The sequence below is a fragment of the Streptomyces sp. NPDC051567 genome, from assembly GCF_044454165.1.
Taxonomy (GTDB): Bacteria; Actinomycetota; Actinomycetes; order Streptomycetales; family Streptomycetaceae; genus Streptomyces.
In genome coordinates, this window is the sequence record NZ_JBITDK010000029.1 from 1 (window position 1) to 55,428 (window position 55,428).

Annotated in this window: 53 protein-coding genes and 1 tRNA gene (1 of these 54 only partly in view); 31 read left to right on the forward strand and 23 right to left on the reverse strand. The window is 73.1% G+C overall.

Annotated features, from left to right (window positions below; genetic code table 11):
* Positions 1-319: 319 nt before the first annotated feature.
* Positions 320-1,066 carry a GPP34 family phosphoprotein gene (locus ACIA5F_RS25375; RefSeq protein ID WP_399356736.1) on the reverse strand — a complete coding sequence of 249 codons (747 nt, stop codon included), beginning with the start codon at positions 1,064-1,066 and terminating at the stop codon, positions 320-322.
* 1,543 nt (positions 1,067-2,609) lie between these two features.
* Between ACIA5F_RS25375 and ACIA5F_RS25380 the strand changes: the two genes are divergently transcribed.
* From ACIA5F_RS25380 to ACIA5F_RS25390, 3 genes are all read left to right on the forward strand, one after another.
* Complete coding sequence (locus tag ACIA5F_RS25380) at positions 2,610-4,313, forward strand: D-alanyl-D-alanine carboxypeptidase (RefSeq protein ID WP_399356738.1); 1,704 nt, start codon at positions 2,610-2,612, stop codon at positions 4,311-4,313.
* Between the two features lie 267 nt (positions 4,314-4,580).
* Positions 4,581-6,515 (forward strand): MFS transporter, encoded by a 1,935-nt coding sequence (locus ACIA5F_RS25385; RefSeq protein ID WP_399356740.1) that lies wholly within the window; start codon positions 4,581-4,583, stop codon positions 6,513-6,515.
* Between the two features lie 230 nt (positions 6,516-6,745).
* Positions 6,746-6,949 (forward strand): hypothetical protein, encoded by a 204-nt coding sequence (locus ACIA5F_RS25390; protein ID WP_399356742.1) that lies wholly within the window; start codon positions 6,746-6,748, stop codon positions 6,947-6,949.
* A gap of 75 nt (positions 6,950-7,024) precedes the next feature.
* On the opposite strand, the gene ACIA5F_RS25395 is transcribed toward ACIA5F_RS25390, so the two are convergent.
* The 6 genes from ACIA5F_RS25395 to ACIA5F_RS25420 all read right to left on the reverse strand — a co-directional run bounded on the left by ACIA5F_RS25395 (position 7,025) and on the right by ACIA5F_RS25420 (position 11,667).
* Positions 7,025-7,762: a class I SAM-dependent methyltransferase gene (locus ACIA5F_RS25395; RefSeq protein WP_399356744.1), complete on the reverse strand. Its 738-nt coding sequence runs from the start codon at positions 7,760-7,762 to the stop codon at positions 7,025-7,027.
* Positions 7,763-7,827: 65 nt separating this feature from the next.
* Positions 7,828-9,222: a hypothetical protein gene (locus tag ACIA5F_RS25400; protein WP_399356746.1), complete on the reverse strand. Its 1,395-nt coding sequence runs from the start codon at positions 9,220-9,222 to the stop codon at positions 7,828-7,830.
* A gap of 3 nt (positions 9,223-9,225) precedes the next feature.
* On the reverse strand, positions 9,226-9,990 hold the full coding sequence (locus ACIA5F_RS25405; protein WP_399356748.1) for a hypothetical protein: 765 nt from the start codon (positions 9,988-9,990) through the stop codon (positions 9,226-9,228).
* A gap of 42 nt (positions 9,991-10,032) precedes the next feature.
* Positions 10,033-10,617: a hypothetical protein gene (locus ACIA5F_RS25410; RefSeq protein WP_399356750.1), complete on the reverse strand. Its 585-nt coding sequence runs from the start codon at positions 10,615-10,617 to the stop codon at positions 10,033-10,035.
* A gap of 161 nt (positions 10,618-10,778) precedes the next feature.
* Positions 10,779-11,078, reverse strand: a complete 300-nt coding sequence (locus tag ACIA5F_RS25415; RefSeq protein WP_399356752.1) for a hypothetical protein — start codon at positions 11,076-11,078, stop codon at positions 10,779-10,781.
* A 79-nt stretch (positions 11,079-11,157) separates the two neighbouring features.
* Positions 11,158-11,667, reverse strand: a complete 510-nt coding sequence (locus ACIA5F_RS25420; protein WP_184570136.1) for a nucleoside-diphosphate kinase — start codon at positions 11,665-11,667, stop codon at positions 11,158-11,160.
* A gap of 410 nt (positions 11,668-12,077) precedes the next feature.
* Here ACIA5F_RS25420 and ACIA5F_RS25425 point away from each other — a divergent pair, with 410 nt between their 5' ends.
* The 4 genes from ACIA5F_RS25425 to ACIA5F_RS25440 all read left to right on the forward strand — a co-directional run bounded on the left by ACIA5F_RS25425 (position 12,078) and on the right by ACIA5F_RS25440 (position 14,615).
* Positions 12,078-12,740, forward strand: a complete 663-nt coding sequence (locus ACIA5F_RS25425; RefSeq protein ID WP_399356754.1) for an NUDIX hydrolase — start codon at positions 12,078-12,080, stop codon at positions 12,738-12,740.
* The gene (locus ACIA5F_RS25430; RefSeq protein ID WP_399356756.1) at positions 12,737-13,147 is read left to right on the forward strand and encodes an NUDIX hydrolase; all 411 of its coding nucleotides are present in this window, start codon (positions 12,737-12,739) and stop codon (positions 13,145-13,147) included. Before ACIA5F_RS25425 ends, ACIA5F_RS25430 begins: the two co-directional genes overlap by 4 nt.
* Positions 13,148-13,469: 322 nt before the next feature.
* A complete protein-coding gene (locus tag ACIA5F_RS25435) occupies positions 13,470-14,048 on the forward strand; it encodes a hypothetical protein (RefSeq protein WP_399356758.1) in 579 nt (192 codons plus the stop codon).
* A 33-nt stretch (positions 14,049-14,081) separates the two neighbouring features.
* Entirely contained in the window at positions 14,082-14,615 is a 534-nt protein-coding gene (locus ACIA5F_RS25440) for a tyrosine-type recombinase/integrase (protein ID WP_399356876.1), read from the forward strand.
* Here ACIA5F_RS25440 and ACIA5F_RS25445 read toward each other — a convergent pair.
* The 4 genes from ACIA5F_RS25445 to ACIA5F_RS25460 form a co-directional block, all read right to left on the reverse strand.
* A tRNA-Arg gene (locus ACIA5F_RS25445) sits at positions 14,577-14,649 on the reverse strand. The genes ACIA5F_RS25440 and ACIA5F_RS25445 overlap by 39 nt on opposite strands.
* 217 nt (positions 14,650-14,866) lie before the next feature.
* Positions 14,867-15,190: a DUF427 domain-containing protein gene (locus ACIA5F_RS25450; RefSeq protein ID WP_399356760.1), complete on the reverse strand. Its 324-nt coding sequence runs from the start codon at positions 15,188-15,190 to the stop codon at positions 14,867-14,869.
* A 50-nt stretch (positions 15,191-15,240) separates the two neighbouring features.
* On the reverse strand, positions 15,241-16,731 hold the full coding sequence (locus ACIA5F_RS25455; protein ID WP_399356762.1) for a collagen-like protein: 1,491 nt from the start codon (positions 16,729-16,731) through the stop codon (positions 15,241-15,243).
* A 209-nt stretch (positions 16,732-16,940) separates the two neighbouring features.
* Positions 16,941-18,221 (reverse strand): M6 family metalloprotease domain-containing protein, encoded by a 1,281-nt coding sequence (locus ACIA5F_RS25460; protein WP_399356764.1) that lies wholly within the window; start codon positions 18,219-18,221, stop codon positions 16,941-16,943.
* A gap of 248 nt (positions 18,222-18,469) precedes the next feature.
* Here ACIA5F_RS25460 and ACIA5F_RS25465 point away from each other — a divergent pair, with 248 nt between their 5' ends.
* The 3 genes from ACIA5F_RS25465 (at position 18,470) to ACIA5F_RS25475 (ending at position 21,871) form a co-directional block, all read left to right on the forward strand.
* The gene (locus tag ACIA5F_RS25465) at positions 18,470-19,222 is read left to right on the forward strand and encodes a TetR/AcrR family transcriptional regulator (protein WP_399356766.1); all 753 of its coding nucleotides are present in this window, start codon (positions 18,470-18,472) and stop codon (positions 19,220-19,222) included.
* Between the two features lie 165 nt (positions 19,223-19,387).
* Entirely contained in the window at positions 19,388-20,932 is a 1,545-nt protein-coding gene (locus tag ACIA5F_RS25470) for an MFS transporter (protein ID WP_399356768.1), read from the forward strand.
* A gap of 171 nt (positions 20,933-21,103) precedes the next feature.
* A complete protein-coding gene (locus tag ACIA5F_RS25475; protein ID WP_399356878.1) occupies positions 21,104-21,871 on the forward strand; it encodes a dioxygenase in 768 nt (255 codons plus the stop codon).
* On the opposite strand, the gene ACIA5F_RS25480 is transcribed toward ACIA5F_RS25475, so the two are convergent.
* The gene (locus ACIA5F_RS25480) at positions 21,868-22,440 is read right to left on the reverse strand and encodes a GNAT family N-acetyltransferase (RefSeq protein ID WP_399356880.1); all 573 of its coding nucleotides are present in this window, start codon (positions 22,438-22,440) and stop codon (positions 21,868-21,870) included. The two genes, ACIA5F_RS25475 and ACIA5F_RS25480, sit on opposite strands and share 4 nt — an antisense overlap.
* 259 nt (positions 22,441-22,699) lie before the next feature.
* Between ACIA5F_RS25480 and ACIA5F_RS25485 the strand changes: the two genes are divergently transcribed.
* Complete coding sequence (locus ACIA5F_RS25485; RefSeq protein ID WP_399356770.1) at positions 22,700-23,677, forward strand: RNA polymerase sigma factor RpoD/SigA; 978 nt, start codon at positions 22,700-22,702, stop codon at positions 23,675-23,677.
* Between the two features lie 104 nt (positions 23,678-23,781).
* Here ACIA5F_RS25485 and ACIA5F_RS25490 read toward each other — a convergent pair whose 3' ends face one another.
* A complete protein-coding gene (locus ACIA5F_RS25490; RefSeq protein WP_399356772.1) occupies positions 23,782-24,750 on the reverse strand; it encodes a helix-turn-helix transcriptional regulator in 969 nt (322 codons plus the stop codon).
* 63 nt (positions 24,751-24,813) lie between these two features.
* Here ACIA5F_RS25490 and ACIA5F_RS25495 point away from each other — a divergent pair, with 63 nt between their 5' ends.
* Positions 24,814-26,397 (forward strand): MFS transporter, encoded by a 1,584-nt coding sequence (locus ACIA5F_RS25495; RefSeq protein ID WP_399356774.1) that lies wholly within the window; start codon positions 24,814-24,816, stop codon positions 26,395-26,397.
* Between the two features lie 115 nt (positions 26,398-26,512).
* Here ACIA5F_RS25495 and ACIA5F_RS25500 read toward each other — a convergent pair whose 3' ends face one another.
* The gene (locus ACIA5F_RS25500; protein WP_399356776.1) at positions 26,513-27,277 is read right to left on the reverse strand and encodes a DUF6227 family protein; all 765 of its coding nucleotides are present in this window, start codon (positions 27,275-27,277) and stop codon (positions 26,513-26,515) included.
* 193 nt (positions 27,278-27,470) lie between these two features.
* Here ACIA5F_RS25500 and ACIA5F_RS25505 point away from each other — a divergent pair, with 193 nt between their 5' ends.
* Complete coding sequence (locus ACIA5F_RS25505; RefSeq protein WP_399356778.1) at positions 27,471-28,112, forward strand: vitamin K epoxide reductase family protein; 642 nt, start codon at positions 27,471-27,473, stop codon at positions 28,110-28,112.
* A gap of 102 nt (positions 28,113-28,214) precedes the next feature.
* Here ACIA5F_RS25505 and ACIA5F_RS25510 read toward each other — a convergent pair whose 3' ends face one another.
* Positions 28,215-28,625, reverse strand: coding sequence for a rodlin (locus tag ACIA5F_RS25510; protein WP_399356780.1), 411 nt, complete (start codon positions 28,623-28,625; stop codon positions 28,215-28,217).
* Positions 28,626-28,895: 270 nt separating this feature from the next.
* Between ACIA5F_RS25510 and ACIA5F_RS25515 the strand changes: the two genes are divergently transcribed.
* Positions 28,896-29,444, forward strand: a complete 549-nt coding sequence (locus tag ACIA5F_RS25515) for a hypothetical protein (protein ID WP_399356782.1) — start codon at positions 28,896-28,898, stop codon at positions 29,442-29,444.
* Between the two features lie 207 nt (positions 29,445-29,651).
* Positions 29,652-29,891: a chaplin gene (locus ACIA5F_RS25520; RefSeq protein WP_399356784.1), complete on the forward strand. Its 240-nt coding sequence runs from the start codon at positions 29,652-29,654 to the stop codon at positions 29,889-29,891.
* 77 nt (positions 29,892-29,968) lie between these two features.
* Here the strand turns inward: ACIA5F_RS25520 and ACIA5F_RS25525 are convergent, their stop codons facing one another.
* The 4 genes from ACIA5F_RS25525 to ACIA5F_RS25540 all read right to left on the reverse strand — a co-directional run bounded on the left by ACIA5F_RS25525 (position 29,969) and on the right by ACIA5F_RS25540 (position 32,698).
* Entirely contained in the window at positions 29,969-30,316 is a 348-nt protein-coding gene (locus tag ACIA5F_RS25525) for a hypothetical protein (RefSeq protein WP_399356786.1), read from the reverse strand.
* A 162-nt stretch (positions 30,317-30,478) separates the two neighbouring features.
* Positions 30,479-31,657 carry a chaplin gene (locus ACIA5F_RS25530; RefSeq protein WP_399356788.1) on the reverse strand — a complete coding sequence of 393 codons (1,179 nt, stop codon included), beginning with the start codon at positions 31,655-31,657 and terminating at the stop codon, positions 30,479-30,481.
* 123 nt (positions 31,658-31,780) lie between these two features.
* Positions 31,781-32,014 (reverse strand): chaplin, encoded by a 234-nt coding sequence (locus ACIA5F_RS25535; RefSeq protein WP_399356790.1) that lies wholly within the window; start codon positions 32,012-32,014, stop codon positions 31,781-31,783.
* Between the two features lie 273 nt (positions 32,015-32,287).
* The gene (locus ACIA5F_RS25540; protein WP_399356792.1) at positions 32,288-32,698 is read right to left on the reverse strand and encodes a rodlin; all 411 of its coding nucleotides are present in this window, start codon (positions 32,696-32,698) and stop codon (positions 32,288-32,290) included.
* Between the two features lie 458 nt (positions 32,699-33,156).
* Between ACIA5F_RS25540 and ACIA5F_RS25545 the strand changes: the two genes are divergently transcribed.
* The 9 genes from ACIA5F_RS25545 to ACIA5F_RS25585 all read left to right on the forward strand — a co-directional run bounded on the left by ACIA5F_RS25545 (position 33,157) and on the right by ACIA5F_RS25585 (position 44,236).
* Positions 33,157-34,281, forward strand: coding sequence for a DUF3344 domain-containing protein (locus tag ACIA5F_RS25545; protein WP_399356793.1), 1,125 nt, complete (start codon positions 33,157-33,159; stop codon positions 34,279-34,281).
* A gap of 15 nt (positions 34,282-34,296) precedes the next feature.
* A complete protein-coding gene (locus ACIA5F_RS25550) occupies positions 34,297-35,484 on the forward strand; it encodes a glycosyltransferase (RefSeq protein WP_399356795.1) in 1,188 nt (395 codons plus the stop codon).
* On the forward strand, positions 35,481-36,974 hold the full coding sequence (locus ACIA5F_RS25555) for an exopolysaccharide biosynthesis polyprenyl glycosylphosphotransferase (RefSeq protein ID WP_399356797.1): 1,494 nt from the start codon (positions 35,481-35,483) through the stop codon (positions 36,972-36,974). The genes ACIA5F_RS25550 and ACIA5F_RS25555 overlap by 4 nt, the downstream gene beginning before the upstream one ends.
* Positions 36,974-38,347, forward strand: a complete 1,374-nt coding sequence (locus ACIA5F_RS25560) for an O-antigen ligase family protein (RefSeq protein ID WP_399356799.1) — start codon at positions 36,974-36,976, stop codon at positions 38,345-38,347. Before ACIA5F_RS25555 ends, ACIA5F_RS25560 begins: the two co-directional genes overlap by 1 nt.
* Entirely contained in the window at positions 38,344-40,284 is a 1,941-nt protein-coding gene (murJ, locus tag ACIA5F_RS25565) for a murein biosynthesis integral membrane protein MurJ (RefSeq protein WP_399356801.1), read from the forward strand. The genes ACIA5F_RS25560 and murJ overlap by 4 nt, the downstream gene beginning before the upstream one ends.
* Positions 40,274-41,047 (forward strand): polysaccharide deacetylase family protein, encoded by a 774-nt coding sequence (locus ACIA5F_RS25570; protein WP_399356803.1) that lies wholly within the window; start codon positions 40,274-40,276, stop codon positions 41,045-41,047. Before murJ ends, ACIA5F_RS25570 begins: the two co-directional genes overlap by 11 nt.
* Positions 41,044-42,228, forward strand: coding sequence for a glycosyltransferase (locus ACIA5F_RS25575; protein WP_399356805.1), 1,185 nt, complete (start codon positions 41,044-41,046; stop codon positions 42,226-42,228). Before ACIA5F_RS25570 ends, ACIA5F_RS25575 begins: the two co-directional genes overlap by 4 nt.
* Before the next feature lie 119 nt (positions 42,229-42,347).
* The gene (locus tag ACIA5F_RS25580) at positions 42,348-43,091 is read left to right on the forward strand and encodes a lipopolysaccharide biosynthesis protein (protein ID WP_399356807.1); all 744 of its coding nucleotides are present in this window, start codon (positions 42,348-42,350) and stop codon (positions 43,089-43,091) included.
* On the forward strand, positions 43,088-44,236 hold the full coding sequence (locus tag ACIA5F_RS25585) for a GNAT family N-acetyltransferase (protein WP_399356809.1): 1,149 nt from the start codon (positions 43,088-43,090) through the stop codon (positions 44,234-44,236). Before ACIA5F_RS25580 ends, ACIA5F_RS25585 begins: the two co-directional genes overlap by 4 nt.
* A gap of 89 nt (positions 44,237-44,325) precedes the next feature.
* Here the strand turns inward: ACIA5F_RS25585 and ACIA5F_RS25590 are convergent, their stop codons facing one another.
* Positions 44,326-45,948 (reverse strand): glycosyl hydrolase, encoded by a 1,623-nt coding sequence (locus ACIA5F_RS25590; RefSeq protein WP_399356811.1) that lies wholly within the window; start codon positions 45,946-45,948, stop codon positions 44,326-44,328.
* 292 nt (positions 45,949-46,240) lie between these two features.
* On the opposite strand from ACIA5F_RS25590, the gene ACIA5F_RS25595 reads away from it, so the two are divergent.
* The 5 genes from ACIA5F_RS25595 (at position 46,241) to ACIA5F_RS25615 (ending at position 51,656) form a co-directional block, all read left to right on the forward strand.
* Complete coding sequence (locus ACIA5F_RS25595; protein WP_399356813.1) at positions 46,241-47,554, forward strand: ATP-grasp domain-containing protein; 1,314 nt, start codon at positions 46,241-46,243, stop codon at positions 47,552-47,554.
* A gap of 61 nt (positions 47,555-47,615) precedes the next feature.
* Entirely contained in the window at positions 47,616-48,899 is a 1,284-nt protein-coding gene (locus ACIA5F_RS25600) for an NAD(P)-binding domain-containing protein (protein ID WP_399356815.1), read from the forward strand.
* 23 nt (positions 48,900-48,922) lie between these two features.
* Positions 48,923-49,270 carry a hypothetical protein gene (locus ACIA5F_RS25605; protein ID WP_399356817.1) on the forward strand — a complete coding sequence of 116 codons (348 nt, stop codon included), beginning with the start codon at positions 48,923-48,925 and terminating at the stop codon, positions 49,268-49,270.
* Between the two features lie 12 nt (positions 49,271-49,282).
* A complete protein-coding gene (locus tag ACIA5F_RS25610; protein ID WP_399356819.1) occupies positions 49,283-51,391 on the forward strand; it encodes a SpoIIE family protein phosphatase in 2,109 nt (702 codons plus the stop codon).
* A 64-nt stretch (positions 51,392-51,455) separates the two neighbouring features.
* A complete protein-coding gene (locus ACIA5F_RS25615) occupies positions 51,456-51,656 on the forward strand; it encodes a hypothetical protein (RefSeq protein WP_399356821.1) in 201 nt (66 codons plus the stop codon).
* Positions 51,657-51,746: 90 nt separating this feature from the next.
* Here the strand turns inward: ACIA5F_RS25615 and ACIA5F_RS25620 are convergent, their stop codons facing one another.
* On the reverse strand, positions 51,747-52,193 hold the full coding sequence (locus ACIA5F_RS25620) for a DUF6299 family protein (protein WP_399356823.1): 447 nt from the start codon (positions 52,191-52,193) through the stop codon (positions 51,747-51,749).
* 152 nt (positions 52,194-52,345) lie between these two features.
* Between ACIA5F_RS25620 and ACIA5F_RS25625 the strand changes: the two genes are divergently transcribed.
* Positions 52,346-52,993, forward strand: coding sequence for a DUF4352 domain-containing protein (locus tag ACIA5F_RS25625; RefSeq protein ID WP_399356825.1), 648 nt, complete (start codon positions 52,346-52,348; stop codon positions 52,991-52,993).
* Between the two features lie 56 nt (positions 52,994-53,049).
* Entirely contained in the window at positions 53,050-53,544 is a 495-nt protein-coding gene (locus ACIA5F_RS25630; protein ID WP_399356827.1) for a DUF5949 family protein, read from the forward strand.
* A gap of 205 nt (positions 53,545-53,749) precedes the next feature.
* Here ACIA5F_RS25630 and ACIA5F_RS25635 read toward each other — a convergent pair whose 3' ends face one another.
* Both ACIA5F_RS25635 and ACIA5F_RS25640 read right to left on the reverse strand, forming a co-directional pair.
* The gene (locus ACIA5F_RS25635) at positions 53,750-55,042 is read right to left on the reverse strand and encodes a cytochrome P450 (RefSeq protein ID WP_399356830.1); all 1,293 of its coding nucleotides are present in this window, start codon (positions 55,040-55,042) and stop codon (positions 53,750-53,752) included.
* Positions 55,043-55,254: 212 nt separating this feature from the next.
* Positions 55,255-55,428: the 3' end of a low temperature requirement protein A gene (locus ACIA5F_RS25640; protein WP_399356832.1), read on the reverse strand. The gene runs 1,005 nt beyond the window's last position; 174 of the gene's 1,179 nt are visible here — the last part of the coding sequence; its start codon lies beyond the right edge, outside the window; it ends in the stop codon at positions 55,255-55,257.

The following is a 55,428-nucleotide window of genomic DNA, read 5'->3' on the forward strand; positions in this document are numbered from 1 at the left end:
CCTGACCCCCACCCCCCCCCCCCCGCGCGCCCCCCCCGGCCCCCCGCCTCACAAACACGCCCCGACAGCGCCGCCGCGGGCGGGGGGGGGGGGCCCCCCGGGCCCCCCCCCCCCCCCGCGTTCGCGGCTCTCCCGGCCGGATCTCACGGACCCGGTCGCGGTGGTGGCCCCGCGGTGACGGCATCGCCGTGACACCGCGGTGTCCTGCGGCGGTACCGCGCCGTTGTGCGGTACCGCACTGCTGTCCTGCCGTGTTCTGGTGGTGCGTCGCCTCCGTGGTGCCGTGGTGTCGTGGCCTAGGCCGTGGCCGAACTCCGGATCAGTGCGCGGCCACGCGGGCCATCGCACCCGTCCGGCGCGGCTGGAGCGGCTGGAGCGGAAGTCCGCCGCCCGCCGTGGCGCGTTCGGGCGGTGCCGGCACCCGGTCCCGGCGCGGCTGGGCCGCCACGCCGTTCTGGACGTCCATGACGGCGTGCGCCACGAGACCGCCCATCGGGTCGTGCCGGATCAGGTCCCGCAGCCGGGACCTGGACGACCGGCCCTCGTTGCCCGGGTACAGGTGCTTGCCGAGTCCGACCGCGTGGGCCAGTGCGGCGAGCGCCGCGGTCCGCGGGTCCGGCGGTACGCCGGTGCGGATCGCGCTGTCGAGCCGGGAGCGGATCTCCCTGCTGATCGCCGTGTCCGTCGCCTGGTAGCGAGTTGTCGGCAGCACCCCGCACATCTGGCCCGCGACGGCATGGACCATGCCGCAACGCTCCAGGTGAGCGAGGTAGATCTGACGCAGCCCCAGTCGGGGCCCGCCGATCCAGTGGACGGCCCGGACCGGACTGCCGCGCCTGCGCAGCAGTTCCAGTGCGGAGTCCAGAGTCGGATCTCCTGTCGGCCGTGGCATCACCACGGCGATACGATCCCCGTCAGGGGCTATCCGTCCTGCCAGAGCCAGCTCCACTAGCTGTGCCCCGGCCAGGCCGAGGTCGAGCGACTGCGGCTGCGCCGTGGTACCCGTGGCCGGGTCCAGGGCGAGCAACAGAAGCTCCTCCGGAATTGTTCTGCGGCTCCTGCCCATCCATGCCTCCCCGCGTGGATGAGTGACAGGGTGACGCCTCTCACATTCATCTGTCGAGAGCACGTGGTCGCTTTGCGGGGGAACCTATAGCTATGTCGTTCTCGTCTCGCACGGGGGCGATGCCCCCTAGACGGGACACTGTTAGACATTCGGGCAGCCGGACGTGGCGGCGAGCGAGGAGGAACTGGTGGTGGGCGAGTCCCCCGACAAGTCGGTAGATGAAGGAGCCTCGGGGGCGGCGAAGTCCTCCGCGCAGCACGACCCGAGACTGTCGGTGTTCCGGCCGAGGGACCCGGAACCCGGGACCCGCCTGGGCTCCGCCTCCGCCCCGGATGCCACCGCCCCGGATGCCACCGGCCCGGATCTCGCTTCGGATTCCTCCTCGGGACCCGACTCGGATTCCGGTTCCGGTTCGGCTTCGGGCTCAGCTTCGGGCTCGGGCTCGGGCTCCACGCCGGACCCGGATGCCGATGCTGATGCCGCTTCCGGTCCGAGTCCGGATTCGGACTCGGCTTCCGCGTCAGGTTCCGATTCAGGTGCCGAGGGGGGTTCCGAGCCGGAGTCCGTCCCGGGTTCCCGCTCGGGTTCCGCTTCCGAGGCGGGCCCGGCTTCCGCCACTGCTTCCGGTACGGGTGACCGTGTCGCCGGGGGCGCCGTCGTCGCGGGGGGTGGTTCCGCCGGGACGGGGAAGCCGGACCCGTTGCGGCAGGCGGTGGCGGCGTGGGTCGCCACGGCCGACGATGCCCCCGCCGAGGACGAGCGGGACGCCGATCCGGCCGCCGAGACGGTCACCTTCAACGCCTTCGGTGCCCGGCCCGCGCCCGGCACCGCCCGCCGGCCCGAGCCTCCTGCGGCCCGGCCCGCACCCGTCGGCGAGGACCCCGCCCCGGTCGCCGGTGAGAAGCCGGCCGGGGACGAGAAGCCGGACGCCGTCGAGCGCACCGCCGTCTTCCGCACGGTGAAGCCCGGCACGGCTGGTGCTGGCACTGGTGCCAGCGCGCCTGCTGGTGCTGTCTCAGATGCTGACGACGCTTCCGATTCCGATTCCGCTTTGGATGTTCGCTCGGGTTCCGCTTCCGCTTCGGCACGCGTCCTGCCCGCCGCCGGGTCCCGGGACGACCAGGAGCCGACCGGAGGGAAGCCGGGTGACGAGAAGTCCGACGGGGGAACACCGGGTGGTGTGGAGGGCGGCACGCCGAAGTCGAAGCCGGGGTCTTCGGAGAAGGCGGCTCCGGCCGCCGGGGCGGCCGCGCCTGCGGAGAAGCTCGCGCGGTCGCCCCGTAGTGATTCCGCTTCTGGTTCCGATTCGGGTCCTGATTCGGATTCCGATTCGGCGCGGCCGAAGGTTGTGGAGGAGCCTGCGGAAGTTGAGCGGACCGCTGTGTTCCGGGCGGTGAAGCCGGGCGTGACTCCCCCCGCCACAGGTTCCGGTTCAGGTTCCGCTTCTGGTTCGGGTTCGGGTTCCCGTTCGGGATGGCCGAAGCTCGCCGAGGGGCCTGTGGAGGGGCCCGAGGACAGTGAACGGACTGCTGTCTTCCGGGCCGTGAAGCCGGGTACGGCTCCGGCCGGCGCGGCGGAGGCGGGGAAGGCGCCGAAGGCACCGAGAACACCGAAGGCGCCGGAGGCCAGCACCTTCGTGCCGCTGCGCACCGACGACGTCACCGCGCGCCCCGACCTCCTGGAGAACCCGAAGACCGCTCCCGCCGGTCCCGGGACACCCCCCGGCGACCGGAAGCCCGCGGCCCCCGCCGCGCGCCCGGGGTCCGGCCGGGCCCCGGCGGCCCCGCCCGGCACCCCGAAGCCCGCGACGGCTCCCGGAGCCACCGCGCCGGGAGCACCCGTACCCGCGGCGCCCGGGGGCGCCGGGAGCGGACCCCGTACCGCCGTGCCCGCGCCGGGGTCGCGGGCCGCCGTAGGTCCGGCCTGGGTGTCCGAGCGGACCACGCAGCAGCCCCTGCCGCCCCGGCCGCCGCTCGACATGCTGGCGGACCTCACCAACAACCCGCCCCCGCCGCCGAGCGCCCTGCGCACCGCCGTCCGGCGGTTCAAGATCTACGCGCCGCTCGTCGCGCTGCTCGTGATCATCCTCGGTGTCGTCCAGCTCGTGCGTCCCCTGCCCGCGCCGACGCTCGTGATGAGCGCGAAGTCCTCGTACACCTTCCCCGGAGCCGCGCCCGAGCTGGTCTGGCCCACCGAGGGGCAGGCGTACATGGCCGCCGCCGGTCTCGGCACGCTCGGCCAGTCCGGCGAGCAGAAGCCCGTACCGATCGCGAGCGTCACCAAGTCGATGACGGCGTACATCATCCTGCGCGACCACCCCATCAAGAAGGGGGAGAAGGGCGCGATGATCGACATCGACAAGACGGCCGAGACCGAGGGCAAGAAGAACAACTCGACCGACAACGAGTCCACCCTCGACACGGTCAAGGAGGGCGACAAGATCTCGGAGTACGACGCGATCGCCGCCCTGATGATCCCGTCGGCCAACAACATCGCGCGGCTGCTCGCGCGCTGGGACGCCGGTTCCCAGGAGGCGTTCGTCAAGAAGATGAACGACACCGCCAAGGAACTCGGCATGACCAGAACCACCTACACCGACCCCTCGGGCCTGGACGCGACCACCGTCAGCACCGCCGAGGACCAGGTCAAGCTGGGGCTGAAGCTCGTCGAGATGGAAACGCTGCTGGACATCACCAAGAAGCCCAGCTGGGTCGATCCGTCCGGCAAGAACTGGCCGAACTGGAACCGTCTGGTCCCGTTCAACGACTCGCTCGGGATCAAGACCGGTACGACGACGAAGGCCGGCGGAAACCTCCTCTTCGCCGCGCAGAAGAAGATCGGCAACACCAACCAGCTGATCGTCGGGGCCGTCCTCGGCCAGCACAAACCGGCCATCATCGACACCGTGATCGCGGCGAGCAAGCAGCTGATGATCTCCACGCAGAAGTCCCTGAACGGCGCGTCCGTCGTGAAGAAGGGCGATGTCGTGGGGTACGTGGACGACGGGCTCGGCGGCCGGACACCGGTCGTCGCCACCGCCGACGTGCAGGCGGTCGGCTGGGCCACGCTCACCGTGGACATCAAGCTGGGCGACGGCGGCGGCAAGCTCCCGCAGACGGCGAAGGCCGGCACCGAGGTCGGCGTGCTGACCGTGGGCGAGGGGGTCAGCCAGGTGAAGGTACCGGTGGCGCTGCGCGGTGAACTGGCCACGCCGGGCATCGGCAGCAAGCTCACCCGCGTCGGCTGACTGAACCGCGTCGGCTGACCCGCGTCGGCCGGCGTGAGCTGGCCGGCGTGAGCTGGTCGGCGTGCGCCGGGCGATGCGCGCCTCGGGCCCGGCCAGTGGCCCGATCCGGCCGGGCAACCCGGGCCGTGCGCCGCGTCGGCCGTCGAGTGGTGAGAGCCTGGAACCGGCGCCCCGGGGAACCCCCGGGGCGCCGGAGCGCGTCCTGAGGGGCGGAAGTCGTCGGCCGGGGCGTTTCCCGGCCGGGTGCGGAGAGTGGGGAGTGCGGCCGTGACCACCGCCGAGCAGCAGGGTCCGCGTCCACAGGGCGAGGGCCCCGACCGGGACGGGCGTCAGGGCCGGGACGAGGTTCCGGGCCCGGGTGGGGTTCCGGGCCCGGGTGGGGCCGGTGGCCGGGTGCGCGGGGTCGGCTGGGCCCGGCGGCGTCCGGTGGTCGTCGCCACCGCGCTCGCCGCCGTCCTCCACGTCGTCTGGTTCCTCTGGTTCGCCAACAGCGGCGGCGACCTGGCCGCGCAGGACGCCTGGGCCGAGTTCGTCGGCCGCCATCCCGACTCGGCGTACAACCTCGCCTGGTACGGCGGCATGCACCCGGTCTCGTACAGCGTGATCTCGCCGTACGTCATGCACGTGCTCGGCGTCCGGACCACGATGATGATCGCCGGCACGGTCTCGGCCGGGCTGCTCGCGCTCGTCCTGACCCGGTGCCGGGGGGCCGTCCGCGAGCCCCTGTGGCCCGCCCTGGCCGGGGTGTACGGGCTGTTCTGCAACGCTCTGTCCGGCCGTGTCACCTTCGGCCTCGGCGTGATGTTCGCGCTCGGCGCGGTCGCCGCCGTCTTCTGCTGGCCCCGGAAATGGTCCGCGCGGCGCTGGGCCAAGGCCGTCGTGACCGCCGCGCTCGCCGCGCTGGCGACCGCCTCCAGCCCCGTCGCCGGGCTCTTCCTCGGGGTGATCGCCGCCGCGCTGTTCCTGAACGGGCGGCGGCCGGGCGCGTACGCGCTGGGGCTGCCCCCGACGGCCGTGGTCGGCCTCTCGGCCTGGCTGTTCCCCTTCTCCGGCACGCAGCCGATGCGGCTGGGCTCGGCCTGGCTGCCGTTCGTCTTCGCGCTGGTGGTCCTGTTCTTCGTGCCGAAGGCGTGGCGGACGGTCCGGACCGCCTCGGCCGTCTACGCCTTCGGGGTGTTCCTGACCTGGGCGATCGACTCCCAGGTCGGCTCGAACGTGACCCGGCTGGTCATGCTCTTCGGCGGCGCGGCGATGCTCGCGGCCCTCCCGTACGTCTCTCCCGCACCTCCCTCCCGGCCGCCGCTGGAAGCGCCCCCGCAGGCACAGCAGACCCCACAGGCACAGCAGGCACAGAGGGTGCGTCCGTGGCGCCGGTACGCCCTGCTGCTCGCCTTCGTCGGGCTGAACGCCTGGATCACCACGAACGGCGTCACGGACATCATCCGCACCACCCCGGTGGCCGCCTGGAACCGGGAGCTGGCCCCGCTCGTCGACCAGCTGCGCAAGGTGGGCGCGGAGCGCGGCCGGGTCGAGGTGGTCCCGGTCAGCAGCCACCGGGAGTCCTCGGCCTTCCCCTCGTACGTGAACCTCGCGCGCGGCTGGAACCGGCAGGCGGACCTGGAGCGGAACCCGCTCTTCTACGACGGCACGCTCACCGCCGACAGCTACCGGGCCTGGCTGGACCGCTGGGCCGTGCACTACGTGGTGCTGCCCGCCGACCGGCCCGACGCGGGCGGCAAGGACGAGGCGGAGCTGGTGCGCCAGGGACTCCCGTACCTCCAGCAGGTGTGGGGCGACGCGCACTGGCAGCTGTTCACGGTGCGGGAGCCGACGGACCTGGTGACCGGGCCGGCGCGGGTGGTGCGGACCGGCGCCGACCAGCTCGTCCTCGACGTCGGGGCGGCCGGCCGGGTGCGGGTGCGCGTCCCGTACTCGCCGTGGCTGGGGCTGGTGGACGCGGAGGGCAGGCCGGTGGCGCCGCCGCAGGAGACGCCCGCCTCGCGGGCGCGGGGCGAGGACGCGCTCCCGAAGGAGTACGCGAACACGGCCGGGTGCCTGTTCAAGGCCGAACCGGAACCGGACGGCACCGGCGACGTGTGGACGGAGCTGCTGGCCCCGGGCCCGGGCCAGTACCGGGTGGCGTCCAAGTACCAGCTGCCCCGGGGGACGCCCTGCCCGGCGGAACTGCTCCCACGGAACTGACGCACCCCTGATCCAGAATTCTTTACGTCCGGTCCAGGTGCGTTGGTCCGTATATCTGCATACGATCCCAGTAATGGAACGCCATTCGACGCGGCTGTCGACGCGGCTGTCGGCGCAGCTGCCGATGGAGACGTAGTAGACGTATACGTAGATCGATGCCATGTCTGTGCCACGTCCGTGCCGTGTCGACGCCTGTCGACGGGGCGCTTCCCGAGGGAGTTGACGACGGGATGAGCAAAGAGCAGAAGCACGACGTCCAGGCGGCCATCGCGAGGGCGCAGGACCAGCTCCGGCTGCCGCCCGTGCTGGGCCACGGCTTCGAGGGCCCGGTGCGGAGCAAGGTCAAGGGCGGCGCGCACACGAAGGCGGCCCTCAAGCGCGCGGGCACCCCTCAGGGCGACCGCATCGGCGAACGCAGCCGCGGCCTGAGCTGACCACCCGGACCGGGCGGGGCCGGGGTCGGGGCTGGCCGAGGCCGGGCGGCCACCGCCCAGACGAGCACAAGATCGCTACTTCGTCGCGATGACGTAGACGCTGCCCCACCGGCGCTTGGGGTTGGCCAGAGCAGGGTCGAAGGTCCACGGCTCGACGGTCGCGAAACCCGCCTCGGTGAAGAGATGGACCAGCTTTTCGTGGTCGTAGGCCCACAGGTGCGGGGTGTAGTTGAGGTCGTCGTCCTGGTCGCGGAAGACCAGGTTGACGAGGTCGAGATAGGTGTTGATGTCCCCCAGGCAGTCCCGTTTGCCGTACCAGCGGCTGATCATCTCGTCGGCCTCGCGCAGTGGCCCGGGGTACTGGTTCAGGACGAACCCGGCGTCGGGGACGCCGGTGATGATCCGACCGCCCGGTTTGAGCACGCGGTGGGCCTCACGGACGTAGTTCTTGGCGGAGCGGGGATAGTCGATGTGCTCCAGGAAGTGCTCGGAGAAGATCAGGTTCACCGTGTCGTCGTGCAGGGGTATGCCTTCGCGGATGTCCCAGAGGAGATCGGCCGGCGGGACGAGATCGATGTTGTAGAAGCCGTCGGCAAGGTGGGTTCCGCCGCCGATCTGGACGCAGGCGGGCTTCTCGTCGATACGGCCGCTGGGCCAGGCACGCTGGCTGGCGTGGTGGTAGCGGTGGAGAACAAGCTCCTTGGCCGCCGCGCGCAAGGTGCGGGCCAGACCGTGGGTCGTCGTGGGTTCGGCCAGGACGGCGGCGATCTGCTCGCCGAGGAGGGCGGTGGAGGGCATGGAGATGTAGCTCATCGCGGGGTCTCCTACGCGTGAGGCTGTTCAGGGGCGGGGAATGTGTCCGCAGGGGGTGGCGTTGGTCAGACAGCGCTGGGGGCAGGTGCGGCCCACTGGTTGTTGCGCATCAGGGTGTACTTGATGTCCACCAGCCGCGGGGCGATCGTCAGCGAGAGCTGCTCGGTCGGGTGGAGGTGGCCGGTGTCGTCCTGCTCGGCCCGCCATACGCGGTAGTCGAGGTTGGGGTAGGCGGGGTTGATACCGATCTCGCCCTTGGGCATCGTGCCGTTGAACGGCGCGACGATGTCCATGTGGTTCCAGTAGTTCCAGGCTTGCAGCGCCTTGTACTGGTCGAAGTAGAAGTAGAAGTCCGGGTAGCGGCCGAAGGTACGCAGCTCCCGGTGGATGAGGTGGCCGAGGAGAGGCCCGAGCGGGGTGGCCAGGTCGTCGAATTCCCAGCGTGTGCGGTGCCAGCCGTCGGGTGCCTCGCCGGGGGCGAGGAGCCGGGCGGCGACGAGGTAGCTGATCCGCTCGACCAGGTAGGTGCTCGTGTGGTCCGCGTCGATGGTCGGGTCGACCTGATGCAGGAGCACGGCGAGCTGCTCGGGGCGGGGACGGAACTTCGCCAGATCGAACTTCCCGGCCATGGCGGGGAAGGATGCGAAGAGCATCTCCTTGTAGAGCCAGTTGTTGAGCTCTCCGAGTTCGGCCAGCCGCTGTGTATCTCGTGACGTCGAGTGGAGCATCAGGTACTCCGCTACCGCCTCGAAGTACAGGTAGCCGAGGATCGGCAGGCGCGGGATGGTCTCGTCAAGCTGGCGGAAGAACGGCTCGGGGGCGACGCGCGTCCCCTGGTAGGCCACGGAGGCGGCTGTAGCGAGGAAGGCAGCCGAGTTCTTGACGCGGCTGACGACGGTCTCGCGAAGGTGGTGGCGTTCGGTCTTGCTCAGCAGGTACTCGAGGTGGCTGTAGATCCGCAGGTGGATGAGGCCCAGCCGCAGATAGTCCACTCCTGCGAGTCCTTGGTACGCCTGCGGCGGCGGATCGACCTCGAAGATCAGGGGGGTGGGGACGCGGTCGGTGACGCCGAGCTTGGCCAGGAAGGCCGGTGCCTCCTTAGTGAGGACGTAGGAGGCCAGGTTGTGCATGCGGAAGCCCTGGCCGGTCTCGGTGAGCGGCGCGCAGTAGATGCTTCCTACGAGGCAGCCGCCGGACGGGTACAGCACTCCCTGCCGGCTGATCTCCTCCAGGGCGTGTGTGACGTGGAGCAGGTGCAGCTTGCCCTTGCCGCTGAGGGCGTCGAAGAGGGCGTTCTGGCGCAGCAGCCTGCCGTTGGGCGTCTGCTCGGCCAGCCGCTTGTCCCAGGCTTCGGCCTGCGCCGCCAGCGGATCGCTGATGTGTGCCGAGCTGGGGACGAGCGCGGAGCCGAAGAACGAGTGAGCGTCGGCCCACAGGTGGTAGGCGTCGAGAAAGTCCACAGGTCACACCAGCCCTGTTTCCGCCAGCGCGTACCGGACGGACTCGGTTCCGCTGGCACCGGCCAGGTGTGCTGTTTCGGAGATGACCACGAGATCGAAGGCGAGGGCCCTGAACCGCTCGAAGTCAGGTACCCGTACGTGCCGGGCGTCGGGCCACCAGGTGAGCTTCGGCAGGCGGTAGCGGTCGAGAGCGTCGGCGGCCTTGACCACGTCGCAGATGCGCTCAGCGCGCTGGTGGTCGGTCCGATCGTCGGCGCTGAAGGCGTCGTACGGCACATCGTGCAGCCGGACGGCCGTGGCCGCCCGCACGATCCGGCTCCGTACGGCGCTGCGGCCGAAGTGGCCCCACACGGTGTCCGCGTTCGCCGCGAGCCACAGGGCGGCACGGGCACCGTGGCCACGGTCGTCCCTGTCGTGCAGACGCTGCCAGTCATGGACAGCGGCGGCCACCACCGCGGTAGCGGTGTCTTCGTCGTCCAGGTCCTGCTCCTCGGCCAGCAGGGCGGCGAGCGCGGTCACCCTCATGCTGTGTCTGATGCCGTGGATCGATTCGTACACATGCGGCTCGGCCAGCCACCTGGCCGGTAACGCCGCCTGTCGAAGGAGTTCCTTCGAGGCCGGCCGAAGGGTGATGCTTCGCATCGGGCTGAGGTCGGGGCGGTTGTCCCTGATCCAGTCGATGGTGGCCCGGTCCATGTACTGGTGGAGCGGCAATCGTCCCTGGGCTGCCAGGTCGATCAGGCTTGCGGTCGCTGAGGTCGTGCTCATCTGTGCCCACCCCCTTTGGTGGTCTACCGCTGTGACGTGCTCCTACCGGAGAGGCGCTGCCTGCTGCTCCCGCTCCTTGCGCTCCTTCTCGGCGGCCTCGAAGGCAACCGTGAAATCGGCCAGCTCCTGCTCGGTCATCAGGGCCACGCCCAGCTCGGCGGCGACATCCGCAATTCGCGCCGCTGCCTCGGTACGGGCCGCGTCCGGCGCACCGTCGTCCAGCAGCACCTCGAACTCGGCGTGGTACCCCCACGCTTCGCTCCACTTGACCGCGATCTCCACCCCTCCGAAGCGGAAGTTGTGGCGCAGGTTGAACGCCTCGTGCATCGCGGTCTCGAAGCCGAGCGCGTTGAACACCTTCACCGCGGCAGCCACGTCGCCCGGTGCGATGTCGAATTCGGTCTCCTCGAAGGCAGCGCCCTGGCCGATCCTGTTCCCTTTGAGGGTGATCTTGGCGGTTCCGGCGGCGGTGTTGTCGGTGACCTTCAAGAGCTGGTCGGGGAGGACATAGAAGTAGATGTGTTTGTCGTCCTGCCCAAGGTCCTCGCCGCCCTCCTTGAGACGGGCGACGAGTCGGTCATGGGCTTCCTTGTCGAAGCGGGCGCGCATCTCGATCTCGACTGCCATGGGGCGTTTGTCTCCTCGGTTCAGGCATGGAGGTGCTGGCCGAATCAGGGCCGCAGGGGCCCGCTCGGTTTCGACGGCGCGTGTGGAATTGGTGATCAGGGAGGGTGATGCGGCCGTCCGGGACCGCAGCCGCATCACCCGAGGTGGATCATCGGACGGGGTCAGGTCAGGTCGCCGAAGCGCCCCTTCACCACACCCGAGTGCAGGTAGGTCGGCAGCGGGACTCCTCCCACGGACGTCCGGGTCGCGGCCACCTGCTCCTCCGTCTCGCTGGGGAAACCCTCCAGCAGCCGAAGACACTGATCCACCCATTCACGGGAGGCGGGCCAGTCACCCAGGTCGCGATGGCGGACCGCCAACGCGTACGAGGTCTCGGCCGCCGCCCACCGATCGGTGGCCAGTTCGCGCTGGAAGATCGACTCCAGCTCCTCGGCGGAGGCCAGACGGGTCTGGTTGGTCATGGTGCCCTCTCGAATCAGACGGTTTTGCCCCAGTAGTGATCAACGCGCAGGCGCCCCCGCAGCGCGCCGTAACCCACTGCTAATAGGTGTAGATCTCGGCCAGCGTCCGATAGTCCTGCAGTTCCTCCTTCTCGAACCACAGCTCGACTTCCTGCTTCGCCTCATCCCGGTTGCCGGAGGCGTGTACGAGGTTGGCCACGGCCTTTCCGGACGCGATGCTGGCCGCAGAGCTGTAGTGGGAGAAGTCGCCGCGCACCGTGCCGGCCGGAGCCTGGTTCGGGTACGTACTGCCGACGATCTTCCGTACGGTGGCGATGGCGTCGAACCCTTCCAGCACCAGAGCGATGACCGGCCCCTGCTGCATGAACGTCGAGGTGACGCTGTAGACCTCCGAGCCCAGCCGCTCTTCGAGGTCGAAGTAGTGGCGCCGGGTGAACTCTGCGTCCATCTGCTTCATCTTGACGCCGACGACCTTCAGGGCCGCGTCTTCGAAGCGCGAGATGATCCTGCCGGCCAGGCCGCGTACCAGCGCGTCGGGCTTGAGCAGGACGAGCGTGCGCTCGGCGGTCTGTGCTTGATCCTCGGCCATTTGTTCCCTTTCGCCTTACTGGCAAGCTGACATGACGGTCACTCAGCCGTCATGTGCCGAGGCTACCGGCGCAGAACCGGCGGCTCGGACGGCCGGTCGTTCCCCCGAACTGACGAAACGGGGGAACGCTGCTGGACAGCACCGAAGGGATGGCGTACGAGCCAAGTTCTCCGTCTTCCCTATCCGCTGTTGAACCTCACCTAAGATCTCCCTGGGCTCGTTCAGCACCTGTACCTACTCCGCGCGTGGCCGCTTCAGGCACCGGGACCGTCCACCGGATGGCACCGTGGACTCGATGGCATTGATTCTCCCCAGGCGCTGTCGGTACGACCATGAAGTGCCAGTGCAGTGACAGTGCATCTTCGGCGCGCGAGTCCCGCACCGAGTGCAACGGCGACGGAGGGGCGAATGTGGACGTGATCAAGGTGTGGAACGGTCACTACGCCTGCCAGCTCCAGTCCGCTCTACGTCTCACCAATGAACAGTTCGCGGCCCAGCTCGGTGTAGCCGTCAGAACGGTCGCTACCTGGCACTCCGATCCAGCCGTCGTGCCCCGCAGGGAAATTCAGCAGCTTCTCGACACGGTCCACGAGCAGGCCCCGCCGTCGGCCAGACAGCGTTTCTCGCTGCTGGCTGCAAGCAGGGGCAGCGACGGGGGCGGTGCGGGGACGGTCGGCGCTCAAGCCCTTCGTGTCGCCATCGCTGTGGTCACCCGCGACGACAGCGTCTTGCTGGTCTGCCGCCGGGACGATGATGCGACGGGCATCACTTGGCAGTTTCCGGCCGGTGTGATCAAGCCCGGGGCGAAGGCCGAGACGGCCACCGTGCGGGAAACGCTGGACGAGACCGGTGTCCACTGCGCGATCAGGCAACAGCTCGGAACCCGGCTGCACCCCGTGACCGGCGTGCTCTGCGAGTACTTCCTGTGCGAGTACCTCGCCGGTGAGGCCACCAACAGCGACACCGTCGAGAACATCGACGTGATGTGGGTGCCCAGAAAATCGGTGACCCGCTTCATCCCCGTCGATACGATCTTCCCACCCATTTTGGCCATCCTGGAGGAGCAGACGTGACACAGCGGAACGCTGACGAGCGGCCCGGGATCGCCGCAGCCATCGTCGTACACGACAGCCGAGTGCTGATGGTGCGGCGTCGGGTCAGTGAGGGCCAACTCTCCTGGCAGTTCCCCGCCGGGGAGGTCGAGCCCGGTGAATCGCGCGAGAACGCCGCTGTACGGGAGACCCACGAGGAGACCGGGCTGAAGGTGAACGCTCTCAAGCTGCTCGGCGAGCGTGTCCATCCGGCGACCGGCCGGCTGATGTCCTACACCGCCTGTGAAGTGGTCAGCGGCACCGCGCACGTCGCAGACGCCGAAGAGCTGGACGAACTCGCCTGGGTCGCCCACGCCGACATTCCCCAGTACGTCCCGTACGGACTGTTCGAACCTGTACAGCAGCACCTGGACGCCACACTGGGCTGACGCCGCCACCAGCCCATCGTGCATCGGCAGGAGGAAGCGGCTGAACCGGCGGAGCCTTGGGCCGTCGCTTCAGCCGCTTCCTCTGGAGTTAGCGCCCAACTGCAGGAGCGGGCCTATCGGTGCCTGCGGTGCAGGTCTTGGGGGTTAGCGGACCCTCCAACCGGTCGTGGGGTAGGTCGGGAGGTGGCCCTGCTGTCGGCTATGGGCAGGTTGGTCGCGTCGGCGGGCAGGTCGGCGGTGCGCCGAAGGCGCCATACGCCAGGAACTCCCGCCACGCGACGACGGCACCTGCCGCTCCTTCAGCCGCGCTGGCTACGACACCTTGAAGGCGGCGCAGGCCGACCTCGACCACGTACGCGCTCTTGTTGGCCTCGTCGAAAGCGACGACCCCGAGGGCCTCGCACACATCGCCGAGCTTCTGGAGCTGGTCGCCGACGAGAAGTCACCGCTGCCGGACATCGAGGCCACCCGGCGGCGCCTTGCCCACGGCCTCGGCCTGACCAGCCGCCTCACTGTCGGGGACTGGCTGGACATGTGGCTGGCCGGCAAGAAGGGGCGGCAGAGCGCGATCAGTCGCGACGAGAGCAACATCCGCGTCCACCTCAAACCGCGCATCGGCCACCTCCGGCTCGACCGCCTTCGCGTGGCCCACCTGTCGGAGCTGTTCGAGGTCATCGCCGAGGCCAACGTCGAGATAGCCGAAGGCAACGCAGCCAGGCGCAAGGCGTTCGAGGGCCTCGCACAGATCCCCTGGAAGGGCCGCGAACACCGCGCTCACCGCAAGGTGATGAAGGCCGCCATCGACGAGATGGAGCCCTACCGCCGGATCGTTGGTGCCGCCACGCGCCAGCGTGTCCGCTCCACCCTCAGAGCCGCGCTGAACGCCGCCATCGCCCAGTAGGACGAGGACCGCGAGAGGTGGGGGAGCGCCTGGGTGGAGACCGGTCGCGTCTTCACCCGGGAGAACGGTGAACTGCTCCACCCCGCCAACGTCACCCGCCGGTTCATCGAGCTGTACGAGGAGATCGGCCTCCCGCCGATCCGCTTCCACGACCTGCGCCACGGTGCCGCGACCCTGGCTCGCGCGGCCGGAGCCGACCTGAAGGACATCCAGGAGATGCTCGGCCACTCGTCGATCACCATCACGGCCGACACGTACACGAGCCTGTTCCCCGAGGCGGACCTGGCCATTGCCGAGGCTGCGGCCCGGCTCGTACCACGCGCACGACCTATCACTGAGTCCCAGCCCCAGCCCGACGCGGCGGAGGAGCCCGGCCCGGAGTCCGTGCCGGATGATGCTGATCCTTTGGGAGAAATTCGGGAGATCAACTCTCCGTCCGCTCACGCAAACGGCCCCGGACGACGAGTCCGAGGCCGAATAGAACCCCTTCCTGGGGGAGAAACCCCAGGTCAGAGCGGTAATGCGTTGTGCCCTCGGCAGGATTCGAACCTGCGACACCGGCTTTAGGAGAGCCGTGCTCTATCCCCTGAGCTACGAAGGCAGTCGAGCTGATCGGCCGGCACGCCCACGGCATGGGCGGGATGTCCGGTTGGACATCTTCTCCCGTGCGTGCGGAGTGGCCGACTGACCGCAGACAGCCTAGCTGATCGTGCCGCGCGGGTGCGCCCCCATTACGGCACTGCGAGCCCCCGGGGGTTCGCAGTGCCACCGGCTCGTGACGAGGCCGGCAGGGCCGACCGTGGCCCGGGGTTCTGGCGTCAGAGGAGCTCGGTGTCGTAGAAGCAGAGGTGGTGCGCGATCGCGGTGACGGCGGGCTTCGGGTCCGGGTACGCCCAGGCGATGTCGGCGCCGCCGGGTACGGACCAGTACCGGGCGTCGCCCTTGAAGGGACAGTGGGTCCGGGTGTCGGAGGGTGTGAGCAGGTCCATGCGTACGTCCTCCGGCGGCAGGTAGTACCGCACGGGGCAGCCCGTCTCCCGGAGCGTGACGGCGCGTCGGCTCTCGGCCAGTACCTGTCCGTCCCGTACGACGCGCACGTGCGGGCCGGTCTGCTCGATGGTGATGTCGTGTCCACGTGTCATACGGTCCTCAGCGTCGGCGCCCGGCCGCTTCTTCCCGGGACCGGCGCCGTTCATCCGCGAGGCCGCGCCGGGGCAGGACGCTCCCCGGCCCCGGCACGGGAGTCGGCGGCATCGGCGTCAGTATCGGCACCAGAGCCAGCACCAGAGCCAGAGCCAGAGCCAGCGCCGGCGCCGGTGCCGTTGGCCGGGCCGAGGAATTCGACGACCGCGAGTACCCCGACGACGCCGAGGGCCAGCCAGAACGTGACCATGCCGGTCGGGTGCGACCAGAGGGCGAACACCAGTGCCGCCAGCAGGACGACGCCCCAGTTCAGCCGGGTCTTGTTGCGGCGGACCCAGGAGCCCGCGGCGCCCGTGTCCACGCCCGTCGCGTTCCGTGCGGCGCCGATCCCCGCCTGCCAGACCGTACGGGTCCGCACCGCCCGGGGCCCGGGGCCGCTCACCCAGGCGCCCACCGCGACCAGCACGCCGAGGGTGACCACCGTGCGCACGGCGGCGCGCAGGAAACGGATCAGGGTGTCGTAGACCGACCCGGCGGCGGCCGGGCTGACGGAGGGCGGCAGGGCGTCCAGGTAGAACGGCCGGAAGAGGCTCAGGCCGATCCCGAGGGCGCCGACGGAGACGGCGACGGCGAGCGCCGTGGTGATCAGCGCCCGGCGGCGCCGGGAGGCGAGGAACACGCCCGCGGCGGCGAACAGCACGGTGACGGCGGGCATCCAGTTCCCCAGGATCTGGAGCAGCCTGAACCCGGCCTTGACCGTGCCGAGCTTCTCGGAGCTCATGACGGTGAAGCCGGTGTGCACGACGGGGATCTTGCCCGCCACGGTGAGTCCCTCGCCGACGAGCCGTTGCTTGACCTCCTCCACCACCGGGGCGAGGTCGACGGTGACGGCGTCGCCCTTGAGCACGAGCGTGCCGCCCCCGCCGGTGAGCGCCTTGTCCACGGCGCCGTGCGCGCGCTGGTTCAGCTCGGTCCAGAGCGTGGCGAACGCGGCGCTGGAGACGAACCGCGCGGTCACGTTCTGGACGAGGTTCTTGAGGGCGGCGTTGATGGGCCCGTCGAGCTTGCCCAGCGCGGCCTCAAGTTTCGGCCGGTCGTCCGGTGCCACCTGTTCGAGGAGCGCGGCGGTGTCGATGTGCTCCGTCACGAGGCCGCTCACCCGGTTCGCCACGCCCGCCTGGACGGCGGGATCGGAGGCGAGCGGAGCCACGGTCGCGACATAGCGGTCGGTGTCGCCGACGATGGCGCTGGTCCACACCGCGACGACCGACAGGGGCGCCATGACGACCGCCAGCGCGATCAGTACGGCGGCCAGGGCCGACCGGGCGCGGTGGCGGGGCCGGTGCGGCCCGCGCGCTTCCAGGGCGGCGACCCTGCCGCGCAACGCGGCCAGTTCGGTCAGCTCGGCCTGTCCGGCCGGGCCCGCCTGTCCGGCCGGGCCCGCCTGTCCGGCCGGGCCCGCCTGTCCGGCCTGTCCCGCCGGGCCGGGTGTTCCGTGCGCTCCGGGTGCGCCGTGCGCCGAGGTGTCACCGCTGCTCATGGACCATCCCCACGCCGTCCTCACACCGTTCCCGCGCCGTCCCCGTGATTCGGGCGGGGCTCCCGGACCGGAGATGCGCCCGGGCACGTCCAGCTAAAGCCCGCGCCGCCCGCCCCGCCAATCGGGAGCCACCCGGCCGCACGGGTGACCGCACCCGGCCGCGTTGCCGGCACGCCCGACCGGCTCCGGCCCCCGGCCCCGGGCGCCCCTCACGGGCGGGTGATGCGGACCTGGTAACTGCCGTTGCGGAGTTCGCCCACCACCGAGATGCTGATGCCCGAGGTCTCGTCGGTGAAGGTCTCGCCCGGCCGGAACGGCGCGTCCGACAGTTCCGCGTGGACGTTGGGCCGCCTGGTACAGCCGCCGCTCGCGTGCGCGCTGTCCGTCACCGTCACCGGGCCGCGTCCGGTGTCCACCTCGGAGTCGACCTTGTAGATGAGGACCCCGGGCTTGCAGACGGCCTCGTCGTTCCCGGCCCGGGTGCGCACCTCCACCGCGTAGCCGGAACTCTCCGACAGGGGGACGAAGGCCAGCTTCGTGCCGCCCTCCACCGCCAGCGGCGACAGGACGTGGTCGCTGATGCCGGGCTTCGCCGCGCAGCTGATCTGCGTGCCGTCCAGCCAGCCGAGCTTCCACTTGTGCCAGCCGAGCAGGTCGTTGTTGGCACCCCAGTCCTCGCTCATGATGTCCCAGTGCCCGACCGCGCTCCCGCCGTCCGCGGTGTAGAGGTCGGGGAGGCCGAAGACGTGGCCGTTCTCGTGCGGGAGCACCCGGTAGCCGGTCTCCCGGTAGCTGCCGGAGCCGTCGTCCTGGCGGCTGTAGACGAAGGACGTGTTGGCGAGCGGCACCCCGTCGGCCACCGGCGCCTCGTTGTTGCCCGAGAAGGTGACCGACAGGACGGTGTCCAGCGCGGAGGGCCCGGCGTTCGGGGTGACGAGGATGTTGACCAGGTCGTAGCGGCTGAAGTCCACCTCGGAGTCGGCGGCCTTCACGATGTGCTCGACGAGCTGCCGGTAACCGGGCTCGTACGGGGAGCCGCGCTCGATCCCGTACGAGGCGAAGGGCATCGGCATCCGGAGCCAGCCCGTCACGGGGGCCTCGGCGCGGTAGCTGAGGCGGCCGTAGGAGCTGGTGCGGAACCAGTCGGAGGTCTGGGGGAAGAACTCGGCCATCCGGTCGGCGGCCGTGCCCTCGCCCTTGGCGTCGGGGAAGTCGATCATCAGGTTCAGTGCCCGGACCTCGCCGGTCGAACGGGCGTACCCGGGCGGGGTCGGCAGCCCCTCGGAGAGCTGGACGCCCATCGCACCGGCTATCCGGCAGGGCGCGAGCGCCGACTCGACGGTGGTCGCGGCCACGGGCCCGGCGGCCGAGCGGCTGCGGTCGGGTACGGCGGTGCTGGCGGTCGCGGTGACGCCGAGGGCCAGCAGGGTGAGGCCGATGTACACGCGGGTGCGGTGCGGTGCGGATATCCGGCGGCGGGTCTGCGTCATGGAGATCGCCTTCCGGTGCGCGGCAGCCGGCCGGGCCCGGTCTGCGCTCTGTGCGATCACCCTCCGCCGGGCGCGGCGCGCCCGCGCGCCGGAGGCGGCCGAACGTGGAAGGGCGTGTGGCTCGGCTCACACCAACGAGTGAAATAACCGGGGACGTGATCCCCGTTTGCATGGGAGTCCCGCGAAGTGGGGACCAGTTCCCCGTTTGGGGACGGCCGTACGAGTCCCCGTGCCAGGAAGGCCCCGCAATGAACCGCTCCACCGCCGTCGCCACCCCGGCGGAGCACCCTGCGGGGCACCCCGGCCGGGAGTCGGCACGGGAGCCGGACCGGGAACCGGCACAGGAGCCGGACCGGACGCCCCGTACGCCCCGGCCCCGTACGCCCCGGCCCCGCGCGGACGCCGTCCGCAACCGGGAGCGCATCCTGACGGCCGCCCGCGAGGTGCTCGTCGAGTTCGGACCCGGAGCCCCGTTCGACGAGGTCGCCCGCCGGGCCGGCATCGGCAACGCCACCCTCTACCGGCACTTCCCCGACCGGGCCGCCCTCGTCCACCACGTCGTCCTCTTCGTCATGGACCGGGTCGCCGCCCACGCGGAGGCGGCCCTCGCCGAGGAGCCGGACGCCTTCGCCGCGCTCCAGCGCTTCACGCACGCCGCGGCCGACGAGCGGATCGGCGCCCTGTGCCCCATGCTCGCCGGGGACTTCGACCGCGAGCACCCCGAACTCCTCGCCGCGCGCGACGCCTTGGACGCGGCGAGCGCGGCCCTGCTGGCCGAGGGGCAGCGGGCGGGCCTGATCCGGGCGGACATCGGCGTCGGCGACCTGATGATCGCCCTCTCCCAGCTCAGCCGCCCGCTCCCGGGCACGGCCTGTCTCGACGTGGACCGTTTCTTCCACCGTCATCTCCAGCTGTTCCTGGACGGGTTGCGCACCCCGGCCCGCTCCGTGCTGCCGGGCTCGGCGGCCACCATGGAGGACCTGCGACAGAAGGCCGGCTGACCCCGGGACCGGCCCGGTGGCCCGGTGGCCCGCACGGCCGCCCCGCCCCGAACGTCCCCAGCCCCCACCCCCAGCCCCCCACCCCCAGCCCCCCACCCCCAGCCCCCCGAACACCTCCTCCGAACTTCCCTTTTCAGTCATTTGCACAGCGAAGTGGGTACCCCCATGTCAAAAACAGCCGAGACCGGGCCGCTGGGCGCCGATCCCAGCCGCTGGAAGGCGCTCGTCTTCATAGCGCTCGCGCAGCTGATGGTCGTCCTCGACGCGACCATCGTGAACATCGCCCTCCCCTCCGCCCAGACCGACCTGGGCATCTCGGACGGCAACCGCCAGTGGGTCATCACCGCCTACGCGCTGGCCTTCGGCGGACTGCTCCTCTTCGGCGGCCGGATCGCCGACACGTGGGGCCGCAAGAACGCCTTCGTCGTCGGTCTCATCGGCTTCGCCCTGGCCTCCGCGCTCGGCGGCGCCGCCACCGGTGAGGCCATGATGCTCGGCGCCCGCGCCCTCCAGGGCGTCTTCGGCGCGCTGCTCGCCCCGGCCGCCCTCTCCCTGCTCGCGGTGATGTTCACCGACGGCAAGGAGCGGGCCAAGGCGTTCGGCATCTACGGTGCGATCGCGGGCGGCGGCGGCGCCGTCGGCCTGATCCTCGGCGGCTTCCTCACCGAGTACCTCAACTGGCGCTGGACCTTCTTCGTCAACATCCCCTTCGCCGTCGTCGCGGCCGTGGGTGCCTGGCTGGTCATCCGCGAGCCCGCCGGTTCCCGCAACCGCGCCCCGCTCGACATCCCCGGCGTGGTCCTGTCCACGCTCGGCCTCGTCTCGCTGGTCTACGGCTTCACGCGCGCCGAGTCCGAGGGCTGGTCGGACCCGCTGACCGTGGGCCTGTTCGTCGCCTCGGTCGTGCTGCTGGCCGCCTTCGTGCTCACCGAGTCCAAGGTCCGCTCCCCGCTGCTGCCGCTGCGCGTCCTGCTGGAGCGCAACCGCGGCGGCGTCTACCTCTCGCTCGGCCTCGCCGTCATCGCGATGTTCGGCCTGTTCCTCTTCCTCACCTACTACCTCCAGGTCGTCAAGGGCTTCTCGCCCGTCAAGACCGGCTTCGCCTTCCTCCCCATGGTCGTGGGCATGATCGCGGGCTCCACGCAGATCGGCGCCCGCCTGATGAACCGGGTCCCGCCGCGCCTGCTGATGGGGCCGGGCTTCCTGGTCGCCGCCTCCGGCATGCTGCTGCTGACCCAGCTGGAGGTCGACTCCTCGTACCCGGCGCTGATCCTGCCCGCGCAGCTCCTGCTCGGCCTCGGCATGGGCACGGCCTTCATGCCGGCCATGTCCCTCTCCACCTACGGGGTGGACCCGGCGGACGCCGGTATCGCCTCCGCCATGGTCAACACCTCGCAGCAGGTCGGCGGCGCCATCGGCACCGCGCTGCTGAACACCATCGCCGCCTCGGCGACCACCGCGTACCTGACCGACCACGCGGCCGAGGCCGCGGCGGGCGGCCCGGCGGCCCGGCTGGTCCAGGCCCAGGCCATGGTCGAGGGCTACTCCGCCGCCATCTGGTGGGCGGTCGGCGTCCTGCTGATCAGCGCGGCCCTCGCCCTGGCCCTGATCACCGCGGGCCGTCCGGACGCGGGCGACCCCGCCGCCTCGGGTCCCGGAGCGGACACCGACACCGGTGCCGCGCCCAAGATGCCCGTGATCGCCCACTGACCGAAGCCCGGGAATGAAACGACGGCCCCTTCTCGTTCAAATTTGAACAAGGAGGGGCCGTCCGGCTGCCGGAGGGGCCCCGCAGTGACGAACGAGGAGCGCCCCGTGACCCCGGCCCCCGAAACCCAGGCCCCCGTGGCCGCCGCCGCGCCCCCCGCCCCGCCGGCCCGCATGCCGGCGCTGTACCTCAGCCACGGGGCGCCGCCCCTCGCCGACGACCCGCTCTGGCCGGGCGAACTGGCCGCCTGGTCCGCCGCGCTGCCCCGCCCCCGGGCGATCCTGATGATCTCCGCCCACTGGGAGGAGGCCCCGCTCGCCCTCGGCGCCACCGTGACCGTCCCGCTCGTCCACGACTTCTGGGGCTTCCCCGCGCACTACTACGAGGTCCGCTACGGGGCTCCGGGCGCCCCGGAGCTGGCCGCCTCGGTCCGCGCGCTGCTCCGGGCCCCGGGCACCCCGGTCCAGGACATGCCGGACCGGGGGCTCGACCACGGCGCGTACGTCCCGCTGGTCGAGATGTTCCCGGAGGCGGACGTCCCGGTGCTCCAGATCTCCCTGCCGACGCTGGACCCCCGCCGCCTGATGGAGACCGGCCGCAAGCTGGCCCCGCTGCGCGACGAGGGCGTCCTGATCGTCGGCAGCGGTTTCTTCACGCACAACCTGGCCGCACTGCGCCACCCCGGCCCCGGCGTCCCCGGCTGGTCGGCGGAGTTCGACGCGTGGGGTCACGAAGCACTGGCCGCCGGGGACGTGGACGCCCTGCTCGACTTCGAGACCAAGTCCCCCTCGGGCCGCCTGGCCCATCCCCGTACGGAGCACTTCGCCCCGCTCTTCGTCACCCTCGGCGCGGCCGACGCCACGGGCGACCTGGCCGCCCGCCGCGACCCGGTGACCGGCTTCTGGATGGGCCTCTCGAAGCGCTCGCTCCAGTTCGGCTAGCCGGCGGCCCGACCCCGGCCCGCCGGCTCCGGGCCCGGCCCGGTCCCCTCCGCGCGGCCGATCTCCTTCTCGTACCAGCGGATGTCCCAGTAGCGGCCGAGCTTCCACCCCGCCTCGGTGAAGTCCCCGGCCCGGCGGAAGCCGAACCGCTCGTGGAGGCGGACGGAGGCGTCGTTCGGCAGGACGATCCCGGCGTACGCGCGGTGCACCGGCTCCTTCTCCAGCTCCTTGAAGAGCGCCTCGTACAGTGCCGTCCCGACACCCCGGCCGCCCGCGTCCGGGGCCAGGTAGACGCTGACCTCCACCGAAGGGGCGTACGCCGGTTTCAGGCGGAAAGCGCTGCTTGTCGTATATCCCGCTATCCGGCCGCCGGTCCAGGCAACCAGGAGCCGGTGGGGCCCGTCTTCAGGGTGGGAGTGCAGCCAAGGGCGGCGCTGTTCCGGAGTGAAGACGGTCGTGTCGAATGTGACGGCAGTCTCACGGACGTAGTGGTTGTACAGGTCCGTGAGGGTCGGCAGATCGGCCTCCATCCCGGGCCTGACCTGCACCTCTTCCGGTTCTGACACCATTCTTTCCTCGCTCATGGCGGGGCAGGATACTGCAAGATCCGGGAAAGGAGGGAGCCGCGTGGGAATTCTGTCCCGATTCCGGTCGTTGTTTCCTTCGGAAGCGGGCACTCGGGAGAGTGTCCGAGGGCGCACCACCCCCGTACGGGTCAGTACCAGGTGGCACCTCAGGACCGGGTGACAGCGGGTACCGGGCGGTACGAGCGGAACCGGGCGCGTCCGGCAGCCGCACCGCGACCGAACTCATCGCAAGGGAGCACGCATGGCAACCCGCGCCGTCGCCCGTCGTCAGTCCACGAGCAGCGCTCGCGCTGTGGGCGGGGAGATCGCCGACCGCGACCTGGTCGGCATGTACCTGGACGAGATCGCGCGCACCCCGCTGCTCGACGCGGCCAAGGAAGTGGAGCTCTCCCAGATCATCGAGGCGGGCGTGTACGCCCGGCAGATCCTCGACGGCGCGATAGAGCGCGGGGGCGACACCCCCGCCCGCGCCGAGCTGGAGGCACTGGCCGCCGAGGGCGAGCACGCCAAGGAAGTCTTCATCCGCTCCAACCTCCGCCTGGTCGTGGCCGTCGCCCGGCGCTACCCGCGCAGCGGCCTGCCCCTCCTCGACCTGATCCAGGAGGGCAACGCGGGCCTGGTCCGCGCGGTCGAGAAGTTCGACTACGCCAAGGGCTTCAAGTTCTCCACGTACGCCACGTGGTGGATTCGCCAGGCCATCACCCGCTCCATCGCCGATCAGTCCCGCACCATCCGTCTCCCCGTCCACCTGGTCGAGGAGCTCGGCCGGATCCGCCGGGTCCAGCGCGAGTTCAACCGTGAGAACGGCCGCGACCCGGAGCACGCGGAGATCGCCGCCGAGCTGGACTCGACGGAGAAGCGCGTGGGCGACGTCCTGGACTGGGCCCGTGACCCGGTCAGCCTGAACATGGGGGTGGACGAGGAGGGCGACACGCAGTTCGGTGACCTCCTGGAGGACACCTCCGCGATCTCCCCCGAGCAGTCCGTCCTCTCGCTGCTGCGCAGCGAGGAGCTGGAGGAACTCCTCGGCAAGCTCGACCAGCGCACGGCGTCGATCATCAAGATGCGGTACGGCATCGACGACGGGCGCGAGCGGACCTTGACGGAGGTCGGCAAGCAGCACGGCCTGACCCGTGAGAGGATCCGGCAGATCGAGAAGCACGCGCTGCTGGAGCTGAAGCGCATGGCTCACGACACCGGCTTCGACGCCGTGGCCTGACCGCCGCCGCCGGGCCCCCGGGCCCGGCCCACAGACGAGCCCCGGCACCCACCCCCCCCTGGTGCCGGGGCTCCCCCCTGTCCGCACCCCGGACCGGGGGCCGCCTACGCGCCGACGCCGTCCGCCGCCCGGGTCAGGCGGGCGCCGAGGGCCGCCGCGCCCGCGGCGAGGACGGCCGGGCCGTGCACCGTGAAGGGGAGCCCCGTCAGGGCCAGCCGGGCCGCCAGCCACTCCGGCGCGTCCCCGCTCCCGAAACGGACCCGCGTCCCGCCGCCCGCCCCGGCCACCGCCACAGCCACCGCATCGGCCGGCAGCCACACCGGCAGCCGGTCCGCCCCCACCGCGAAGGTGACGTCCGCCGTGTACGTCTCCCCGCCCCGCAGCCCCCGCCGCACGAACGCCTGCGCGTCCATCGGCATCTTCCGCGGTGTGAACCGGGCCCCCGTCGCGAAGGCGTCGCCCACCCGGTCCACCCGGAAGGTCCGCCAGTCCTCCCGCTCCAGGTCGTAGGCGACCAGGTACCACCGGCTCCCGGTGCTCACCAGCCGGTACGGCTCCACCAGCCGCCGCGTCGCCACCGCGTCCCGCGCCCGGTAGGCGAACCGCAGCCGCTCCGGCCCCGCCACCGCCGACGCCATCGTCGTCAGCGTCCGCGGGTCCACGCTCGCCCCGTCCCCCCGGGTCAGCGCGACCGTGGCCGACTGCAAGGCGCTCACCCGCTGCCGCAGCCGCCCCGGCAGGACCTGCTCCAGCTTGGCCAGAGCCCGTACGGAAGCCTCCTCGACCCCTTCGATGGCGTGCCCGGCCCCCGCCCGCAGGCCCACCGCGATCGCCACCGCCTCCTCGTCGTCCAGGACCAGTGGCGGCATCGCCGCCCCCGCCACCAGCCGGTACCCGCCCTCCGCGCCCAATGTCGCCTCCACCGGGTAGTCCAGCTCCCGCAGCCGGTCGATGTCACGGCGGATCGTCCGGACGCTCACCCCCAGCCGCTGCGCCAGCTCGCTCCCGGGCCATTCGCGCGGAGTCTGCAGGAGGGACAGCAGGGACAGCAGCCGGGCCGGGGTGTCGGTCATGTCTCCCAGGCTGCCAGCGAAGTAGGACAGAAGCTGGCCTATATCCCGTCTAGGTTTCTCCCCATGACCACCGAGACCCCCAGGACCTCACCCACACGCGGGAACGGGCCCGTACGCGACACCCACGACGACCCCTCCACCGCCCCGGCGGACCCCGCCACCCCGCCCGGCGACCGGCGCCGCTGGCTCGCGCTCGCCATCGTGATGACCGCCGCCTTCATGGACCTGGTCGACGTCACGATCGTCAACATAGCGATCCCCACCCTGCGCGAGGACCTGGGTGCCTCCACCAGCGCGATCCAGTGGATCACCGCCGGCTACGCCCTCGCCTTCGCCGCCGGCCTGATCACCGGCGGCCGTCTCGGTGACATCTACGGCCGCAAGCGCCTCTTCCTCATCGGCATCACCGGCTTCACCGCCGCCTCCCTGCTCTGCGGCATCGCCGCCGACCCGGGCATGCTCGTCGCCTCCCGCCTGCTCCAGGGCGCGATGGCCGCCCTGATGGTCCCGCAGGTGCTCGCGATCATCCACGTCACCTTCCCGGCCCACGAGCGCGGCAAGGTCTTCGGCATGTTCGGCGCGATCGTCGGCCTCGGCGCCGTCTCGGGCCCGATCCTCGGCGCGCTGCTCACCGAGTGGGACCTCTTCGGCCTCGGATGGCGCCCGATCTTCCTGATCAACCTGCCGGTCGGCATCGCGGGCGTGATCCTGGGCCACAAGTTCATCACCGAGTCCAAGGCCCCCAAGGCCCTCCGCCTCGACCTGGTCGGCGTCGTCCTCGCCACCCTCGCCCTGGTCCTGCTGATCTTCCCGCTCACCCAGGGCCGTGAGCACGGCTGGCCGCTGTGGGGCTTCCTGTGCATGGGCGCGGCGCCGCTTGTCTTCGCGGCGTTCCTCCGGTACGAGAAGTACAAGGTCGAGAAGGACGGTTCCCCGCTGGTCGAGCTCTCCCTCTTCAAGGTCCGCAGCTTCGCGGCCGGCATCGCCGTCCAGCTCACCTTCGGCATCGTGACCGGCATCTTCTTCCTGGTCTGGACGCTGTACATGCAGATGGGTCTCGGCTGGAGCGCCCTGCGCGCGGGCGCCACCGGCATCCCGTTCTCGATCGCCGTCTCCGTCGCCGCGGGCATCTCGGTCCAGAAGCTCGTCCCGCGCTTCGGCCGCAAGGTGCTCCAGGCGGGCGCGCTGCTGATGGCCGCCGGTCTGCTCCTGTACATCTGGGAGTCGCAGCACTACGGCATGGGGATCAACCCCTGGCAGATGGCCGCCCCGCTGGTCGTCATGGGCCTCGGCATGGGCCTGATCGTGGCCCCGCTCACCGACACCGTGCTGTCCGAGGTCCCGGGCGAGCACGCCGGCTCGGCCTCCGGCCTGATCAACACCACCGGCCAGACGGGCAACGCGCTCGGCCTCGGCCTCACCTCCGTCGTCTTCTTCGGGCTGATCGACGACGACAAGGTGTTCGGGACGCCGTACGTCGAGGCGTTCCGCGGCGCGCTGTGGTGGGTCGTGGCGGTGCTGTTCGTGATCTTCGCGGTGATGTTCCTGCTGCCGCGCACCCAGCGCCGCCCCGCGGCCCCGGGCACCGGCCCGGTCACCCCGGCCACCGTCCCCGCCGCCGCCCCGGAGAAGGTCCCGGCGGGCTGATCCGGACCCCGCACCCCCTGGCGTTCTCGGTGACGGGCACGTCCGCCCTTCCGGCGGACGTGCCCGTCACCGTTTCAGCCCTGTCCGGCCGCCGCACCCGTACGGCGGCCCCGCGTCACCGCACCCGCGCCCGGAGCTCCATCGCTCCGCGCGCCGCCTGCTCGCTCTCGTACACCTCGCACATGTGCCGGCCGTCCGGGGTCGCCGTGTGCTCGACCTCCCACAGGCTGAGCTCGGTCCCGTCCAGCAGCAGGAACGCGTGCTCGTACAGCCGGAAACCCGCGTCCCGCCCGTCCGTCAGGCACTGCCGTGCGCCGAACGCCTGGGTGATCTGGTGCGCGTACGCCGACCGCAGCAGCCCCGCCGTCCGCTCCCCGGGCCGGTCCGCGTTCTCCGCGCGGCGCAGCACCCGCCGGGCGTGGTCGGCGGAGTGGTCCGCGGCGTAGTCCCGGTGCCGCTCCGCCGCGGTGGGGGCGGAGAACAGCGCGCTCAGCGCGGCCGCGCCGTGGTCCGGGCCGCCGTCGCAGGGCGCGGGGTCCGGGAGCGGCTCGACCGGCGGCTCACCGAAGAGCCGGGCCACGGCCAGGGAGGTCTCCTCCTTGCTCGCGAAGACCTCGTGCCGCACGGACCGGTCGCGCTCCTGCCGGTACACCAGCTCCCACAGCGACACGGCGCCGCCGTCGGCCAGCAGGTAGGTGTGCCGGCGGGTCTCCCGCCACCGTCCCGCCGCCGGGCTGTGGTGGGTGGTGTACAGCGAGGAACTGTGGGCGAGCGCGGTCCCGAGGCGCTCGACCAACCGGTCCGGCAGGTCGAAGGAGTTGAGGGCGCGGCCCAGGAGTCGGTCGAGGTGGGCCTCGGTTGTCTCGTACGGATCGCTCAAGGTGGGTCTCCAGGCCGTCGCAGCTTGTCACTCAGCGGAAGCTCAAAGTAGCCCCTCGGTCCGGACATCGCGTCCGGGATTCGGTAAAACGTCCGGGAAGCATCAAGGGTTCCCGCCACACCTTCAGGTCAACTTACCTATGAATAAGCATGATTGGACCCGTTCTGTGGCAGAGCGCGGGACTATGGGCCACATGGCAACGAATACAGCGAGTGTCCCCCGCCAGCAGGGGCCGTCCCGTGGTCACGAGGAGGGCGCCCCGGCCGTCCCGGTCCGCCGGCTGGCCTGGCTGCTGGTCCTCACGGGAGCCGCCGGGGCGCTGGCCGCCTGGGTGATCACCCTCGACAAGTTCCTGCTGCTGGAGGACCCGGACTTCAAACCGGCGTGCAGCCTGAACCCCGTCGTCTCCTGCGGCAGCGTCATGGCGAGCGACCAGGCGGCGGCCTTCGGCTTCCCCAACCCCCTGCTGGGACTGGTCGCCTACGCCGTCGTGGTCTGCGTCGGAGCGGGCCTCCTCGCCGGGGCCCGCTACCGTGGCTGGTTCTGGCTGGGCCTGACCGCGGGCACGCTCTTCGGCGTCGTCTTCTGCTCCTGGCTGATGATCCAGTCGCTCTACGAGATCAACGCGCTCTGCCTGTGGTGCTGCCTGGCCTGGGTGGCGACCCTGCTGATGTTCTGGGCGGTCGTCGCCCACACCGTCCGTACCGGCGCCCTCCCGGCCCCCGCCCCGGTGCGGTCCTTCCTCACCGACTTCGGCTGGGCCCCGCCCGCCCTGCACACGGGGGTGATCGGGATGCTGATCCTGACCCGCTGGTGGGAGTTCTGGACCGGCTGACTCCACCCGGGCGGCCGAGGGCCCCGGCAGCTGGACGCTGCCGGGGCCCTCGTCACGTCACTCCACGGACGCGAGACGCCCGGAACCGGAAGGCGGCGGAAATCAGCTGCCGACGGAGGCGTTGCCCGAGAGGACCGGGATGTTGCTGAGGATGTGCGAGAGCGGCTCGTCACCCTTGGCCTGGGTGGAGTTCTCGGTGCACTGCTGGTTCTGCGGGTTGGACAGGACGTTGACGTCCTGGATGCCGACGTTGAGCAGCGCGATCAGCGACTGGGCGTTGACCTTGGCCGGCAGGCCGATGCAGGGCTTGTTCAGGCTGCCCTGGACCAGGCTGAGCTGCGGGCTCTGGTCACCGTGGGTCTTCTGGTTGCCGTACGCCTGGACGGCGCCGTTGCCGTTGACGGTGTTGACCCCGTTGTCGTTGCCGATGGCCATGGCCGGGGCCGCAGCGGCAGCGCCCGCGCCGACCGCGATGGCGGAGACCGCGGCAGCAGTCATGATCTTCTTGAGCATCTTGATCCTTTTGTCGCACGAGTGCCCGCTAGTGGAGCGCCCTGACCAACTGCCCCACCGGAGGGTTGGTTCCGCTGCTTCACTCAAACGGCCTGTGTGGGGCGAGCTTTTCCCCGCCCAGGGTGAGCCTTCTCCGGACGCGTGCGCGAAGCCCGTACGCAGCCCTCAGCCGTTCAAGATCGTGTTGCGCTCCGTGCAAGGTGTTTGCACGGTGGGTGAGGGAGCGGGCCAGTCCCGTCCGCTCCTGTGCGACCACGAGAGGGAACGCCCATGCACCGCACGAAGCCGTCCCGCGCCCGCGTCCTCGTCCCGTCGTTCCTCGCCGTCGCCATACTGGCCGGTACGGCCGCCCCGGTGGCCGCCGCGGACGGTGGTGGCGCCGCCGAGCAGGCGAAGCGCGTGGCCGCCGTCCAGCAGCAGATCGAGGAGCTCGGGGAGCGGGCGGCGGCCGGCCCGGTCGACGACCTCGTCGCGGGCATCTCCGCGAGCATCGCGGCCCTCCTCAAGTCGCTCGGGCTGACGCTGCCCGGCGGGGTGACCCTCCCACCGATCCAACTGCCGCCCCTCCCATCCCTCCCGCCACTCCCCCCGCTTCCACCCCTGCCCTCGCTCCCCGGCCTCCCATCCCTGCCTCCGCTGCCGTCCCTCCCGGGCGTGCCGCCTCTGCCGCCGCTCCCCAGCCCGGCGCTCCCGTCCCTGCCGACCCTGCCGGTTCCCGCGCTCCCGGCCCTTCCGCCGGCCCCGGCCCTCCCCGCCGTCCCGCCGGCCCCGGTGCTCCCGGCACCTCCGGTGACCCCGCCGCTGCCTCCGGTCCCGTAGGGAGGCGGGTGGAGCCGGAAGGGTGAAGGCGGAGGGACGGAAGAGCGGGTGAAGGGAGGACAACGGGCGCAACCCGCCACGGGGTTACGACTATTGGGCTGAACAGGTCTGATCGCGTGTACAACCGTGTCGTCCGGGAAGGCGGACCGTTTCGCTCGGTGTGAGCCCCGGATCGGGGCAGAACATCGAACAGAAGGTGCACTTCCCATGAACTCTGCCAAGAAGGCCGCCCTGGTTCTGGCCACCGCCGGTCTCGCTGCGGCCGGTGCCGCAGGCTCCGCCGTCGCCGACGCGGGCGCGGAGGGCGCGGCCGTGGGCTCGCCCGGCGTGCTGTCCGGCAACCTCCTCCAGATCCCGGTGCACGTTCCGGTCAACGTCTGCGGCAACACCATCGACCTCATCGGTCTGCTGAACCCCGCGTTCGGCAACACCTGCGTCAACGACTGACGTTCACGACCGGACACGACTGTGGGCGCCCCGGCCTCGCCGGTGGCGCCCACAGTCGTGTCCGGTCCGGTGGCGGCTCAGCTGCCGCCGTTGAGCTTCACCCCGCCGAGGAGCTGAGGGGACGCCTGGGTGGCGCCGTTGGCGAGCTTGAGCAGCTCGCCGGGCACGTCGTTGCGGATCTTGTTGAGCTGCTGGACGGTGCCCACGACCTTGTTGACGCTGTCACCCTGTTCGGCCAGTCCGTTGCCCAAGGTCTGGGGGAGCGCCTCGGACACGGGGCTGACCGCGTCGATCGCCTCCGTCACCCCGCCGGTGAGGCTCATGGGCGGCATCGCGGCCTGGGTCTCGGCGGCGAACGCGGGAGTGGCGGCGCCGAGGGCGGCGACCGAGCCGACGACGACAGCGGCGATCTTCGAGAGCTTCATTGTCGAAATCCTTTTCCAGCGACGACCGTCGCGCCGCTTTTGCCTTGGGTAACGATTCCCCGGCGCTACGGAAACGCGGTCCGCAGGGGCGCACAGGAGCGGCCGGAGAATCCGACAGTGGATTCTCCGGCCGATATTTCTTCTGATTACCGTTAATGCCGGTCAGGCGGTGCGGGAGCGCCGGTACAGAATGGCGCCGCCCAGGAGCAGCGCCGAGGCGAGGGCCGCGGCGGCTCCGGCCGGGCCCGCCCCGGTGTCGGCCAGCGCGGGCGCGGCGACCGCCGGGGCGGGCGGCGCCTGCACGGGGGCGGGCCCGGCCGGAGCCGGTGGCGTCAGGTGGACGGGAGCGTCCCCGCCGGGCGGGGCCGGAGGCTGGTCCGCAGGACGCAGGGGTGCGGGCGCCGGGAGCGGTGCCGGAGCCGGGCGTGCCACGGAGTGACCGCCGTGCGGAGGCCGGACCGCGGGGGCCTCCAGGACCGGTGCCGGTGCGGGCAGCGGTACGGGGGCCTCGTGGACCGCGGGACCCGGAACCGGCCGCAGCGCCCCGGCGGCCGGGGCGGGGTACGGCGCGGGGGCCGGAAGGGTGTGGGGCGCCTCGGCGGCGGGTGCCGGGGCCGGGGCCGGTGCGGGCAGCGGCTTCGGGGCCTCGGCCGCCGGTGCGGGGTGCGGCGCCGGGCGCGGCCCGGGTACCTCGTGGACCGGTCCGGGTGCGGCGTGCGCGGGCCCGGGATGCGGGGCCGGGTGGTGCGCCGCGGGCTTCGGCAGGGGCCGTTCGGGCGCGGGGGGAGCGTGGTGCGGCGCCGGGCGGGAGGAGGTCCCGGAGGTCCCGGAGGAGGCGCCGGGGTGGTCGTCGCGCTCCTCCTCCGCCCGGCTCTTCGCCCGGCCGGGACCGTGGCTGTGGCTCTGGCCGTGGCCGCCGTCCTGGTAGCGGGGCTGCGGGGGACGGGGCTGCTCGGGGCGCGGTTTCGCGTGGCGCGGTCCGGGCTGCGGGCGTGCGGCCTCGCGTTCGTCGAGGTAGCGCTCGAACGCCTCGGCCTGCTCGGGGCTCAGGTACCGCCCGTAGTCGTGGCCGGCGTCGGAGCCGGTCGTGGTGGCGCAGGTGTTGCCCATCGCGGGGTTGAGCGCGCCGGCGCCGTCCACGCTGTTGCCGCACACGTTCGGCGCGAAGGTGATCGGTACCGAGACGCTGTTGCCGGACAGGAAGCCCGGTGAGTTGGTGACCTCGGCCGTCGTGGAGGGGGCCGCGTGGGCCGCGCCGGCCGCCATCGACAGCAGGCTCGACGCGGCTGCCGCCGTGAGCATCCCCTTGCCCAGTACCTGTCGGCTCAGTACCTGTCGCATGGGTCCTTCCCTGTCTACCGGCGCGCGAGCCGGTGCTGGATCGAGGGCGGCCCCGGAGTGCACCGCCGTGCACTCCGGGGCCACCTTCGAGGAGAGTCCGCCCTCGCGGGCGAGCACGATTCGTCAGGCGTTGACGCAGGTGTTGCCGAACGCGGGGTTCAGCAGACCGATGACGTTGATGCTGTTGCCGCAGACGTTGACCGGCACGTGCACCGGGATCTGGACGACGTTGCCGGACAGGACGCCCGGGGAGCCGATGGCCGCGCCCGACGCGCCCGCGTCGGCCATGGCGGGGGAGGCGGCACCGACAGCCATCAGGGCGGCGGCGGCGAAGAGTACAGCCTTCTTGTAGCTCATTTGATTTCGTTCCTTCCCGCAGAGGCGTGTCCACTGCAGAAACAACAACGAGCGGCCCCGGGAAAAGAAACCGCAGATTTCCGGGGAGCGCCCGGTAATTCACTCCGATGCCCGGCCTGAATTATTGGCGAATTCCTGCCGTTATTCACGGGACGGGACGGGACGGGGCGGGGCGGGGCGGGCCCGTGCGGTGCGGGACAGGGGCCGGGGCCCACATGCGGCGAGGCCGCCGCGACCCGAAGGGTGCGACGGCCTCGCTGGCGCGGGGCTCGATCAGCTGCCGGCGGAGACGTTGCCGGAGAGGATCGGGATGTTGTCCAGGATGTGCGAGAGGGCCTCGTCGCCCTTGGCCTGGGTGGAGTTCTCGGTGCACTGCTGGGTCTGCGGGCTGGACAGGACCGGAATGTCCTGGACGCCGACGTTGATGAGGGCCAGCACGGACTGGACGTTGGCCTTGGCCGGCAGGGCGATGCAGGGCTTGTTGAGCGAGCCCTGGATCAGAGCCATCTGCGGGCTCATGTTGCCGTAGGTGGCCTGGTTGCCGTAGATCTGCGCGGCACCGTTGCCATTGGTCGTGTTGACGCCGTTGTCGTTCCCGATGGCCATCGCCTGCGGCGCCATGGCGGCACCCATACCCACGACCGAGGCTGCGACCGCAGCCGTGGCCATCATCTTCTTGATCATTGTCGTCCCTTAATTGCAGGATTGCCCGGTACTGGAGCACTGGGATCAACGGCCCGGCCCCGGCAGGGGTTGCGTGGGTTCACCCGGATGCCGCCGTTTCGGGGGGCGAGGTTGACGCTCAGGCGTTCACACGAGTGAGGGAGCGGGGGCCCCTCCGGTGCCCGGACGGCCCCTTCCGTCGTCGCGGACCTGCCCGCCGTGTGCCGGGGGCCGGGGCGGTGAGGGGCGCGGGTGCGGGTGGGGGCGCGGCGGTTTCTTCTGCTTCCCTTCCCCTTCCCCTTCTCGTTCTTTTTCCTTAATCGGGTGGTGGGGCGGTCCGGTCATAACGACCCGCCCACTGCGAGGGTGCGTGTGATCGCCCAAAAGGCCGTACAGGCGAGTCCAGCGTGATTTCCCGCCCGCTTTCTGACAAAGTTCACTCCTGTTTTGTCCCCTTGATCGAAAATGGAGACTGGGTCATGGGTGTGGGTTCCTCCCGCAGAATCCTCGGCGTGCTCGGTCTGCTGTCCTGCCTCACCCTTTCGGCGAACGTCCCCATGGCGGGTGCGGTGGTCCTCGCCGGGCCGAAGGTTCCGGTTCCCGGGGAAAAGGCCCGCGTTCCGTTCACCCAGCGTTATCAGGCCGTGCGTCACGGCGGCCTGGTCCGGGCCTCCAACGCGTCGATCGGCTGCCGTCGGCAGGAGTCCGCGGGGGCCCGGCCGTGCGGGGAGGTCGAGCGGGGCGCCGCCGGGGTCAACGGCGACTTCGAGATGTTCTACAGCGATGTCGACGAGGACCCGGACACCTACAACTCGACCCGGGCCGAACTCCGGCTCCCGCCGGGGGCGAAGGTCTCGTACGCGCGGCTCTACTGGGGCGGGAACCTGCGGGTCGGCGAGCAGAAGCCGCCCGAGGACAGCGGGCGGGTGCTGCTCGCCGAGCCGGGCGGCGCCTACAAGGAGGTGCTGGCCGACACGGTGATCGGGCACCGCAGCGACGCGGGCTCCGACGCCTACCAGGCGTCCGCCGACGTGACCCCGCTGGTCCGCGAGGGCGGGGCCGGGATGTGGACGGCCGCGCAGCTCAACATCGCCATGGGCCACTCCGGGACGGGTGCCTGGGGCGGCTGGACGCTGGTCGCCGCCTACGAGCACCCGCGGGAGCCGGTGCGCCGGGTCTCGCTGTGGGACGGCTTCGCGGGCTTCGCCGAGGGCGCCGGGGAGACGGCCGGGGAGACGGTCGGGATCGTCGGACTGGACGTGCCGGCCGGGGCCGCGGGGTGGGCCGGGGTGGTCGGGTACGACGGGGACCGGGGAACTCCCGGGGACTCACTCACCGTGACCTCGGACCGGGGGCGCCGGGTGGAAATCAGCGATTCCGGAAATCCCTCCCATGATGTGATGAATTCTACGATCACGGATTTCGGGCGTCGTTCTTTCGTGCGACAGCCTGAACATATGAATAACCTCGGATATGACGCGGACGTGTTCGATCTGAGCCCCGCCCTTTCCGGTGGGGCCCGCCGTCTGGATTTCAGGTTCACGGGCGAGAAGCAGGGCCATTTCCTCGGCGTGCTCTTCGTGCAGACAGACGCCCGCCGCTGAACGCAGGAGAACCACGTGCCGACACAGCCTCCGACCGCACCACGCGTGACCGTCCTCCACCTCGTCCAGCCCGTGGAGGGCGGGGTGGCCCGGGTCGTCGCCGACCTCGTCCGCGCGCAGACCGCCGCGGGCCTGCGCGCCGTCGTCGGCTGCCCGCGCGGCGGACAGCTCGCCGACGCGGCCCGGGAGGCCGGGGCCGAGGTCCTCACCTGGCGGGCCGGGCGGGCGCCCGGACCCGCGCTGCCCGCCGAGGTGCTCGGCGCCCGCCACCTCGTCCGCCGGGTCCGGCCCGACGTCCTGCACGCCCACAGTGCCAAGGCCGGACTGGCCGGACGGCTCGCCGTGCGCGGGAGCGTCCCCACCGTCTTCCAGCCGCACGCCTGGTCCTTCGACGCCGTCGGCGGGGCCACCGCCGCGCTCGCCCTGCGCTGGGAGCGGTTCGGGGCCCGCTGGGCCGACCGGGTGCTCTGCGTCAGCGAGGCCGAGCGCCGCACCGGCACCGCCGAGGGGATCACCGCCCGCTGGTCGGTGGTCCGCAACGGCGTGGACCTCGGACACTTCCGCCCCGGCGGCCCCGACCGCGACCACGACCGGGCCCGCGCCCGCGCCGGACTCCCGCTGCCCGCCGCCTTCCGGGGCGACGGACCGCTGGCCGTCTGCGTGGGCCGCCTCTGCCCCCAGAAGGGGCAGGACCTCCTGCTCCGGGCCTGGCCGGAGCTGCTCGCCGCGGTCCCCGGGGCCCGGCTCGCGCTCGTCGGCGACGGGCCCGACGCCGAACGGCTGCGCCGCGCCGCCCCGCCCGGAGTCCTCTTCGCCGGCGCCGCCCGCGACGTCCGGCCGTGGCTTCGCGCCGCCGACCTCGTTGTACTGCCGTCACGGTGGGAGGGCATGGCGCTCGCCCCGCTCGAAGCCATGGCCTGCGGCAGCCCCGTCCTGCTCTGCGACGTCAGCGGAGCCCGGGAGAGCCTGCCGCCCGGCCAGGGCCGCCACTGCCTGGTGCCGCCGGAGAACCCGACGGCGCTGGCCAAGGCCCTGGGACGGCTGCTCGGAGCACCACGGCTGCTCGCCGAACTCGGCGAACAGGCCCGGCAGCACGCCCGTACGGACTTCGACGTACGGCGGACCACGGACGCGGTCACCGGTCTGTACCACGAACTGCTGGGCAGGCCCCGGCCCTCGAACCAGGAGCGCATCAGCCTATGACGATGGACAGCGCACCCGCCCGGCACACCGGGCAGGGCGGCACGGGGCCCGCCGGCACCACCGCCGTCCGCCGCTCCGTGACCGCCGTCCACCCCCCGCGCCGGCCCAGGGCCGAGCAGACCCGGGCCGCCGTACGGCCCCGGCGGGTCCGCCGCCACGACGGGGCCGCCCCGCTGCTGACCGCCGACGCGCTGGCCGCCGTCCTCACCGTCACCGTCCTGCCCGCACCCGCCCTGCCCGCCCTCGCCGCCCTGGCGGTCGCCGCGCTGCTCACCGCCCTGCACGCGCGGGCCGGGCTCTACCGGCCGCGGCTCGCCCCCTCCGCCCTCCTCGAACTGCCCGCGCTGGCCGGGTGGTCCGCCGTCCTGTGGTGCACGGCCGCCGCCGCGCTGGCCGCCCTCGCCCCGGCCCGCGCCCTGGGCTGGAGCACGCTGCTGAGCGCCGTCTGCCTCCAGACCACGCTGACGTGCGCGGGCCGGGGCACCGTCAACCGGCTCCGGCGCCGCGCCGCCCTGCGCAGACCCGCCTCCGCGCTCGTCGCCGGACCCGCCGCCGGGGCGGGCGCCGTCGCCGCCGCCCTGCACGGGCGCCCCGAGTACGGGCTGCGCCCCGTCGGCCTCGCCGGCGCCGCCGACGGGGACGGCGCCTTCCTGCCCGTCCTCACCACCCACGAGGACATCCGGCGCGCGGTCATCCAGAACTCCGTCCGCCACGCCGTCTTCACCCGCCCGCCGGAGGCCGACGAGCACACCGCCGCCCTCGTCCGCCTCTTCCACGACCACGGCTGCCGGCTCTGGCTCGCCGACCCCGCCGGAACCGCCAAGGTCACCGGCACGCGGGTCGCCCAACCCGCCGACCAGCTCTGGGGATACGCCGTCCAGCCCCTGCTGCCCCGCCCCGCCCGGCCCCTGGAACGCCGGGCCAAGCGCCTCGTCGACACCGCGCTGGCCTCCCTCGCCCTGCTCGCCGCCGCACCCGTGATGGCCGCCTGCGCCCTGGCCGTACGGGTCTGCGACGGGCCCGGCGTCATCTTCCGGCAGGAGCGGGCCGGGCTCTACGGGCGCCCCTTCACCCTGCTGAAGTTCCGCACCCTGCGCGCCGACGCGCACGAGGCCGCCACCCGGTGGACCGTCGCGGGCGACCGGCGGATGAGCCCTGTCGGATCGTTCCTGCGCAAGTCCTCGCTGGACGAGCTGCCCCAGCTGTGGAACGTCGTACGGGGGGACATGAGCCTGGTCGGCCCCCGGCCCGAACGGCCCTTCTTCGTCGCCAAGTTCTCCACCCTCCACCCCGGCTACGAGGCCCGCCACCGGATGCCCGTCGGCATCACCGGACTCGCCCAGATCAACGGGTTGCGCGGGGACACCTCCATCGAGGACCGGGCCCGCTTCGACAACCACTACATCGACACCTGGTCCCTCTGGCAGGACCTGTGGATCCTCGCCCGCACCGCCGCCTCCTTCTTCCGCTTCCGGCTGGGGGGCAGCTGATGAGCCTCGCCGCGGTCCCCGGCACCGTCCGGGCCGGGCTCCCCGGCCCGCTGCGCCGGCACTGGCCGCTGCTGCCGCTCGCCGCGACCGTCCTCTTCCTCCTCGCCCCGCTCCCGGCGGGCGACGCGACCGCCGTCGGCAAGGCCGGGCCGGCCGACGCCGCCTCGCTGGTCCTCGTCCTCGTCTGCGCGGTCCAGGCGCTGCGCGGCCGGGTCCGGGTGCCCGGCCCGCTGGGGGTGCTGGTGCTCGGGGCGCCCGTCGTGGGGCTCGCCGTCGCGACCGTCACCGCCGTGGACCCGTCCACCGCGCTGCCCGGCTTCGTGCGCTACCTCCAGGTCTTCGTCCTGGTCCCGGCGGCCGTGGTGCTGCTGGTGCGCGACGCCCGGGAGTTCCGGCTGACCGCCGGGTGCTTCGTGGTCCTGGCCCTGGTCCAGGGCGCCGTCGGGGTCGTGCAGTACGCGACCCGCACCGGGGCCTCCTACCAGGGCGCGGACATCCGGGCCGTGGGCACCTTCGGCCCCGGGGACGTCATGGGCATGGCCACGGTCGTCGCCTACGGGCTGATCGTCGCGACCGCCGCCGCGCTCGCCCCCGCACTGGGGCCGAAGATCCGGCGGGCGGCCGGGGCCGCCGCCCTGCTGCTCACGGTGCCGCTGCTGCTGTCCTTCAGCCGGGGCTCCTGGATCGCCACCCTCGCCACGGCCGTGCTCGTGATGGTCCTCTCCGGCATCCGGCGCGCCCTGAAGGTCCTGGCCGCGCTGACCGCCGCCGCGGTGGTCCTGGTGGGCGGGTTCGGGGTCGGCTCCCAACTGGTCGGCGAACGGCTCACCTCGATCACCCAGGTCGCCGGCGCCCCCGACCGGTCGGTCACCGACCGCTACACGATGTGGGCCGCCGCCGCGTCCATGTGGCGCGCCCACCCGGCCACCGGGGTCGGGCTGAAGGGCTTCCCCGCCCACCGGGACGGCCACTCCTCGCTCGCCCTCTCCTCCGGCAGCGACACGGCCGGCGCGGGCCAGGCGTACGTCCGTCAGCCGCTGCTCTCCCCGCACAACATGTACCTGCTCGTCCTCGGCGAGCAGGGCCTGACCGGGCTCGTCGCGCTGGCGGGCGGCTGGGCGGTGCTGCTGGTGGCCGGGGTACGCCGCCACCTGTCCGCGGCCCGGCCCGTCCGCGACTGCGGGCTGATCGCGCTCGGCCTGCTCGTGTGGCAGCTCACCGACTTCCTCTACGCGGACATCGGCGGCCCGACCACCGTCCTAACCGGGGTGATCCTCGGACTCGCCGCCTGGTGGGCCCTGCCCGCCGCCCCGGCCGCGCCCCCCGGGACCGGCCCGTGGGGCCGGGCCCCCGAGGGTGCGGGCGGCCGGTGACCGACACGACACCCTGGCGGCCCGCACCCGGCCCCCCGGCCGGGGCGGGCCCCGCCCACATCCCGGGCACCCCCGGCCCCCGGCCGGGCACCGGGGGCGCCGCCCGCACCCTCCGGGGCGCGGGCGGCGGACGCGTGTCGGCCCCCGGACGCGGCCGGGCGGGAACCGACACCACCGTCAGGACCCCGCACGTCCCCCGGGCCCCGCACACCCGGGGCGCCCCGGACATCCCGGAGGGACCGCCCGCCCCGCGCCCCGGCCCCGACGGCAACGGGGGCGACGGCCCCGACGGCGGCGGCGAGGACGGAGCCGGCGGGAGCGGGTCCGCCCCGCTCGGGCGGTTCCTCGCCCGGGCCGCCGCCGTCACCGCCGGACTGACCGCCGCCGGGGCGGTCTTCGGCCTCTTCCGCGACCAGACCATCGCCCACCTCTTCGGCGCCGGGCACGACAGCGACGCCTTCCTGATCGCCTGGACCGTGCCCGAGATGGCCTCGACGCTCCTCATCGAGGACGCCATGGCGCTGCTCATGGTCCCCGCCTTCAGCCACGCCCTGGCCCGCCGGGCCGCCGACCCGGCGACCGGACCCGCCGGACCCGCCGGTGCGCAAGCCCGCCACCAGGACCCCGTACGACTGCTGGTGGGGGCGACCCTGCCGCGGCTCGCCGTCCTGCTGGCCGCCGTCGCCGCCGTCCTGATGGTGGCCGCGCCCCTGGTCGTCGCCGTCCTGGCACCCGGCCTGCCCGACCCCGGACTCGCCGTGGAGTGCACCCGGCTGACCGCGTTCACCGTGCTCACCTTCGGCGTCGCCGGGTACTTCAGCGCCGCGCTGCGGGCCCACCGGTCCTTCGTCCCGCCCGCCGCGATCTACGTCGCCTACAACGTCGGCATCATCACCACCATGGTCGCCCTGCACACCCTGTGGGGCGTGCGCGCCGCCGCCGCCGGGGTCGCCGTCGGCGGGCTCCTCATGGCCCTGGTCCAGCTCCCCGCCTTCCTGCGCCACGTCGGCCCCCGCCCGCGCCGCGCCGCGGGCGCCCCCCGAGGCCGCCGGGGACGCGACCGGCCTACCCTGATCGCCTTCGCCGTCATCGCGCCCGTCGTCCTCTTCGCCGTCTTCCGCCAGTCCCAGGTCCTCGTCGAACGGTTCCTCGCCGCCTCCCTGGCACCCGGCGCCATCTCGCACCTGAACTACGCGCAGAAGGTCGCGCAGATGCCGATGGTCCTCTCCCTGATGATCTGCACCGTCACCTTCCCCGTCGTCGCCCGCGCCATGGCCGGCGGGGAACGGGAACAGGCCCGGCGCCGCGTCGAGCGCGACCTCGCCCTCGCCTCCCTCGCCGTCCTGATGGGCACCGCCCTCGTCATCGGGTACGCGCCCCAGATCGTCGAAGTCCTCTTCGAACGCGGCGCCTTCACCCACCGCGACACCCTCGCCACCGCCTCCGTCATGCGCGTCTACGGCCTCGGACTCCTCGGCCACTGCCTCGTCGGCGCCCTCAGCCGGCCCTTCTTCTCGACCGCCCGGCCCACCTGGTTCCCGGCGCTCGCGATGGGCGCCGGGCTCCTCGTCAACATCGCCGCCGGAGCCTTCGCCGCCCGCTGGTGGGGCATCTACGGCATCGCCGCCGCCAACGCCGTCGGCATCTCCGCCACCGCCGTCCTGCTGCTCACCGGACTCGGCTCGCGGATCGTCTCCATCGAGGTCCGCCGGGTCGCCGTCAGCATCGGCCGCCTCGCCCTCGCCGCGACGGCCGCCTGCGCCACCGGCTGGATCGCGGGACCGATGATCCCCGACCCCCTGCTCAGCGCCGCCCTCGGCTGCCTCCTCGTCCCGGCCATGTTCGGGGCCTCGGGCCTGGCCGTGCGCGCGCTCGAAATCACCGCCCTGCCCGCCCAGATCTCCCAGCTCACCCAGAGGTTCCGCCATGTCCGCTGACACCGGCGCGGCACCCGCCGCCCAGGTTCCCGCCCACCGGACCGCCCCGCCATGGGTCCTCATGTACCACTCCGTCACCGAGTTCACCGACCCCTCCGAGGACCCGTACGGCATCACCGTCACCCCCCGCGCCCTGGCGGACCAGCTGCGCTGGCTGCGCTCCCGGGGCCTGCGCGGGGTCTCCGTCGGCACACTGCTGCGGGCGCTGGCCGCCGGGCGCGGCGACGGGCTCGTCGGCCTCACCTTCGACGACGGCTACACCGACTTCCTCACCCACGCGCTGCCCCTGCTGCTGCGCCACGACTGCACCGCCACCCTCTTCGTCCTGCCCGGCCGGCTCGGCGTCGACAACGTGTGGGACCCGCTCGGCCCCCGCAAGTCCCTGCTCACCGCCGAGGGCATCCGCGAAGTCGCCGCCGCCGGACAGGAGATCGGCTCGCACGGCCTCCTCCACCAGGACCTCACCATCGCCACCGACGACGTGCTCCAGCAGGAACTGCGGGGCAGCCGGGACCTGCTGCGCGAACTGACCGGCACCCTGCCCGAGGGATTCTGCTACCCGTACGGGCACCTCGACGCCCGGGTCGTGGAGGCCGCCCGGGAGGCCGGGTACGGCTACGCCTGCGCCATCGACCCCGGCCACCTCACGGGCCCGTACGCCCTGCCGCGCACGCACGTCAGCCAGGCGGACGGCGCCGCCCGGCTGCGGCTCAAGCTCCTGCGCCACCAGGTGCGGGGGCTGCGGCGGGCGGTGCGCCGGTGAAGGCGCTGCACATCATCACCGGCCTGGGGATCGGCGGCGCCGAACAGCAACTGCGGCTCCTGCTGCGCCACCTGCCCGGCCCCTGCGACGTGCTGACCCTGACCAACCCCGGACCGGTGGCCGAGGGGCTGCGCGCCGACGGGGTCCGCGTCGTCCACCTGGGGATGCGGGGCAACCGGGACCTGGGGGCGCTGCCCCGGATGGCGCGGTTCATCCGCGCGGGCCGCTACGACCTCGTCCACACCCACCTCTACCGGGCCTGCGTGTACGGGCGCCCCGCGGCCCGGCTCGCGGGCGTCAGGGCGGTCGTGGCCACCGAACACTCCCTCGGCGGGGCCGAGATCGAGGGCCGCCCGCTGTCGGCCGGGGTCCGCGCGCTCTACCTGGCCGGTGAGCGGCTGGGCGCGGCGACCGTGGCCGTCTCGGAGACCGTGGCGGCCCGGCTGGAGGGCTGGGGGGTGCCCGCCGCGCGCGTCCACGTCGTCCCGAACGGGATCGAGGCCGCCCGCTTCCGCTTCGTCCCGGAGGTCCGGCGGGCCGCGCGGGCCCGGACGGGGCTGCCGGAGCACGCCTTCGTCGTCGGCGGTGTCGGCCGGCTGGTCCCGGGCAAACGGTTCGACGTCCTGGTCCGGGCCGTCGCCGGGCTGCCGGGGGCCCACCTGGTGCTGGCCGGGGACGGGCCGCAGCGGGCGGCGCTGCGCGCGCTCGCGGCGGGCCTCGGCGCGCAGGACCGCATCCACCTGCTGGGGGAGCGGGACCCGCTGGGCGACGGCCCGGACGGCCGCACGCCTGGCGTTCCGGCCCTGCTGGCCGCCATGGACGTCTTCGTCTCCCCCTCGCGGGAGGAGGCGTTCGGGCTCGCCGTCGTCGAGGCGCTCGCCGCCGGGCTGCCCGTCCTGCACGTCACCTGCCCGGCCGTCGACGACCTGCCCGCCGCCGAGGCGCCCGGCGCGCGGCGGATCGCCGCCGGACCCGGGGAACTCGTCGCGGCGCTGCGCGGGCACATGGTGGCGGGCGCGCGCAGGCTGCCCCCGCCGCCGGTGGTCCGCCGCTACGACATCGCCCGCAGCGCGGCGCTGCTCCAGGACGTGTACGCCCTGGCGCTGGCGGCCCCGCGGGGGGCGCGGGCCCCCTCGGCCCATGCCCCGGCCGCACCGCGAGGGCCGGGCCGTCCCGGCTGATCCGTCCCGGTCGATCCGTCCCGGTCGACCCGTTCCGGTCGATCCGTCCTCCACCGGCCGGTACCGCCAGGTCCCGGCCGGGACCCGAAGGAACCCCCACCCAGGAAGCGAGCACGCCCATGGCCGACACCGCCGACCAGAAGACGCCCGACCCCGGCCCCGGCCCGCAGGAGCCGCAGCCGCCGCAGAAGTCGCAGCAGCCGCAGAAGAAGGCCCGGCGGTGGCCCGTGGCCCCGCCCGTGTGGTGGCCGCTGCCCGCCTGCGCCCTGCTCGGGCTGGCCGCGGGCGGGGCGTACGGGCTGCTCAAGGCACCCGAGTACACCGCCACCAGCTATGTCGTCGCCGTGCCCGACGACACCACCGAACCGGCCACCGCCCTCGGCTTCGCCCAGGCGTACGGCCGCATCGCCACCGGTGGTTCCGTCCTCGCCTACGCGCAGCCCCGCGCGGGCGTCCCCGCCGCCCGGCTGCGGAACCAGGTCCGGGCCGAGACCTCCCCCGAGTCCCCGATGATCGCCGTCACCGGCACCGGCAGGAGCCCCGCCGAGGCCGCCGACGTCGCCAACGCCGTCGCCGACGCGCTCTCCCTGAGCGGCAACCAGGCCGCCAAGAACACCGGTGTCCGGCTGCTGCTGTTCAGTCAGGCCGTGGCCCCGTCCGGGCCCTCCTCCGCCTCCGCCCCCCTCAGCGGCGCCGTCGGCCTGTGCGCGGGCGGGCTGCTCGGCGGGTTGTGGCTGCTGGCCGGGCCCGGCCGGGGACGACGGCCGCGCCCGGCCGGGGACGGGCCCGCCGTGGAGGAGTACGCCTCGCTCCCGGCCCAGGGCGAGCACACCGGGACCAAGGAGAAGGAGTCCGCGCGATGAGCGCGGGCCCCGCCCCCGCGGCGGCCCTGACGGTGAGCCTGTGCCGCGACCCCGGGCAGTTCGCCGCGCTGGAGGAGCCGTGGAACCGGCTCGTCCGCCGCTGTCCCACCGCCACCCCGTTCCAGAGCCACGCCTGGCTGCACTCCTGGTGGCTGTCGTACGGGAAGGAGGGCAGGCTCCGGATCGTCCTCGTCCGGCGCGGCGGGGAACTGGCCGGGGCCGCCGCGCTGACCCTCGTCCACCGGCCGCTGCCGCTGCTGGTGCCGCTCGGCGGCCCGATCACCGACTACTTCGACGTGCTGGTCGCCGCGGACCACGCCGGCCAGGTCGTCCCGGCGCTCGCCCGCGGGCTGCACCGGGCCGCCCGGGGTGCGGTCGTGGACCTGCGCGAGGTGCGCCCGGGGGCCGCCGCCGAGGCGCTGTACGGGCAGTGGCCCGGGGCCCGCAGCAGGCTCGCCGACTCCACCTGCATGGAGCTGCCCGCGCTCCCCTTCGACGAGCTGGTCAAGCGGATGCCCGCCTCCGGCGCCCAGCGGGTCCGGGCCAAGCTCCGCAAGACCGACGCGGCCGGGATCGAGGAGCGTGAGGTCACCGAGGCGGAGGTCCCGGCGGCCGTACGGACGCTGCTGCGGCTGCACGAGAAGCAGTGGCGGGGCCGCGGGGTGACCCCCGAACACCTCAGGCCGCGCTTCGCCGAACACCTGACCCGGGCCACCCGGCGGATGGTGCGGGCCGGGGAGGGGCGGCTGACCGAGTTCCGGCTGGACGGGGAGGTGGTCGCGGCCAACGTCACGCTGCTGTCGGCCGGACTGAGCGGCGGCTACCTCTACGGCGCCGATCCGGAGCTGCGCGACCGGAAGGTGGACGTGGCCGCGCTGCTGCTGCGCCACGAGGCCGGGCGCGCGCTCGCGGAGGGCCGCCCGGTGGTGAGTTTCCTGCGGGGCAGCGAACCGTACAAGAACCACTGGCGGCCCGAGACGGTCGTCAACCAGCGGTTCCTGCTGGCCACGGACGCGCTCGCGCCCCTGCTGCGGCTGCACGAGTCGCGGGTGGCGGGGCGCGAGCGGGCGGTGGGCGCGCTGCGGGAGGCGCTGCCGGCCGCCCGGGACTGGCGGGCGCGGCTCAACGAACTGCGGGTGCGGTGAGGCCGGTGCGCGGGCCGCGCGCCACCCCCGCCCCGCCGCCCGGCCCGGGCGGCGGGGCGCCGCACCACGCCCTGGTGGCTGACGCGGCACTAGAAGGGCCAGAGGCCGGAGTTCTTGCCCCAGTCGAGCTTGACGCAGACCGACTGGGTGCCGCCCAGCTTGGAGAGCCATTCGCCGAAGTTGAGCGGTACGCACCACAGCGTGCTGTTGACGGGCGGCTTCGCCGGCGCGGGCGGTTTCGGCGCCGGAACGGCGGGCGTGGGCACGGGGACGGGTCCGGCCGGTGCGGGTCCGGCCGGTGTGGGAACGGCCGGTGTGGGAACGGCCGGTGCGGGTCCGGCCGGTGCGGGTCCGGCCGGTGCGGGTCCGGCCGGTGTGGGAACGGGGAGGGCGGGCGCGGGGACGGGCGGGCTCGGGACGACGGGGTCCGGGGCGGCCGGGAGCGGCACCTCGGGCGTCGGGAGCTGCGGTACGGGGACCTCCGGCACCGGGATCTCGGGCACCGGGATCTGCGGCGTGGGGACGACGGGCACCGGGATCTGCGGGGTGGGGATCGCGGGCGTCGGCACCTGTGGGGTCGGCACCTGTGGGGTCGGCACCTGTGGGGTCGGGATCTGCGGGGTCGGGATCTGGGGGGTGGGGACGGCCGGGGTCGGGACCACGGGGGTGGGGACGACCGGCGTGGGGATCACCGGGGTCGGGATCACCGGGGTCGGGATCACCGGGCCGGGGCGCTGCGGGGTCAGGGCGTCGCGGAAGACCTTCGCGGAGAGCGGGTTCTGCTTGCACTGCCACACGCCGTGCGGGCAGTAGTCGGTGATGGTGTGGTAGAGCGGCCGGTGCTGCTCGATCCACTTCAGCATGCGCCGGACGTACTCCGGGTTGTCCCCGTGCCGGAACAGCCCCCACTCCGGGTAGGAGATCTCCTTGCCGTGCTCCTTCGCGAAGTCGACGTGCTGCTGGAGCCCGTACGGCTGGCCGACCTGCTCGTCGAAGGTGCGGCCCGGGTCCTGGTCGTAGGAGTCCATGCCGATGATGTCGACCACGTCGTCACCCGGGTAGCACCTGGTCCAGGCGATGGCGTCGGTGCCCCGGTTCGGGGCGAAGTCGAACCTGAACTTCTGTCCGGGCACCGTGCGCATGGTGGTGACGACGCGCTTCCAGTACGCCTTCCAGTTCTCCGGGTCCGGGCCGCAGCGGTGGGTGTAGGTGGTGCCGTTCATCTCCCAGCCGAGCACGATCACCGTGTCCGGGACGCCCAGCGAGACCAGCCGCTCGCCGAGCTTCCTGAAGTGCCCGTCGTACCGGCCCTGCGCGCCCGCCCTGATCAGCTGGGCCACCTGGCGGTCCGGGACGCGGGCTTCGTTGCGCTCCTGCATGGGCACGTTGAGGACGAACAGGCGGTTGTCCCGGGCCCGGCGCCACGCGGCCCAGCTGTCCAGGAAGCCGGGGCCGCCCTCGATGTTGGACCACACGTCACCGGGGAGATAGGTGTGACCGACCCTGATCTCCTTGCCGCCCAGCCAGCGCGACAGGTGCGGAATCCGGGCGACCCCGGACGGCCCGTAGTCGAGATAGGCGCCCATGGCGATACCGGAGTCCCCGGACCGGTCCTCCCCGGGGGCCGCCGCGAGGGCGGCGCCGCTGGCGAGCAGCCCGGCCGTGACCGTGCCGACGCAGGTGGTCACCAGTCGGTGGCGTGGTCTGGGCATGGCGTCTCCCGATCGTTCCTGAACCGGTGTGCTTATCGAAGACGTTAGGCATCACATCCGATGAACGGCCTCCCCGGTGACCACCGCATAGGCCATTCGCAGGTGCGCACCCTCCCCGCTTGGTCCGACTAGGTGAAAGACCGTTCTTATGCACGCGTTCGCCCACCATGTGCCCGCCGTTCTGCTCAGACTCGACCGGAATCCGTTCCACCACGGAACCCTCGGCGCCGTCAGATCCCTTGGCCGCAGAGGCGTGGAGGTCCATGCCGTCGTCGAGGCCGGGGGAGGCCCCATGGGGCGATCGCGGTACCTGCGTGCCGTCCACCCTGGTCCCTCCGGCGAGTTGGACCCCCGGGCGCCCGGCGCGCTGCTGGAGTGCCTGGCCGGCGTGTCGGAGCGGATCGGGCGTCCCGCCGTGCTCTTCGCGATGGACGACCTGAGCGCCATCGCCGTCTCCCGGGCCGCGCCGGAGCTGACGGACCGTTTCCGGATTCCCCATCAGCCCGGCGACCTCCCGGCCCGGGTGGCCGACAAGGCGGAGCTGTCGCGGCTGTGCGCGCGGTGGCAGATCCCGCATCCGGAGACGGTGATCCCGTCGAGCGGCGCCGAGGCCGCCGAGGCCGCGTGGCGGCTGGGGCTGCCGGTGGTCGCCAAGTGGAGCCGCCCCTGGCTGCTGCCTTCGGGGGCCGGGCTGCGCAGCACCACCCTGGTGCACACCACCGCCGAGGCCCGGCGGCTGTACGAGCGCTCCGCCGAGGCGGGGAGCCGCCTGCTGCTCCAGCGGTTCCTGCCGGCGGGCCCGGACACCGACTGGTTCTTCCACGGCGCCTTCACCCGGGGCGGCCGGCCGCTGCTCGCCGGATCGGGCCGCAAGGAGCTGTCGTGGCCGGTGCGCACGGGCCTGACGGCGGTGGGCCGCTGGCTGCCCGACCCGGCGGTGGAGGAGGCCGGGCTGCGGCTCGCCGAGCGGCTGGGCTACGAGGGCATCCTGGACCTGGACTTCCGCCGCGACGAGCGCGGCCGCTTCCGGCTGGTGGACTTCAACCCGCGCCCGGGGGCGCAGTTCCGGCTCTTCACCGACGCGGGCGGGCTGGACGTCGTCCAGGCGCTGTACCTGGACCTGACGGGGCAGCGGGTCCCGGAGCAGCGGGGCGGGCCGGGCCGGGTCTTCGTCGCCGAGAACTACGCGCTGCTGGCGGCGGTGCGGGGCCGGTCGCTGCCGCGCCGGACCGTACGGGCCCCGGCCGGGGGCGTGGGCGTGGGCGTGGGCGTGGACCCGGCCCCGGACGTGGGCGGCGGGCGCGGCGCGGGCGGTGCGCGCGGCGCGGGCGGCCGGTCCGGGCCGCCGCCGGTTCGGGCGCGGCGCGCGAAGGCCGAGACGGCCTGGTTCGCCGCCGACGACCCGAGGCCGTTCCTGGCGATGCTGGCCGCCTTCCTCGGGCGCGGCGCCGACAAGGGGGTCCGCGTCCTGCGCGGGGTCCCGGCCCACGGGCGGCGCACCGCCCGCGCGGTGGCCCGCGCCCCGCGCCAGCGCGGACGCGACCGCTCCGGGCCCGCCACGGCCCCGGCGGAACCGGCGGAACCCGACGAACTGGTGGCCCGTTGAGCGGCCCCGGCCCGGTGGCGGGCCCGGCCGGTGTGTTGTCGAGGGATGCGGAGGGACGGCTGTGACGCGGACGGACGATCTCGTGGTGATCGGCGCGGGCCCGTACGGGCTGTCGGTCGCCGCGCACGCGGCGGGCGCGGGGCTCGGCGTACGGGTGCTGGGGCGGCCCATGGCCTCCTGGCGCGACCACATGCCCGACGGCATGTACCTGAAATCGGAGCCCTGGTCCTCCAACCTGTGCGCGCCGGGCGGACGGCACACCCTGGCCGATTACTGCGCCACGCGCGCGATCGTCGCGGAACACGGCACTCCGCTGCCGGTCGGCACGTTCGGCGAGTACGGGATGTGGTTCGCCCGCCGGGCCGTGCCCGAGGTGGAGGAGGTGACCGTCACGGAGGTGACCCCGCAGGGCGGCGGCTTCCGTGTGCGCACCGCGCAGGGGCCGCCGCTGCTCGCGCGCACGGTCGTCCTCGCCGTCGGCGTGATGCCGTTCGTCAACCACCCGGCGCCGCTGCGCGACCTCCCGCCCGGCCACTTCTCCCACAGCAGCGGCCACCGGGACCTGGCCCGCTTCGCCGGCCGGGACGTCGCCGTGCTCGGGGCCGGGCAGGCCGCCCTGGAGACCGCCGCGCTGCTGGCCGAGCGGGGGGCCCGGCCGTGTCTGGTGGCCCGGCGCTCCCGGCTGAACTGGAACACCGTCCCGCAGCCCCTGGACCGGACCCCGCTGAGCGCCCTGCGCGCCCCGCACAGCGGGCTCGGCACCGGCTGGCGCAGCTGGGCCTGGTCGGAACTGCCCCGGGCGGTGCGGCTGCTGCCCGCGCGGACCCGGCAGCGGATCGCGGCGACGGCGCTGGGCCCGGCCGGGGCCTGGTGGCTGCGCGACCGCTTCGAGGGGCGCGTCCCCGTCCTCCTCGGGCACCGGCTGCACCGGGCGGTGGCGGTGGGGGAGCGGACCCGGCTCGGACTGACCACCCCGGCCGGGGAGTCCGTCGTCCTGGACACCTCGCACGTCATCGCGGCGACCGGGTTCACCCCGGACCTGGACCGGCTGGAGCTGCTCGACGCGGGGCTGCGGGCCGCCCTGGTGACGGTGGGGGAGAGCCGGACGCCGGAGCTGAGCGCGGGCTTCGAGTCCTCGTGGCCCGGCCTGTTCTTCGCGGGGCTGCTGACGGCTCCCTCATTCGGCCCTTCCATGCGATTCGTGCACGGTGCGGGCTTCACGGCGGGGAGACTGGTCGCAGGAGTCCGCAAGCGCCTCGGCGCCCGGGGCGCGCTGCCGGGTCCCGCCGGTGGTGCCCGGCCCGACCGGGCCGCCGCCGGGCACCCGAGGACGTACCTGCGGTGAGACTGCGGTGAGAGGGGTCCGCGATGAGTGCGGAGCGAGGACAGGGCCGGGGCTGGGTGCGTATTCCGGCCAGTCGCGCGGAGACGCCCGGCAGGACCAGGACCGCCGGGCCCGGCGCCCCGTCACCGTACGGATCTCCGTACGACACCCCGTACGGCTCCCCGCCGTCCGCCGCCGCCCCGCCGTCCTACGGGTCCCCGCCCCCGTACGGTTCCCCGTACGCCCCGCCCCCGGCGGCCTCCCCCGCCGACCGGTCCACGATCTACCTCTCCCTGGTCAAGCGGTGGCAGGAGGCCGGGCGCACCCTCCCGGGCCATCCTGACGAGGAGTGGGAACGGCTGGTCTCCCAGCCGTACTGGCCCGGCCGTTAGGTGGTGTGTCACGTGGCAGCGGCGGAGCGCGACGGGTCCGGGCAGGGACGTGACGGGTCCGGGCAGGACCGCCCGGGGCCCGTCACCGGCCCCGGGGAGCGGCTCGCGCTCAACGGCATGGGCACCTTCGAATGGGACCTGGGCGCGGGCACCCTGGCGCTCGACGAGCCCGGGATGAGCGTCTGCGGCCTGGAACCGGGCGAGTTCGACGGCACCCCCGAAGGACTCGGACTGCACATCCCGGACGAGGACCGGCGCCGCCTGACCGAGACCGTCACCGCGCTCCTCGACGGCGACGGGGAGACCTACGGCTCCTACTTCACCGTGCGCCGCCCCGACGGCCGCGACCAGTGGACCCACACCCAGGGCCGGGTGCTGCGGGACCCCGGCGGCCGGGCCCGGCGGATCGTCGGGATCGTCCGGGACGCGACGGCCGAACTCGCCCAGGCCACCTTGCTGCGCAAGCTGGAGGCGGCCCGCTCCCAGCAGACCACCATCGTCCAGCGCACCACCGAAGCCCTGTCCCGGGCGGTGACGGTCGATGACGTCACGGCCGCGCTGACCGGCGCGGGAGCACTCGAACGCCTCGGCGCGGACGGGCTGGCCCTGGCCCTCGCCGAGGGCGGCGCCGTCAAGATGATCGCCCTGAGCGGGGAGTCGCTGGAGGTCCTCGGCGAACGCGGCCTCGTCCGGCTGGACGGCTCCCTGCCCCTGTCCCAGGCGGTGCTCACCGGGCGGGCGCGCTTCGTCACCTCCCTCACCGACCTCACCGGGGAGTTCCCGCTCCTCGGCCGCTACCTGCACCACATCCGCTACGACGCCGCCGCCTACCTGCCGCTGATCGCCCAGGCCAAGGCCATCGGCGGACTGGTCCTCTTCTACCGCCGGCGCAGCGAGTTCAGCCCGGAGGAACGCAACCTCTGCCTGGGGCTGGCCGCCATCGTGGCCCAGTCGCTCCAGCGGGCGCTCCTCTTCGACCAGGAACGGGAGTTCGCCACCGGGCTCCAGGCCGCCATGCTGCCCCGCCGCATCCCCGAGATCACCGGCGGGGAGATCGCCGTCCGCTACCACGCCGCCTGGAGCGGCCGGGAGGTCGGCGGCGACTGGTACGACGTGATCTCCCTGCCCCGCGACCGCGTCGGCCTCGTCGTCGGCGACGTCCAGGGCCACGACACGCACGCCGCGGCCATCATGGGACAGCTGCGGATCGCCCTGCGCGCCTACGCCGGGGAGGGCCACGCGCCGTCCACCGTCCTGGCCCGCGCCTCCCGCTTCCTCGCCGAACTGGACACCGAACGCTTCGCCACCTGCCTGTACGCGCAGGTGGACCTGGAGACGGGCGGGGTCCGCGCCGTCCGCGCCGGCCACCTGGGACCGCTGATCCGGCACACGGACGGCCGGACCGGCTGGCCCAACGTCCGCGGCGGCCTGCCGCTGGGCCTGGCCACCGCCTTCGCCCAGGAGGAGTTCCCCGAGACCCGGCTCGACCTGGTCCCCGGCGAGACCCTCGTGCTCTGCACCGACGGCCTGGTGGAGGAGCCCGGGACGGACATCACCCAGGGCATGGAGGCGCTCGCCCTCGCGGTCCGCGGCGGCCCGCAGGAGGCCGGGGCCCTCGCCGACCACCTCTCCGACCGGCTCTGGGAACGCTGGGGCTCCGGCGACGACGTGGCCCTGCTGGTCCTGCGCCGCGCCCCCGACCCGGGCACCCACCGGGCCCCGCGCATCCACCAGTACGTCCACCAGGCCGACCCGGAGGGCCTCTCCGAGGCCCGTTACGCCCTGCGCCAGGCCCTGCGCGACTGGGGCATGCCCCAACTCGCCGACGACATCGAACTCGCGGCCGGGGAGCTGCTGGTCAACGCCCTGCTGCACACCGACGGCGGAGCGGTGCTGACCATGGAGGTGCTGCCCGAGCCGGTCCGGCGCATCCGACTGTGGGTCAAGGACCGTTCCAGCGTGTGGCCGCGCCGGCGCAGTCCGGGCGAAGCGGCCACCACGGGCCGCGGCCTGCTCCTGGTGGACGCGCTGGCCACGCACTGGGGAGTGGAGTCCCGGGGCGACGGCAAGGCGGTGTGGTGCGAGTTCGACACCGGAGGCGACCCCCGCGACGCGGGGTGACCCGGTTCCTGTCGCGCGGTCACCCGGGTTGTGGGGTGCGCGGGACGGGGTGATGATGCGGTCCATGGAGACGGACGGTGTGGGAACGGACCGGTCCGCGCGCGGACCGGGCAGGAGCGCCGCGGCGGGCGCGCTCGTACTGCTCCTGCTGGCCGCCGGGGTGTCGGCGGTCCTGGACGGGACGACGGACCGCCCGGAGGCGGAAACCGGGTGCCGGACGGTCGCGTTCATATCGATGACGGGCGCCGCACCCGAGTGCCCCTGACCCCAGACGCCTGACCCCTCCCCTGCACCCCTGCACCCCGGCCCACCGGTGGAGACCGGGGGCCGGGGCGGGGCCGGTACTGGCGGGGTGTCAGCGGCGCGCGGGCAGGACGATCTCCCGGCCGTCCTGCGCGACCGTGTCGACGGAACTCGGCAGCAGACCGGAGAAGCGGATCTCCTGGAGACGCGCCTCGGCCCGCGCCCTGCCCTGCCGGACGTCCGGGGCGTAGCGCAGCGACCCGCCGGCGCGCCAGGTGTGCTCGGCGCCGTCGCACACCGCCGACCCGCCGCTGAACGCGACCCGGGTCCGGCCCTGCACGACCGCCGCCGAGATCTGCATCGTCGTCCCCGCGGGTGACGGGAGCGTGCAGTGGTAGGTGCCGGAAAGGGTGACTTTTCCGTCCGCGGAGATATGGGCGTACGGATGTACGGAAATCCCCTGCTCGAATACGGTGGCACCGGCCGGGGCGGTGGAGAGCGTCACTGCGGCCAGTGCGGAGAGTGCTGCCAGGGCCGTGCGGGCGCCGTGAATGCGCATGGTTCCTCCGGGTGGATACGGGGGCGGGATTCCGCCGGAACGCATTGTGCTGGCAGTCGGACGGCAACGCGCTCCGCACACTCGTGTCGGTGTGCGCAATTTCCCGCCCGGGCGCGTGAGACTGGCCGAAATTCGTCCCCGAAGGGATTCGCATGCGCCAGCCCCCCGCCCCCGCCCCCACCCTTTTCCCTGCCCCCGTCGCTTTTCCTGTCTCCGTCCCGGCCCCCGTGCTCGCCCTCGCCCTCCTTCCACTGCTCCTGTTCGGTGCCACCGCCTGCGCGGGCGCCGGCACCGAGGCGGCCGCGCCGGTCACCGCCGCCGCGCCCGCCGCCCCGGTGGACGACGGCGCCCCGGGCGCCATCGGGGACCCGGTGCGCGCCGGAGCCGGGGACGCCCATGTGGGGGGCTCCGTACGGGTCCAGGGGCGGCAGGTCGGCCGCCACCTCCAGGCCGTGCTGGACGCGTACGTCGACCCCGCGATCAGCGTGGACAAGAACCACGCCCCGCCCGCGGGCAAGCGCTGGGTGGCCGCCTCGATGTCGTTCGTCAACGTGGGCGGGGCCTCGTACGGGCAGCTCGGACGCATGTGGGCGTACGACAGCGCCGGACAGCGTCATCCGGCGGTGTCCACCGGGGAACTGACGACGGGCAAACCGCTCGTCTTCGATTCCCTCGCGGTCGGTGAGCGGGCCGAGGGATGGGTGGTGTTCGAAATCCCGGACAACGTGCGCACGGTGCGGCTCCAATACCAGGACACGAACATGAGGTCGAATTCTGGAGAGGGTTTCTGGACGGTATGACCCGCGCGGGTGAAAGGCCGTGAAAGGGCCGGGGAGGAGGCGACTAAGGTGCGCGCATGACTTCTACTCAAGCCGAGACCGACCGGTCCCTGCTCGGCACCCTCGCAGTGCTCGCCTGGATCGGCGACCCCTCCGAAGGGCACGACATCCCGTACCTCCTGGCCTACACCCTCGGCGACGGGCCGCAGGGCCGTGAGGCCGGTGAGGAGGCCGCCCGCGGGCTGATGAAGGAGATCGGCCTGCGCATCGGGGACGTCGTCATGGACGGCACCCGCAACCCGGCCGGTTTCCCGGTCCAGATCCTGCTGGAGGGCGACCAGATCGCCCTCACCCTGCCCGGGATGAACGCGCGGTGCACCGCGCCGCCCGAGTGGGTCGACGCGGCCGACGAGAGCGGTCAGGCGTACTTCCTCTTCGCCACGCGCGCCTGGCCCGAGGCCGTCCCGGGGAAGCCGGTCGACGCCGACGCCCTCAAGGAGTTCGCGGGCGCCGAGGCGGTCCTGACCGACAGCGCGCACTGCGTCCTCGAAGTCCGGCGCCTGCAGAAGTAGTAGCCCCCTTCGGCCAGGACCGGAGCGGACCCGGCCGGAGCGGACCCGGCCGGGCCGGAGCCGGTCCGGCCGCGTGCGGCCCGGCCCTGCCGGGCGCCCCCCTCGCCCCGGCCGCCGGGCCCCCAGCCCGCCCGGTGGCCGGACCTCCCCCCTCCCTCGCGGCCCCTTCCCGTCCGGCCCCTTCCCGGCGGGCGGCTACGGGCGGCTACGGGCGGCGGTCGAAGGCGAACCGCAGCGAGCGGACCCGGTTGTCGAAGCTGGAGCCGGCCAGATCCGGCAGGCCCACCGCGCGCAGCCCGACGGGCCGGCCCAGCAGCTCCCGGAAGAGCGCCTTCATCTCCACCCGGGCCAGATGCGCGCCCAGGCAGTAGTGCGGACCGCCGCCGCCGAACCCCAGGTGGGGGTTGGGGGAGCGGGTGATGTCGAAGGCGTCGGGGTCGGTGAAGACCGCCTCGTCGCGGTTGGCGGAGGCGTAGTACAGCACCACCTTGTCGCCCGGCCGCAGCAGGTGCCCGTTCAGGGTGTACCCGGCCGCCACCGTCCGGCGGAACTGGATGATGGGCGTCGAGTGGCGGATGATCTCGTCCACCGCCCCGTCCGCGTACCGCTCGAAGTCCGAGACCAGCAGCTCCCGCTGGCCGGGGTGGTCGGTCAGCAGGGCCAGCCCGTGCGTGATCGCGTTACGGGTCGTCTCCACACCCGCCACCATCAGCAGCGAGAAGAACGCGCCGAGCTGGCGGGCGCCCAGCGCCTGCCCGTCGGCATCGGCGCGGACCAGCGCCGAGATCAGGTCGTCGCCGGGGTTCTCGCGCCGCTCGCGCCCGATGCCCGCCACCATCCGCTGCATCCGTGCCAGCGCCCGCAGCCCACGCCCCGGCATCCGCAGCCGGGAGGTCAGGCCCCGTTCCACGCCGATGTTCTCGGAAGCGTGGTTGACGCGGTCGGCGATCTCCGCCCGGTAGCGCTCGGGGATGCCCATCATGTTGCAGATGACCTCCAGGGGCAGCCGTGAGGCGACGGCCGACACGAACTCGTCGGGCCGCGCGGCCAGGACCTCGTCCACGATCCGGGCGGCCACCGCGTGGATGTCCGCCTCGGCGGCGGCCAGCAGCCTGGGGGTGAACGCCCGCTGCACGATCTTGCGCAGCCGGGCGTGGTCGGGGCCGTCCAGGTTGACCATCGAGTCCCCGAACAGCGCCCGCACCCAGCGGGCCGGCTCGGGCGTGGTCACCCCGGGCGCGCTCGCGAACACCTTCGGGAGCCGGCTCGCCTCCTGCACGTCCGCGTGACGGACGAGGGCCCAGTGCCCGCGCCCCGGCCCCTCGGGCACGAACACCGGGGCGTCCAGGGCCCGCAGCCGGGCGAAGGCGGCCAGCCGGGCGGCGGGCGGCTGCTGCCAGAACCCGGGATCGGCCAGTTCCCCGCCCGGGCCCCCGCCCGCGTCCCCGTCCTCGCCCGCCGGGGCGCCCTCGCCGTACCGCTGTACCGGGAGTGTCATGGCTGTGCCTCTTCCTGCTGTGGTCCGTGGGGGACGCGTGCCGCCGGGTGCTCCGTGCTGGAGAACGCCGGGGCGGCGCGGGAGTGACGGATACGGGCGGGTGCGGACGGATACAGGCGGTACGGGTTGGTACAGGCGGTACGGGTGGGTGCAGGTGGGTGCAGGTGGGTGCAGGTGGGTGCAGGTGGGTGCAGGTGGGTGCGGGCGGGTGCTCATGCCGAGGCGGGGGCGGGGGTGGGGCCGGGCGGGGCGGTCCGTTCCGCCAGGGTCAGGCCGACCGCGACCGTGACCGTCGCGACCAGGCCCGCGTACAGCACGGCGTGGCTCCCCGTCCACGCGCAGGCCAGGATCGCGGCGGCGGACAGCGGCAGCACCAGCTGCTGGGC

Coding starts and splice junctions, on each gene's coding strand:
- ACIA5F_RS25375 (WP_399356736.1), bottom strand. CDS start 1,066: ATGGGCAGGAGCCGCAGAACAATTCCGGAGGAGCTTCTGTTGCTCGCC.
- ACIA5F_RS25390 (WP_399356742.1), top strand. CDS start 6,746: ATGAGCAAAGAGCAGAAGCACGACGTCCAGGCGGCCATCGCGAGGGCG.
- ACIA5F_RS25395 (WP_399356744.1), bottom strand. CDS start 7,762: ATGAGCTACATCTCCATGCCCTCCACCGCCCTCCTCGGCGAGCAGATC.
- ACIA5F_RS25405 (WP_399356748.1), bottom strand. CDS start 9,990: ATGAGCACGACCTCAGCGACCGCAAGCCTGATCGACCTGGCAGCCCAG.
- ACIA5F_RS25410 (WP_399356750.1), bottom strand. CDS start 10,617: ATGGCAGTCGAGATCGAGATGCGCGCCCGCTTCGACAAGGAAGCCCAT.
- ACIA5F_RS25415 (WP_399356752.1), bottom strand. CDS start 11,078: ATGACCAACCAGACCCGTCTGGCCTCCGCCGAGGAGCTGGAGTCGATC.
- ACIA5F_RS25420 (WP_184570136.1), bottom strand. CDS start 11,667: ATGGCCGAGGATCAAGCACAGACCGCCGAGCGCACGCTCGTCCTGCTC.
- ACIA5F_RS25450 (WP_399356760.1), bottom strand. CDS start 15,190: ATGACACGTGGACACGACATCACCATCGAGCAGACCGGCCCGCACGTG.
- ACIA5F_RS25455 (WP_399356762.1), bottom strand. CDS start 16,731: ATGAGCAGCGGTGACACCTCGGCGCACGGCGCACCCGGAGCGCACGGA.
- ACIA5F_RS25460 (WP_399356764.1), bottom strand. CDS start 18,221: ATGACGCAGACCCGCCGCCGGATATCCGCACCGCACCGCACCCGCGTG.
- ACIA5F_RS25465 (WP_399356766.1), top strand. CDS start 18,470: ATGAACCGCTCCACCGCCGTCGCCACCCCGGCGGAGCACCCTGCGGGG.
- ACIA5F_RS25470 (WP_399356768.1), top strand. CDS start 19,388: ATGTCAAAAACAGCCGAGACCGGGCCGCTGGGCGCCGATCCCAGCCGC.
- ACIA5F_RS25475 (WP_399356878.1), top strand. CDS start 21,104: ATGCCGGCGCTGTACCTCAGCCACGGGGCGCCGCCCCTCGCCGACGAC.
- ACIA5F_RS25480 (WP_399356880.1), bottom strand. CDS start 22,440: ATGGTGTCAGAACCGGAAGAGGTGCAGGTCAGGCCCGGGATGGAGGCC.
- ACIA5F_RS25485 (WP_399356770.1), top strand. CDS start 22,700: ATGGCAACCCGCGCCGTCGCCCGTCGTCAGTCCACGAGCAGCGCTCGC.
- ACIA5F_RS25490 (WP_399356772.1), bottom strand. CDS start 24,750: ATGACCGACACCCCGGCCCGGCTGCTGTCCCTGCTGTCCCTCCTGCAG.
- ACIA5F_RS25495 (WP_399356774.1), top strand. CDS start 24,814: ATGACCACCGAGACCCCCAGGACCTCACCCACACGCGGGAACGGGCCC.
- ACIA5F_RS25505 (WP_399356778.1), top strand. CDS start 27,471: ATGGCAACGAATACAGCGAGTGTCCCCCGCCAGCAGGGGCCGTCCCGT.
- ACIA5F_RS25510 (WP_399356780.1), bottom strand. CDS start 28,625: ATGCTCAAGAAGATCATGACTGCTGCCGCGGTCTCCGCCATCGCGGTC.
- ACIA5F_RS25515 (WP_399356782.1), top strand. CDS start 28,896: ATGCACCGCACGAAGCCGTCCCGCGCCCGCGTCCTCGTCCCGTCGTTC.
- ACIA5F_RS25520 (WP_399356784.1), top strand. CDS start 29,652: ATGAACTCTGCCAAGAAGGCCGCCCTGGTTCTGGCCACCGCCGGTCTC.
- ACIA5F_RS25525 (WP_399356786.1), bottom strand. CDS start 30,316: ATGAAGCTCTCGAAGATCGCCGCTGTCGTCGTCGGCTCGGTCGCCGCC.
- ACIA5F_RS25530 (WP_399356788.1), bottom strand. CDS start 31,657: ATGCGACAGGTACTGAGCCGACAGGTACTGGGCAAGGGGATGCTCACG.
- ACIA5F_RS25535 (WP_399356790.1), bottom strand. CDS start 32,014: ATGAGCTACAAGAAGGCTGTACTCTTCGCCGCCGCCGCCCTGATGGCT.
- ACIA5F_RS25540 (WP_399356792.1), bottom strand. CDS start 32,698: ATGATCAAGAAGATGATGGCCACGGCTGCGGTCGCAGCCTCGGTCGTG.
- ACIA5F_RS25545 (WP_399356793.1), top strand. CDS start 33,157: ATGGGTGTGGGTTCCTCCCGCAGAATCCTCGGCGTGCTCGGTCTGCTG.
- ACIA5F_RS25555 (WP_399356797.1), top strand. CDS start 35,481: ATGACGATGGACAGCGCACCCGCCCGGCACACCGGGCAGGGCGGCACG.
- ACIA5F_RS25560 (WP_399356799.1), top strand. CDS start 36,974: ATGAGCCTCGCCGCGGTCCCCGGCACCGTCCGGGCCGGGCTCCCCGGC.
- ACIA5F_RS25570 (WP_399356803.1), top strand. CDS start 40,274: ATGTCCGCTGACACCGGCGCGGCACCCGCCGCCCAGGTTCCCGCCCAC.
- ACIA5F_RS25580 (WP_399356807.1), top strand. CDS start 42,348: ATGGCCGACACCGCCGACCAGAAGACGCCCGACCCCGGCCCCGGCCCG.
- ACIA5F_RS25585 (WP_399356809.1), top strand. CDS start 43,088: ATGAGCGCGGGCCCCGCCCCCGCGGCGGCCCTGACGGTGAGCCTGTGC.
- ACIA5F_RS25590 (WP_399356811.1), bottom strand. CDS start 45,948: ATGCCCAGACCACGCCACCGACTGGTGACCACCTGCGTCGGCACGGTC.
- ACIA5F_RS25595 (WP_399356813.1), top strand. CDS start 46,241: ATGGGGCGATCGCGGTACCTGCGTGCCGTCCACCCTGGTCCCTCCGGC.
- ACIA5F_RS25605 (WP_399356817.1), top strand. CDS start 48,923: ATGAGTGCGGAGCGAGGACAGGGCCGGGGCTGGGTGCGTATTCCGGCC.
- ACIA5F_RS25615 (WP_399356821.1), top strand. CDS start 51,456: ATGGAGACGGACGGTGTGGGAACGGACCGGTCCGCGCGCGGACCGGGC.
- ACIA5F_RS25620 (WP_399356823.1), bottom strand. CDS start 52,193: ATGCGCATTCACGGCGCCCGCACGGCCCTGGCAGCACTCTCCGCACTG.
- ACIA5F_RS25625 (WP_399356825.1), top strand. CDS start 52,346: ATGCGCCAGCCCCCCGCCCCCGCCCCCACCCTTTTCCCTGCCCCCGTC.
- ACIA5F_RS25630 (WP_399356827.1), top strand. CDS start 53,050: ATGACTTCTACTCAAGCCGAGACCGACCGGTCCCTGCTCGGCACCCTC.
- ACIA5F_RS25635 (WP_399356830.1), bottom strand. CDS start 55,042: ATGACACTCCCGGTACAGCGGTACGGCGAGGGCGCCCCGGCGGGCGAG.